At 68.7% G+C, this 56,910-nt stretch carries 52 protein-coding genes and 1 tRNA gene; 31 read left to right on the top strand and 22 right to left on the bottom strand.

The genetic code is table 11. The annotated features are described in order from the left end of the window. Nucleotides 1–94 precede the first annotated feature (94 nt). From ACT6QK_RS04020 to ACT6QK_RS03990, 7 genes are all read left to right on the top strand, one after another. Nucleotides 95–1,063 (top strand): fatty acid desaturase family protein, encoded by a 969-nt coding sequence (locus ACT6QK_RS04020; protein ID WP_444596520.1) that lies wholly within the window; start codon nucleotides 95–97, stop codon nucleotides 1,061–1,063. A 92-nt stretch (nucleotides 1,064–1,155) separates the two neighbouring features. After that, nucleotides 1,156–1,464, top strand: coding sequence for a hypothetical protein (locus ACT6QK_RS04015; RefSeq protein ID WP_444596519.1), 309 nt, complete (start codon nucleotides 1,156–1,158; stop codon nucleotides 1,462–1,464). Between the two features lie 103 nt (nucleotides 1,465–1,567). Then, nucleotides 1,568–2,218 (top strand): class I SAM-dependent methyltransferase, encoded by a 651-nt coding sequence (locus tag ACT6QK_RS04010; RefSeq protein WP_444596518.1) that lies wholly within the window; start codon nucleotides 1,568–1,570, stop codon nucleotides 2,216–2,218. A 45-nt stretch (nucleotides 2,219–2,263) separates the two neighbouring features. Next, nucleotides 2,264–2,632, top strand: a complete 369-nt coding sequence (locus ACT6QK_RS04005; protein WP_444596517.1) for a hypothetical protein — start codon at nucleotides 2,264–2,266, stop codon at nucleotides 2,630–2,632. A gap of 64 nt (nucleotides 2,633–2,696) precedes the next feature. Next, nucleotides 2,697–3,551: a KPN_02809 family neutral zinc metallopeptidase gene (ypfJ, locus tag ACT6QK_RS04000; RefSeq protein ID WP_444596516.1), complete on the top strand. Its 855-nt coding sequence runs from the start codon at nucleotides 2,697–2,699 to the stop codon at nucleotides 3,549–3,551. Between the two features lie 51 nt (nucleotides 3,552–3,602). Next, a complete protein-coding gene (gene proB / locus ACT6QK_RS03995) occupies nucleotides 3,603–4,769 on the top strand; it encodes a glutamate 5-kinase (RefSeq protein WP_444596515.1) in 1,167 nt (388 codons plus the stop codon). Next, a complete protein-coding gene (locus ACT6QK_RS03990; RefSeq protein WP_444596514.1) occupies nucleotides 4,769–6,052 on the top strand; it encodes a glutamate-5-semialdehyde dehydrogenase in 1,284 nt (427 codons plus the stop codon). Before proB ends, ACT6QK_RS03990 begins: the two co-directional genes overlap by 1 nt. Before the next feature lie 10 nt (nucleotides 6,053–6,062). On the opposite strand, the gene ACT6QK_RS03985 is transcribed toward ACT6QK_RS03990, so the two are convergent. The 3 genes from ACT6QK_RS03985 to ACT6QK_RS03975 form a co-directional block, all read right to left on the bottom strand. Next, nucleotides 6,063–6,136: transfer RNA gene (locus tag ACT6QK_RS03985), tRNA-Gly, on the bottom strand. A 66-nt stretch (nucleotides 6,137–6,202) separates the two neighbouring features. Beyond that, entirely contained in the window at nucleotides 6,203–7,564 is a 1,362-nt protein-coding gene (locus ACT6QK_RS03980) for a glutamate--cysteine ligase (protein WP_444596513.1), read from the bottom strand. 117 nt (nucleotides 7,565–7,681) lie between these two features. Then, nucleotides 7,682–9,712 carry a TonB-dependent receptor gene (locus ACT6QK_RS03975; protein WP_444596512.1) on the bottom strand — a complete coding sequence of 677 codons (2,031 nt, stop codon included), beginning with the start codon at nucleotides 9,710–9,712 and terminating at the stop codon, nucleotides 7,682–7,684. A 123-nt stretch (nucleotides 9,713–9,835) separates the two neighbouring features. On the opposite strand from ACT6QK_RS03975, the gene ACT6QK_RS03970 reads away from it, so the two are divergent. From ACT6QK_RS03970 to mce, 7 genes are all read left to right on the top strand, one after another. After that, entirely contained in the window at nucleotides 9,836–10,477 is a 642-nt protein-coding gene (locus ACT6QK_RS03970) for a TetR/AcrR family transcriptional regulator (RefSeq protein ID WP_444596511.1), read from the top strand. Between the two features lie 65 nt (nucleotides 10,478–10,542). After that, nucleotides 10,543–12,075: an acyl-CoA carboxylase subunit beta gene (locus ACT6QK_RS03965; protein ID WP_444596510.1), complete on the top strand. Its 1,533-nt coding sequence runs from the start codon at nucleotides 10,543–10,545 to the stop codon at nucleotides 12,073–12,075. Continuing rightward, nucleotides 12,075–12,527 carry a hypothetical protein gene (locus ACT6QK_RS03960; protein WP_444596509.1) on the top strand — a complete coding sequence of 151 codons (453 nt, stop codon included), beginning with the start codon at nucleotides 12,075–12,077 and terminating at the stop codon, nucleotides 12,525–12,527. Before ACT6QK_RS03965 ends, ACT6QK_RS03960 begins: the two co-directional genes overlap by 1 nt. Before the next feature lie 2 nt (nucleotides 12,528–12,529). Continuing rightward, nucleotides 12,530–14,536 (top strand): ATP-binding protein, encoded by a 2,007-nt coding sequence (locus ACT6QK_RS03955; RefSeq protein ID WP_444596508.1) that lies wholly within the window; start codon nucleotides 12,530–12,532, stop codon nucleotides 14,534–14,536. A 163-nt stretch (nucleotides 14,537–14,699) separates the two neighbouring features. Then, nucleotides 14,700–16,082 carry a methylmalonyl-CoA mutase family protein gene (locus ACT6QK_RS03950; RefSeq protein ID WP_444596507.1) on the top strand — a complete coding sequence of 461 codons (1,383 nt, stop codon included), beginning with the start codon at nucleotides 14,700–14,702 and terminating at the stop codon, nucleotides 16,080–16,082. Continuing rightward, nucleotides 16,079–18,238: a methylmalonyl-CoA mutase gene (scpA, locus tag ACT6QK_RS03945; RefSeq protein ID WP_444596506.1), complete on the top strand. Its 2,160-nt coding sequence runs from the start codon at nucleotides 16,079–16,081 to the stop codon at nucleotides 18,236–18,238. The genes ACT6QK_RS03950 and scpA overlap by 4 nt, the downstream gene beginning before the upstream one ends. After that, nucleotides 18,235–18,654 (top strand): methylmalonyl-CoA epimerase, encoded by a 420-nt coding sequence (mce, locus tag ACT6QK_RS03940; protein WP_444596505.1) that lies wholly within the window; start codon nucleotides 18,235–18,237, stop codon nucleotides 18,652–18,654. The genes scpA and mce overlap by 4 nt, the downstream gene beginning before the upstream one ends. A gap of 168 nt (nucleotides 18,655–18,822) precedes the next feature. Here mce and ACT6QK_RS03935 read toward each other — a convergent pair whose 3' ends face one another. The 5 genes from ACT6QK_RS03935 to uvrB all read right to left on the bottom strand — a co-directional run bounded on the left by ACT6QK_RS03935 (nucleotide 18,823) and on the right by uvrB (nucleotide 24,164). Continuing rightward, nucleotides 18,823–19,377: a hypothetical protein gene (locus ACT6QK_RS03935; protein ID WP_444596504.1), complete on the bottom strand. Its 555-nt coding sequence runs from the start codon at nucleotides 19,375–19,377 to the stop codon at nucleotides 18,823–18,825. Further along, entirely contained in the window at nucleotides 19,334–19,996 is a 663-nt protein-coding gene (locus ACT6QK_RS03930) for a DpnI domain-containing protein (protein ID WP_444596503.1), read from the bottom strand. Before ACT6QK_RS03930 ends, ACT6QK_RS03935 begins: the two co-directional genes overlap by 44 nt. A 40-nt stretch (nucleotides 19,997–20,036) precedes the next feature. Beyond that, nucleotides 20,037–20,651, bottom strand: coding sequence for a BglII/BstYI family type II restriction endonuclease (locus ACT6QK_RS03925; protein WP_444596502.1), 615 nt, complete (start codon nucleotides 20,649–20,651; stop codon nucleotides 20,037–20,039). Further along, nucleotides 20,652–21,521: a DNA-methyltransferase gene (locus tag ACT6QK_RS03920; RefSeq protein WP_444596501.1), complete on the bottom strand. Its 870-nt coding sequence runs from the start codon at nucleotides 21,519–21,521 to the stop codon at nucleotides 20,652–20,654. It abuts the gene before it with no gap. 303 nt (nucleotides 21,522–21,824) lie between these two features. Next, nucleotides 21,825–24,164 (bottom strand): excinuclease ABC subunit UvrB, encoded by a 2,340-nt coding sequence (uvrB, locus tag ACT6QK_RS03915; protein WP_444596500.1) that lies wholly within the window; start codon nucleotides 24,162–24,164, stop codon nucleotides 21,825–21,827. Between the two features lie 252 nt (nucleotides 24,165–24,416). On the opposite strand from uvrB, the gene ACT6QK_RS03910 reads away from it, so the two are divergent. Beyond that, a complete protein-coding gene (locus tag ACT6QK_RS03910; RefSeq protein WP_444596499.1) occupies nucleotides 24,417–25,022 on the top strand; it encodes an extensin-like domain-containing protein in 606 nt (201 codons plus the stop codon). Between the two features lie 58 nt (nucleotides 25,023–25,080). On the opposite strand, the gene ACT6QK_RS03905 is transcribed toward ACT6QK_RS03910, so the two are convergent. After that, nucleotides 25,081–25,917, bottom strand: coding sequence for a CVNH domain-containing protein (locus ACT6QK_RS03905; RefSeq protein ID WP_444596498.1), 837 nt, complete (start codon nucleotides 25,915–25,917; stop codon nucleotides 25,081–25,083). 179 nt (nucleotides 25,918–26,096) lie between these two features. Between ACT6QK_RS03905 and ACT6QK_RS03900 the strand changes: the two genes are divergently transcribed. The 3 genes from ACT6QK_RS03900 to ACT6QK_RS03890 are packed head-to-tail and all read left to right on the top strand — an operon-like array spanning nucleotide 26,097 to nucleotide 27,485. Further along, a complete protein-coding gene (locus tag ACT6QK_RS03900) occupies nucleotides 26,097–26,873 on the top strand; it encodes an isocitrate lyase/PEP mutase family protein (RefSeq protein WP_444596497.1) in 777 nt (258 codons plus the stop codon). A 57-nt stretch (nucleotides 26,874–26,930) separates the two neighbouring features. Further along, nucleotides 26,931–27,275, top strand: coding sequence for a hypothetical protein (locus ACT6QK_RS03895; RefSeq protein WP_444596496.1), 345 nt, complete (start codon nucleotides 26,931–26,933; stop codon nucleotides 27,273–27,275). Between the two features lie 9 nt (nucleotides 27,276–27,284). After that, a complete protein-coding gene (locus ACT6QK_RS03890; RefSeq protein ID WP_444596495.1) occupies nucleotides 27,285–27,485 on the top strand; it encodes a methylated-DNA--[protein]-cysteine S-methyltransferase in 201 nt (66 codons plus the stop codon). A gap of 24 nt (nucleotides 27,486–27,509) precedes the next feature. On the opposite strand, the gene ACT6QK_RS03885 is transcribed toward ACT6QK_RS03890, so the two are convergent. Then, nucleotides 27,510–28,424, bottom strand: coding sequence for a hypothetical protein (locus ACT6QK_RS03885; protein WP_444596494.1), 915 nt, complete (start codon nucleotides 28,422–28,424; stop codon nucleotides 27,510–27,512). Nucleotides 28,425–28,644: 220 nt separating this feature from the next. Here ACT6QK_RS03885 and ACT6QK_RS03880 point away from each other — a divergent pair, with 220 nt between their 5' ends. After that, nucleotides 28,645–29,382, top strand: coding sequence for a hypothetical protein (locus ACT6QK_RS03880; RefSeq protein WP_444596493.1), 738 nt, complete (start codon nucleotides 28,645–28,647; stop codon nucleotides 29,380–29,382). Nucleotides 29,383–29,473: 91 nt separating this feature from the next. Here the strand turns inward: ACT6QK_RS03880 and ACT6QK_RS03875 are convergent, their stop codons facing one another. From ACT6QK_RS03875 to ACT6QK_RS03850, 6 genes are all read right to left on the bottom strand, one after another. Continuing rightward, nucleotides 29,474–30,517: a hypothetical protein gene (locus tag ACT6QK_RS03875; RefSeq protein ID WP_444596492.1), complete on the bottom strand. Its 1,044-nt coding sequence runs from the start codon at nucleotides 30,515–30,517 to the stop codon at nucleotides 29,474–29,476. A 95-nt stretch (nucleotides 30,518–30,612) separates the two neighbouring features. Further along, nucleotides 30,613–33,843 carry an efflux RND transporter permease subunit gene (locus ACT6QK_RS03870; RefSeq protein WP_444596535.1) on the bottom strand — a complete coding sequence of 1,077 codons (3,231 nt, stop codon included), beginning with the start codon at nucleotides 33,841–33,843 and terminating at the stop codon, nucleotides 30,613–30,615. Further along, nucleotides 33,843–34,970, bottom strand: a complete 1,128-nt coding sequence (locus ACT6QK_RS03865) for an efflux RND transporter periplasmic adaptor subunit (RefSeq protein ID WP_444596491.1) — start codon at nucleotides 34,968–34,970, stop codon at nucleotides 33,843–33,845. Before ACT6QK_RS03865 ends, ACT6QK_RS03870 begins: the two co-directional genes overlap by 1 nt. 224 nt (nucleotides 34,971–35,194) lie before the next feature. After that, the gene (gene carA / locus ACT6QK_RS03860) at nucleotides 35,195–36,358 is read right to left on the bottom strand and encodes a glutamine-hydrolyzing carbamoyl-phosphate synthase small subunit (protein ID WP_444596490.1); all 1,164 of its coding nucleotides are present in this window, start codon (nucleotides 36,356–36,358) and stop codon (nucleotides 35,195–35,197) included. A gap of 68 nt (nucleotides 36,359–36,426) precedes the next feature. After that, nucleotides 36,427–37,743, bottom strand: a complete 1,317-nt coding sequence (locus ACT6QK_RS03855; RefSeq protein ID WP_444596489.1) for an amino acid permease — start codon at nucleotides 37,741–37,743, stop codon at nucleotides 36,427–36,429. 9 nt (nucleotides 37,744–37,752) lie between these two features. Continuing rightward, on the bottom strand, nucleotides 37,753–38,439 hold the full coding sequence (locus tag ACT6QK_RS03850) for an SDR family NAD(P)-dependent oxidoreductase (RefSeq protein ID WP_444596488.1): 687 nt from the start codon (nucleotides 38,437–38,439) through the stop codon (nucleotides 37,753–37,755). Between the two features lie 144 nt (nucleotides 38,440–38,583). Between ACT6QK_RS03850 and ACT6QK_RS03845 the strand changes: the two genes are divergently transcribed. The 4 genes from ACT6QK_RS03845 (at nucleotide 38,584) to ACT6QK_RS03830 (ending at nucleotide 44,355) form a co-directional block, all read left to right on the top strand. After that, a complete protein-coding gene (locus tag ACT6QK_RS03845) occupies nucleotides 38,584–39,282 on the top strand; it encodes an HAD family hydrolase (protein ID WP_444596487.1) in 699 nt (232 codons plus the stop codon). 326 nt (nucleotides 39,283–39,608) lie between these two features. Beyond that, entirely contained in the window at nucleotides 39,609–39,923 is a 315-nt protein-coding gene (locus ACT6QK_RS03840) for a hypothetical protein (RefSeq protein WP_444596486.1), read from the top strand. A 19-nt stretch (nucleotides 39,924–39,942) separates the two neighbouring features. Then, nucleotides 39,943–43,401 (top strand): carbamoyl-phosphate synthase large subunit, encoded by a 3,459-nt coding sequence (carB, locus tag ACT6QK_RS03835; RefSeq protein WP_444596485.1) that lies wholly within the window; start codon nucleotides 39,943–39,945, stop codon nucleotides 43,399–43,401. A gap of 162 nt (nucleotides 43,402–43,563) precedes the next feature. Further along, nucleotides 43,564–44,355 (top strand): hypothetical protein, encoded by a 792-nt coding sequence (locus ACT6QK_RS03830; RefSeq protein ID WP_444596484.1) that lies wholly within the window; start codon nucleotides 43,564–43,566, stop codon nucleotides 44,353–44,355. A 49-nt stretch (nucleotides 44,356–44,404) separates the two neighbouring features. On the opposite strand, the gene ACT6QK_RS03825 is transcribed toward ACT6QK_RS03830, so the two are convergent. Further along, entirely contained in the window at nucleotides 44,405–45,523 is a 1,119-nt protein-coding gene (locus ACT6QK_RS03825; protein WP_444596483.1) for a hypothetical protein, read from the bottom strand. Nucleotides 45,524–45,719: 196 nt separating this feature from the next. Between ACT6QK_RS03825 and ACT6QK_RS03820 the strand changes: the two genes are divergently transcribed. The 3 genes from ACT6QK_RS03820 (at nucleotide 45,720) to ACT6QK_RS03810 (ending at nucleotide 48,488) form a co-directional block, all read left to right on the top strand. Further along, nucleotides 45,720–46,388, top strand: coding sequence for a hypothetical protein (locus ACT6QK_RS03820; RefSeq protein WP_444596482.1), 669 nt, complete (start codon nucleotides 45,720–45,722; stop codon nucleotides 46,386–46,388). 120 nt (nucleotides 46,389–46,508) lie between these two features. Beyond that, nucleotides 46,509–47,066, top strand: coding sequence for a type 1 glutamine amidotransferase domain-containing protein (locus ACT6QK_RS03815; RefSeq protein ID WP_444596481.1), 558 nt, complete (start codon nucleotides 46,509–46,511; stop codon nucleotides 47,064–47,066). Between the two features lie 87 nt (nucleotides 47,067–47,153). Then, nucleotides 47,154–48,488, top strand: coding sequence for an amidohydrolase (locus ACT6QK_RS03810; RefSeq protein ID WP_444596480.1), 1,335 nt, complete (start codon nucleotides 47,154–47,156; stop codon nucleotides 48,486–48,488). Nucleotides 48,489–48,659: 171 nt separating this feature from the next. Here the strand turns inward: ACT6QK_RS03810 and ACT6QK_RS03805 are convergent, their stop codons facing one another. Continuing rightward, nucleotides 48,660–49,961, bottom strand: coding sequence for a dicarboxylate/amino acid:cation symporter (locus tag ACT6QK_RS03805; protein WP_444596479.1), 1,302 nt, complete (start codon nucleotides 49,959–49,961; stop codon nucleotides 48,660–48,662). Between the two features lie 175 nt (nucleotides 49,962–50,136). On the opposite strand from ACT6QK_RS03805, the gene ACT6QK_RS03800 reads away from it, so the two are divergent. The 5 genes from ACT6QK_RS03800 (at nucleotide 50,137) to ACT6QK_RS03780 (ending at nucleotide 52,997) form a co-directional block, all read left to right on the top strand. After that, a complete protein-coding gene (locus ACT6QK_RS03800) occupies nucleotides 50,137–50,370 on the top strand; it encodes a cysteine protease (protein ID WP_444596478.1) in 234 nt (77 codons plus the stop codon). A 91-nt stretch (nucleotides 50,371–50,461) separates the two neighbouring features. Beyond that, entirely contained in the window at nucleotides 50,462–51,133 is a 672-nt protein-coding gene (locus tag ACT6QK_RS03795) for a glutathione S-transferase (protein ID WP_444596477.1), read from the top strand. Nucleotides 51,134–51,169: 36 nt separating this feature from the next. Next, on the top strand, nucleotides 51,170–51,382 hold the full coding sequence (locus tag ACT6QK_RS03790; protein ID WP_444596476.1) for a hypothetical protein: 213 nt from the start codon (nucleotides 51,170–51,172) through the stop codon (nucleotides 51,380–51,382). 143 nt (nucleotides 51,383–51,525) lie between these two features. Next, on the top strand, nucleotides 51,526–51,999 hold the full coding sequence (gene greA, locus ACT6QK_RS03785; protein ID WP_444596475.1) for a transcription elongation factor GreA: 474 nt from the start codon (nucleotides 51,526–51,528) through the stop codon (nucleotides 51,997–51,999). Next, on the top strand, nucleotides 51,990–52,997 hold the full coding sequence (locus ACT6QK_RS03780) for a mitochondrial fission ELM1 family protein (RefSeq protein WP_444596474.1): 1,008 nt from the start codon (nucleotides 51,990–51,992) through the stop codon (nucleotides 52,995–52,997). Before greA ends, ACT6QK_RS03780 begins: the two co-directional genes overlap by 10 nt. Before the next feature lie 319 nt (nucleotides 52,998–53,316). Here ACT6QK_RS03780 and ACT6QK_RS03775 read toward each other — a convergent pair whose 3' ends face one another. From ACT6QK_RS03775 to ACT6QK_RS03760, 4 genes are all read right to left on the bottom strand, one after another. Then, nucleotides 53,317–53,724, bottom strand: a complete 408-nt coding sequence (locus ACT6QK_RS03775) for a response regulator (RefSeq protein WP_444596473.1) — start codon at nucleotides 53,722–53,724, stop codon at nucleotides 53,317–53,319. A gap of 52 nt (nucleotides 53,725–53,776) precedes the next feature. Further along, nucleotides 53,777–54,520, bottom strand: coding sequence for an HWE histidine kinase domain-containing protein (locus ACT6QK_RS03770; RefSeq protein ID WP_444596472.1), 744 nt, complete (start codon nucleotides 54,518–54,520; stop codon nucleotides 53,777–53,779). 21 nt (nucleotides 54,521–54,541) lie between these two features. Beyond that, nucleotides 54,542–55,735, bottom strand: coding sequence for a PAS domain-containing protein (locus tag ACT6QK_RS03765; protein WP_444596471.1), 1,194 nt, complete (start codon nucleotides 55,733–55,735; stop codon nucleotides 54,542–54,544). A 104-nt stretch (nucleotides 55,736–55,839) separates the two neighbouring features. Next, nucleotides 55,840–56,910 (bottom strand): cell wall hydrolase (locus ACT6QK_RS03760; protein WP_444596470.1); only part of this gene is annotated, 1,071 nt, incomplete at its 5' end.

Below are 56,910 nucleotides of genomic sequence, written 5' to 3'. Positions count from 1 at the left end.
AACCTGACATCGATGTTATGTCATGTCAACCTGACATTTCGTCAGGATGGCCTGACGTATGGCGACTGGCCGTTCAAGTCGCTATCCTGCCGCCATGCCCGCCGCCCCGCGCATCGCTCCCTCCGACCTGTTCAGTCCCGCCGACTGGGCGCCCTTCCAGTCTCGCCCGGCCTGGGCGGGGCCGCTTCTGGTCGCTCACTGCTGGGCGGTGATCATTCTGGCCGTGGTCGCCGGCGTGGTCTGGCCCCTGCTGATCCCAATCTGCGTCATGATCGTCGGCACACGACAGCTCGGCCTCGCCATCCTCATGCACGAGGCGGCGCATGGTGGATTGTCGCGCAACGCCCGCCTGAACGACTTTCTGGGCCACTGGCTTTGCGCCGTGCCGGTCGGTGCGTCCCTGACCGCCTACCGCCCATACCACCTGAAACACCACCGCTTCGTCCAGCAGCCGGAAGACCCCGACCTGATGCTGTCGGCGCCCTTCCCGGTCAGCCCGGCCTCCCTGCGCCGCAAGATGATCCGCGACCTGACCGGCCAGACCTTCTTCAAGCAGCGCGTCCTCCTGCCGCTGGCCATGCGGCGTCAGGCCGGCACGACAGAGGCCGTCGCCGATACCCATGACTACGAGGCCGTCGTCACAGGCCGCTCCATCCTGCCCTTCCTGATGTTCAACCTCGGCCTGCTGATCCTCTGCACGGCCGCCGGCGTCTGGTGGGCCTTCCTTGTGCTGTGGCTTCTTCCGATGGCGACCTGGTTCCCCCTGGTCACCCGCCTCAGGAACATCGCCGAACACGCCTGCGTCGAGGGCTCGGCGACCGACCCGTTCCGCGCCGCCCGCACCACCCGCACCGGATGGCTGGAGCGCGCCTTCATCGCCCCCTACTGGGTCAACTTCCACGCCGAACACCACCTGTTCATGCACGTCCCCTGCTGGAACCTGCCCCGCCTGCACCGCGCCGTGCGCGCCCGGCCGCAGGGGGCAGAAATGGAGGTGGCGGACGGCTATCTGACGGTGCTGCGAGAGGCGTCGCGAGGCCGGACGCCGGCGCCGACGGCATGAAGACCAATCGTCTAAACCGGTCCGCCATGGCGAACGGATATTAACGGCGACGCTTAAACCGGCCTTCAACTTCGGAGGCATATGACATCGCCATGAGCTACCCCGTCGCCGTTCCCGACCGCCGCCTTCTGGCCCGACGCGCCTGCACGCGATCGTGCGTGGTCTATTTCGGGCGCGACGACGGCGTTCCGGCGACCCTGCATCAGCTCGACGGGCTCGGTGCCCGTCTGCGGTTGCGGGGGCGTCGCCCACACACCCCCGGGCGCGTTCGCATCGTTCTGGACGACGGCGTCGAGCTGTTCGGGACCGTCAGCTGGCGTATCGGCGACTTCATTGGAGTGAGCCGCACATCCGGCGGCGCGACGGACGCGAACACGGTCGAGGAATTCCAGGCGGCCTGACCAGAGTCTCCCGGCCTTGGACGCGGGCGTTGGCTTTCGCCCCCGGCCGTCGCTCCGGTTCCGCCGCCCTTGCCCTCCCGCCCGCACCGGTGTCCAAGCGGGCGTGACCCTCCCCGACCCCCGCGCCTTCATCCTCGCCAACACCCGGCTCCAGGTCGTGCCTCACGCTCCGGAGATCTCCCTGTGGCTGGCCGACGAGATCACCCCGATCTGGAAGATGACGGAGGAGGAGCTGGGCGAGCTGGGCCTGCCGCCGCCCTTCTGGGCCTTCGCCTGGGCGGGTGGTCAGGCGCTGAGCCGCTGGCTGCTCGATAATCCGCAGGAGGTCGCGGGCAAGCGAGTGCTGGACTTCGCCTCGGGCTCGGGCCTGGTCGGGATCGCGGCGATGAAGGCGGGCGCGGCCCATGTCCTCTGCGCCGACATCGACCCCTTCTGCGGCGCGGCGGCGGCGGTGAATGCGGCGGCGAACGGCGTCACGCTCGACTTCACCGACGCCAACCTGCTGGACGCCCCGCCGCCCCCGGTCGACGTCATCTGCGCCGGCGACGTCTGCTATGAGAAGCCGATGACCGAGCGGGTCCTGGCCTGGCTGGCCGCCGCCCGCGCCAACGGAGCCCGCGTCCTGATCGGCGACCCCCACCGCACCTATTTCCCACGCGAGGGCCTGAACTTCCTCGCCGAATACCAGGTCGAGACCACGCGCGAGCTCGAGGACTTCGCCGTCAAACGCTCCAGCGTCTGGGCCATGCCCTGAATGGCCCCGCTTGGAGATGACCGTGTGCGGCCCCATCTTCCTGTCATGAGACCGGTCCTCGCCTCGCTTCTGGCCGCCCTCGCCGCCGTTCCGGCCGTGGCCGACGCCCAGACCTCGACCGCCCCCTGGCGGCCGACCGATCCGACGCGCCCCGCCTGGTCCCCGCGTAACCTCTCGACCGGCGACGCCCACAGGCTGGAGATGGAGCGGTTGCGCGGCGTCGCCGACGCCAACCGCGATCTGGCCCGCAGCCAGTCGCTCCAGGCCCGGCAGTCTCTCGAGACCCTGCGCGCGCGCCAGGCGCCCGTCCCGCCCACGCCGCCTGTTCGCGCCAGGGTTCCGCCCGACCCGACGCCGCCACCCCCCGCCGACACGCGCCAGATCGACGCCTGGCTCGACCGGCGTCCGAACTGAACCCGGCTTCCCCTCCCGTCGTTCAACCTCTAGTTTGATCGTCCAGTTTGAGGAGGCGTGGCAGATGCGTTGGCAGGGCGGGCGTGACGACGGCGGCAATGTCGAGGACCGGCGCGGCATGGGCGGCGGAGCCGTCGCCGGCGGCGGCATCGGCGTCGCGATCCTGGGCCTGATCGGCTATTTCGTCTTCGGCATCGACCCCGCGACCACCACCCAGATCGCCAGCCAGTTCGGCGGCGCCGGTCAGTCCGAACAGCAGCAGGGGGTCGAGGGCACGCCCCGCGACGAGGCCGGCCGGTTCGTCTCGGTCGTCGGCACCAACATCAACGACGTCTGGACCTCGAAACTGCGCGGCTACCAGCGCCCGACCGTGGTCATCTACGATCAGGGGACGCCCACCGGCTGCGGCTTCGGCCAGTCGGCCATGGGGCCCTTCTACTGCCCGTCGGACCAGACCGTCTATCTGGACCTCGGCTTCTGGCAGGAGCTGGAGAACCTCGGCGGCTCCAGCGCCGACTTCGCCAAGGCCTATGTCATCGCCCACGAGTTCGGCCACCATATCCAGACCCTGACCGGCGCCTCTCAACAGGTGCAGCAGGCCCAGCAGCGCGCCCGCAGCCAGGGCGAGGCCAACCAGTATTCGGTCGCGCTGGAGCTCCAGGCCGACTGCTACGCCGGGGTCTGGGCCGCCAACGCGGCGGCCGCCTCGGGCGGTCAGGTGGCGCTGGAAGCGGGCGATCTGCAGGCCGGTCTCCAGTCCGCCAACGCCATCGGCGACGACACCCTGCAACGCCGCTCGGGCCGCCGCGTCTCGCCCGAGGGCTTCACCCACGGCTCCTCGGCCCAGCGGATGGAATGGCTCCAGCGCGGCTATCAATCCGGCGACCCGGCCGTCTGCGATACCTTTTCCCAACTCTGACGGCGGCCTGAACCCTTGTTGCAGCGCACGCGCGCGGGCATGGTCCCGCGCGTGACCGACGCCGCCGTCCAGACCACTGCCGAAAGCACCGCCGCTGCTCGCGCGATCGCGGGCGCGCGCCGGATCGTGGTCAAGATCGGCTCGTCGCTCGTCGTCGATGCGAAGACACGCGCGCCCTCGGCCGACTGGCTCGAGGCCCTGGCCGCCGACATCGCCGCCCTGCGCGCGGGCGGGCGTGAGGTCGCGGTGGTGTCTTCCGGGGCCGTGGCCCTCGGTCGCGGTCGCCTGAAGCTGGCGAAGAACGCGCGTCTGGACGAAAAGCAAGCAGCCGCCGCCGTGGGCCAGTCCCTGTTGATGCGCGGCTGGGAGGCGGCGTTTCAGCCCCACGGCCTGACCCCCGCCCAGGTCCTGCTGACCCGCGACGACACCGAACGCCGCCGCCGCTGGCTGAACGCCCGCGCGACGCTGGAGGCCCTGCTGACCCTCGGCGCCGTGCCCGTCATCAATGAGAACGACACGGTCGCGACCGAAGAGCTGCGCTACGGCGACAACGACCGGCTCGCGGCCCGCGCGGCCCAGCTGATCCGCGCCGACCTGCTGATCCTGCTGTCCGATGTGGACGGCCTCTACACCGCCGATCCGCGCCGCGACCCGACCGCCGAACATCTGCCCCTGATCGAGGCCCTGACACCGGAGATCATGGCCCTGGGCGGCGGCGCGAACGCCGAGGCCGATGTCGGCACCGGCGGCATGGCGACCAAGCTGATGGCCGCCCGCATCGCCCGCTCGGCCGGTTGCGCCACCCTGATCGTCTCGGGCCTGCAGCCCCATCCGCTCGAGGCGGTGCGGGACGGCGCCCGCGCCACCCTGTTCACCGCCCCGGCCACGCCGCTCGCTGCCTACAAGCAGTGGATCGCGGGCAGTCTGGAGCCCACAGGCGCCCTGGTCATCGACGACGGGGCCGCCGCCGCCCTGGTCAAGGGCCGCAGCCTCCTGCCCTCCGGCGTCGCCCGGATCGAAGGCCGCTTCGACAAGGGCGACAGCGTCCGCCTCCAGACCTTGGACGGCGCCGTCCTCGGCGTCGGCCTCGCCGCCTACGCCGCCGACGAAATGGCCCGCATCCAGGGCCGCCATTCCACCGAGATCGAGGCCCTGGTCGGCTACAAGGGCGCGGGCGTGGCCGTCCACCGCGACGACCTGGTGCTGGAGGCGCCCTGATGGCCGACACGCTCGAACCCGTGACCGACGTCGCCGCCCTCATGGCCGACATGGGTCGCCGCGCCCGCGCCGCCGCCCAACCCCTCGCCGCCTGCACGGCCGACCAGCGCTCCGCCGCCCTAACCGCCATCGCCGCCGTCCTGCGCGCCGACGCGGCGACCATCCTGTCCGCCAACGCCCGCGACATCGACCGCGCCCGCCATAACGGCGTCACAGAGGCCCTGATCGACCGCCTGGCCCTGACCCCTGCCCGGATCGAGGCCATGGCCTCGGCGGTCGATGAGGTGGCCGGCTTCCCCGATCCGCTCGGGGTCGAGACGGCCCGCTGGACCCGACCCAATGGTCTGGACTTCGCCCGAGTCCGCACGCCGCTCGGCGTCCTGGCCATCATCTATGAGAGCCGGCCCAACGTCACCGCCGACGCCGCCGCCCTGTGCCTGCGCTCGGGCAATGTGGCCCTCCTGCGTTGCGGCTCGGACTGTCTGGACAGTTCGCGCGCCATCCATGCGACGGTCGTGCGCGGCCTGACCGAGACCGGCCTGCCCGCCGATGCGGTCCAGCTGGTCCCCACGCCCGACCGGGCCGCCGTCGGCGCCCTGCTGACCGGTCTGGACGGCGCCATCGACCTGTTGATCCCGCGCGGCGGCAAGAGCCTCGTCGCCCGCGTTCAGGCCGAGGCCCGCGTGCCGGTGCTCAGCCATCTGGAGGGGCTGAACCACACCTATCTCCACGCCGCCGCCGATCTCGACATGGCGCGCGACATCGTCGTCAACGCCAAGCTGCGCCGCGTCTCCGTCTGCGGCTCGACCGAGACCCTGCTGGTGGATGCGGCCGCCGCCGGTCGCCTGCTCCCTGCCGTGGCCGAGGCCCTGATCGCAGGCGGCTGCGAACTGCGTGGCGACGAACGGGCCATGAGCCTCGTCCCCGCCATGACCGAGGCGACCGAGGCCGACTGGACCACCGAATACCTCGCTCCCATCCTGTCGGTCAGGGTCGTGGACGGTCTGGACGACGCCGTCGCCCACATCCGCCGCTACGGCTCGGGCCACACCGAAGCCATCGTCACGGATGACGCCCAGGCCGCCGCTGACTTTCTCAATGCGGTGGACAGCGCCATCGTCATCTGGAATGCCTCGACCCAGTTCGCCGACGGCGGAGAGTTCGGCTTCGGCGGCGAGATCGGCATCTCCACCGCCCGCCTCCACGCCCGCGGCCCCGTCGGCGCCGAACAGCTGACCAGCTACAAATACGTGGTGCGCGGTACGGGGCAGATCAGGCCCTGACACGGGCCGCTGGAGCGGGCAGCGGGAATCGAACCCGCACGAAAAGCTTGGGAAGCTTTCAGGCTACCACTACATCATGCCCGCGGAAGCGAGGCGCAAACTAGCGAATACGGCTGCCGGCTCAAGAGCCAATCCGGCGACCGCCTCGGATCAATAGGCGAAGTCGCGGTACATCCGGCTGACGTCGCCCTGCCATTCGCCGTGATAGAGGTCCAGCAGGCGTTCGGCGGGGGTGACCCCGCTGTCGGCGATGTCTTCCAGCTCCGACAGATAGCCGCGCTCGTCGACCATGCCGCCGCTGAACATGGCCCGGTTCTTCAGCCCCTCGCGGGCGATGGCGACCATGTCCACGGCGATGTCGCGCACCGACCGGCCCGCCACCTCGGCCTTCAGGCCCAGGCGGGTCACGTCGCGGCGCAGGCGCTCGTGGTCCTGAATGTCCCAGTCCTTGCACAGGTCCCAGGCGGCGGCCAGCGACGGGGCGTCGTAGAAGATGCCCGCCCACAGGGCCGGCAGGGCGCAGATCCGGCTCCACGGCCCGCCGTCCGAGCCGCGCATCTCCAGATACTGTTTCAGCCGCACCTCGGGGAAGAGGGTGGTCAGGTGATCCGCCCAGTCCTTCTTCGTCGGCAACTCGCCCGGAAGGGCCGGCAGCTTGCCCGCCATGAAGTCGCGGAACGACTGGCCCGAGGCGTCGACATACTTCCCGTCGCGCTTGGCGAAATACATCGGCGTGTCCAGCGCATAGTTCGCATAGGCCTCGAAGCCGAAGCCGTCGCGGAACACGAAGTCCAGCATGCCGGTGCGGTCCGGATCGGTGTCGGTCCAGACATTGGCCCGCGCCGACAGAAAGCCGTTGGGCCGTCCCTCCGTGAACGGCGAACAGGCGAACAGGGCCGTGCCGATCGGCTGCAGCGCCAGAGAGGTGCGGAACTTGGCCACCATGTCGGCCTCGGACGAGAAGTCGAGGTTGGCCTGGATGGTGCAGGTGCGCAGCATCATGTCGAGGCCGAGATTGCCCTTCTTCGGCATATAGGCGCGCATGATGTCGTAACGGCCCTTGGGCATGACCGGCACGTCCTCGCGGGTCCACAGGGGGTCGAAGCCGGCGCCGAGGAAGCCGAGGTTCAGCTGGTCCGCGACCTGTTTGACCTCCATCAGGTGCTGGCCGGTCTCGGAACAGATGTCGTGGATGGTGCGCAGGGGCGCGCCCGACAGCTCGAACTGGCCGCCCGGCTCCAACGACACGGATGCCGTGAAGCCCTCGGCGTTTTTCCGCTCCAGCCCGATCAGGAAGCCGCCCTCCTCGACCGGCGACCAGCCGAACCGTTGCAGACCGGTCAGCATGGCGTGGATGCCGTTCGGCCCCTCATATCCGGGGCGACGCAGGGTCGAGCGATCGAAGCCGAACTTCTCGTGCTCGGCGCCGATGCGCCATTCGCTCTTGGGCTTGGCGCCCTTCGACATCGCCTCGACCAGCTGGTCGAACGAAAGCGGTTCCTGATCGGCCATGCGGCGAGCCCCTCCCGACGCAACCGTGCGTCGGCCTGTCGGGGCTAGATGGGCGGGATTGGGGCCGGGCTCAAGGGGGGCCGCGAGCTTTGCCGAACCCGTCCTCGACACCGGGCTTCACCAGTTGACCGTGACGCCCGCCCTTAGGGTCCGCGGCGGGGCATAGCCCTCGACCCCGTCGCCGGTGACGGAAACCGGCACGTCTGCGTCCGCCAGATTGTCTCCGGCCAGATAGAGGCTGACGCCCTCCCTCAGCCGCCATTCGGCCCGCCCGTCCACGGTCACGGCGGCGTCCAGCACCCGGCTGTTCAGATCGTCTTCGAACCGGGCGCTCTCGTAGCGCGCCTGTCCAGACAGGGTGAGCCGTTCCGTCGCCCGCCAGTCCGCCCCTGCAGTGGCGCTCCAACGGGGCGCCTGGGCGGTGCGCAGGCCGGTCAGCTGCGGCGCGGATGATCCTCCGTCCACCTCGGCCCGGGTCCAGGACACCGCCCCCGCCAAGGTCAGCCGGTCCAGCCGGTGTTCGGCGCTCAGCTCCACCCCCGTCGCCGCGATGGTCCCTGCGTTCATCCTCTGGCGCAGCACGCCGCCGGCCGGCACGAAGCCCGCGCGGGGAAAGGTCCCGGGACCGACGCCGATGGTGACATTGACGATGGCGTCCTCGATCCGGTTGGCGAAGACCGTGGCGCGGAATGTGGCCCCGCCGACCGCCCGGCTCAGCCCTGCCTCAAGACCCTGAAGCTTTTCCGGCTCCAGACCGGCATTGGCCTCGGTCAGGTCGTTGCCGACACGGAACGGGCGATGCAGTTCGTTCAGGGTCGCCGGCCGGAAACCCGAATAGGCCGCCGTCCGCAGGGCCCATCCGCCCCCGAGATCGCGCCGCACGCCCAGCCGCGCGCTGGTCACCTCCCCCGACCGGTCCGGCTCGACCTCGTCCAGCGTCGCCGCCCCGGTGGCCAGATCGGTTTCCAGCCGCCGCCCGTCCGAATTCTCCCACCGGTCCAGCCGCAGGCCGCCGGCGACCAGCCACGGCCCCGCCTCCCACGCCCCCTCGGAGTATGCCCCGACCACCGAGGTCTCGCCGCCCGCGATCCGGCCGCGGGTGAAGGCGCCGGCCATGTAGCGGAACCGCTCCTGCGTCTCGCCGCGATTGAACCGGGCGTCAGCGCCCAGCTCCCACTCCAGCCGCCCGCCGCCGAAGTCGATCCCCGACCGTCGCAGCGCCAGATTGCCGCCCCAGCCGACGGCGGGGGTCGCATACTGGTCGTTGGCCGGCGTCGTGCTCATCCGGTCGGCCGCCACCGCGACGGAGGTGTTGGAGAAATCGCTCTCCCGCCGCCAGACCTGGGCCCGCCAGCCGGTCCGGCCCTCCCCCGGCGACCGCGCCGCCGTGGCCGTCAGGGCGTGGCCGCTGGCCGAGGAGCGGGCGCCGGCCAACCCGGATCCGCGATCCTCGTCGTAGGCCGAGGCGCGCAACGAGACCGCCACATCGCCGTCCAGCGCCACGTCCGCCCGCAAGGCCGCGCTGGTGGTCAGCAGGTCCAGCGGCGTGTCCGCCGCCCCCGCCGCCGCCCCGCGCACGGGCGTGTATCCGTCCGACTGTTCCCGCAGCAGGGACCCGGTCACGGCGACCCGCCCCTGCTCCAGCCCCGCAGCCGCCGCCAGCCTTCGCCCGCCGTCCTCGCCGCCCGACAGATCCAGCACCCCGCCTTCGCCGGAGCGTTCGCGCAGCGCCACGACCCCGGTCAACGCCCCCGCGCCATAGGGTCCGCTCCCGGCGCCGCGCACCACGTCCAGCCCCGACAGGCTCTCCGGCGCGACCTGGGACCAGATCACCCAGCCGCCGAAGGGGTCGTTCAGCGGCGCCCCGTCCAGCGTCACCAGCGCCCGTCCGGCGCCGGACGGCGCCACAGCCCGCAGCGACAGCCCTTGCGTCGTCGGATTGGCCGACAGGCTGGTCGTGCGCCGGAACAGGGAGACGGCGGGAACCGACCGCAGCGCCTCGTCCAGTCTCTGCGCCCCGTGCAATGCCTCCCGGTCCAGCCGGATCACCGCGAAGGCGGCGTCCCCGGCGGCGGGCGGCAGGCGCGCGGCGGTCACCACGACCTCGGGCAACAGGGCGGGAGGGCTGGCGGGCGCGTCCTGGATCAAGGGGTCGGTTCCTGCGGGGCGGCGTGATGGGGAGGCCCTAGCAACGCCTGAACCGCCACAACAGACCCGTGCCCATCGGCCGCAGGGCTGGCGTTCGGTCGCCAACTGCTGTTTCCTACCCGGATGGAGAGTTTTTCCGGCCCCGACGCGACCACCTCTGACGACGGCCCGCCCCCGCCCTCCCCGCGCGCCCGCAGCGCCGAGGCCCGCCGCGACGCCATCCTGACCGCCGCTGCCACGGCCTTCGTCGAGCACGGCTATGGCGCTACCTCGGTCGACGACATCGCCGAGCGGCTGGGCGTCTCCAAACCCACCCTCTACTACCATGTCGGCGGCAAGCAGGAGCTACTGGGCGCCAGCTTCACCCTGGCCCTGGACGCCTATTCCGATGCGGTTGAGGACGAGGCGGTCAGCGGCGTGACCGGCCGCGAGCGTCTGCATCAAGTCGTTCAGAAATATGTGGAAATCACCACTACCGTGCATGGCCGATGCCTGCACCGGGTGCCCGATGTCGAGCTGACGCCCGAGGTCCGCGACCGGCTCCGCGCCGTCAAGCGCAAGGTCGACGCCCGCATCCGCGACCTGTTGCGCGAGGGGGTCCGCGACGGCTCCCTGCGCAGCGCCGACATCCGCATGTCCACCTTCGCCATCTCCGGCGCCATGAACTCCATCGCCCAGTGGTACGCCCCCTCCGGCAAGCTCAGCCCCGAAGAGATCGCGGAGCGATTGTGGGACAGTTTCGCCGAAGGTCTGAGACCCCGCTGACCCCCGCGCCTTGACCCTGTACCCGCATTCCGCCATTCCACTTTCTACTCGCCGGTAGGATTTCCATGCAGCAGATTCTCGAACAACTGGAACAGCGCCGCGCCGCGGCCCGGCTCGGCGGCGGCGAGGCCCGCATCGCGGCCCAGCACGCCAAGGGCAAGCTGACCGCCCGCGAACGCATCGAGGTCCTGCTGGACGAGGGCTCCTTCGAGGAGACCGACATGTTCGTGGAGCACCGCTCGCATGAGTTCGGCATGGAGAAGCAGCGCATTCCCGGCGACGGCGTGGTCACCGGCCGGGGCACGATCGGCGGCCGTCTGGTCTATGTCTTCTCCAAGGATTTCACCGTCTTCGGCGGCTCCCTGTCGGGCGCCCATGCGGCCAAGATCGTCAAGCTGCAGAAGATGGCCCTGACCAACGGCGCCCCGATCATCGGCCTGTTCGACGCCGGCGGCGCGCGCATTCAGGAGGGGGTCGAGGCGCTCGGCGGCTACGCCGACATCTTCCTCCAGAACACGCTGGCCTCGGGCGTCATCCCCCAGATCAGCGTCATCATGGGCCCCTGCGCCGGCGGCGACGTCTATTCCCCGGCCATCACCGACTTCATCTTCATGGTGAAGGACACCTCCTACATGTACGTCACCGGCCCGGACGTGGTGAAGACGGTGACCAACGAGGTCGTCAGCCACGAGGATCTGGGCGGCGCCCGCGTCCATGCCGGCAAGTCGGGCGTCGCCGACGGCGCCTTCGAGAACGACATCGAGGCCCTGAGTGAGGTCCGCCGCCTGATCGGCTTCCTGCCCCTGTCCAACCGCGAGAAGCCGCCGGTCCGCGATTCCTACGACGACCCGGAGCGGGACGAGGCCAGCCTCGACACCCTGATCCCGGCCAATCCGAACCAGCCCTATGACATGAAGGAGCTGATCCTGAAGACGGTCGACGAGGCCGACTTCTTCGAGATCGGCGCGGACTTCGCCAAGAACATCATCTGCGGCTTCGGCCGTCTGGACGGCCAGCCGGTCGGCATCGTCGCCAACCAGCCCCAGGTCCTGGCCGGGGTGCTGGACATCGACAGCTCACGCAAGTCGGCCCGCTTCGTCCGCTTCTGCGACGCCTTCGGCATTCCGATCGTGACCCTGGTCGACGTCCCCGGCTTCATGCCCGGCACGAAACAGGAGTACGGCGCCCTCATCAAACACGGGGCCAAGCTGCTGTTCGCATACGCCGAGGCGACCGTGCCGAAACTGACCCTGATCACGCGAAAGGCCTATGGCGGCGCCTATGACGTGATGTCGTCCAAACACCTGCGCGGCGACGTCAACTATGCCTGGCCCACCGCCGAGATCGCCGTCATGGGCGCCAAGGGGGCCGTCGAGATCATCTTCCGCAAGGAGGCCGGCGACCCCGAGGCCCTCGCGGCGCGCGAGGCCGAATACAAGGCCCGCTTCGCCAACCCCTTCGTCGCCGCCAACCTCGGCTTCATCGACGACGTCATCATGCCCCACGGCACCCGGCGGCGGCTGATCAAGGCCCTGCGGACGCTGAAGAACAAGGTCCAGGACAATCCCTGGAAGAAGCACGACAACATTCCGCTGTGATGAAAGCGCTGGATCTACCCAACGGCATTTCACTCTCGCCCGACGGTGACGTGGCGTTCTCCGGCAAGTCCGGCAGAACCCTGCTGCTTGGCCTGCTACTTCGCGCCAAATTCGCCCGCCCGCTGGAACGGCATGCCGTTCTGAACGGATGGATGACCCGTCTCGCGAAGGACCTGTCGGCAGACTGGCCGTCTCAGGACGCCCAAGATGGGAAATGGGATGCCGATTTCAGAGACGAAGTCGCCGCCTGCATCCTGCAGAACGCCAAAGAGGGCAGCTTGCCTTGGTGGACGATGACTGAAGACGAACGCATCGACTTCATCCGCGACGTCGCCTTCGCTCCACACTCCGTGTCAAAATTCGATGCCGAAGAGGTCGTGCTCGCGGTTCAGGACGAGGTCCTGCGCGCCGAGCGCCTCGTTACTGCGGTCGCCAAGGCGACAGGGAAATGACCATGTTCTCCAAAATCCTCATCGCCAACCGGGGCGAGATCGCCGTTCGGATCATCAAGACCTGTCGCCGGATGGGCCTCAAGACGGTACTGGTCCACTCCGACGCCGACACCGGGTCGCTGGCGTACGAGATGGCCGACGAGACCGTCCACATCGGCCCCTCGCCCGCCGCCCAGTCCTATCTGCTGCAGGACAGGATCGTCGACGCCGTGCGCCAGACCGGCGCCGAGGCAGTCCACCCCGGCTTCGGCTTCCTGTCGGAAAACCCTGTCTTCGCGCGGCGGCTGGAGGCCGAGGGCATCACCTTCATCGGTCCGAACCCCCACGCCATCGAGGCCATGGGCGACAAGATCACCTCCAAGAAGTTCGCCGCCGAGGCCGGCGTCTCCACCGTGCCCGGCTACATGGGCCTGATCGACACGCCCGAACACGCCGTCCAGATCGCCAACGAGATCGGCTATCCGGTGATGATCAAGGCCAGCGCCGGCGGCGGCGGCAAGGGCATCCGCGTCGCCCATTCGGACGACGACATGGCCGAGGGGTTCGCGGCGGTGAAGGCCGAGGCGCTCACCGCGTTTGGAGACGACCGCGTCTTCCTCGAGAAGTTCATCGTCAATCCGCGCCATATCGAGATCCAGGTGCTGGGCGACAAGCACGGCAATATCGTCAGCCTGTTCGACCGCGAATGCTCGATCCAGCGCCGCAACCAGAAGGTCATCGAAGAGGCGCCCTCCCCCCTGCTCGACGAGGCCACGCGCAAGAAGATGGGCGACCAGGCCGTCGCCCTGGCCCGCGCCGTAAACTACGATTCCGCCGGCACGGTGGAGTTCGTCGCCGGTCAGGACCGCAGCTTCTACTTCCTGGAAATGAACACCCGGCTGCAGGTGGAACACCCGGTGACAGAGCTGATCACCGGCGTCGATCTGGTCGAACAGATGATCCGTTCGGCCGCCGGCGAGACCATGGGCTTCGGTCAGGACGACCTGAAGATCAACGGCTGGGCCATCGAGAGCCGCATCTACGCCGAAGACCCCTATCGCGGCTTCTTGCCCTCGATCGGCCGTCTGGTCCGTTACGAACAACCGGATGAAGGCGAGCACGAGGGGACGACGGCGCCCTATGTCGTCCGCAACGACACCGGCGTCCGCGAGGGCGACGAGATCTCCATGTTCTACGACCCCATGATCGCCAAGCTCTGCACCTGGGGCGAGACGCGGATCGCCGCCGTGGACGGCATGGCCCGGGCGCTGGAGGACACCCACCTGTCGGGGCTCGGCCACAACGTCCCCTACCTCGCCGCCGTCATGGATCAGGAGCGGTTCCGCTCGGGCGCCCTGTCCACCTCCTACATCAAGGACGAATTCCCCGACGGCTTCCACGGCGTCCCCGCCGGGCCGCTGCAACGCGACGTGCTGGTGGCCTCGGCCGTCGCCATGCACGAGATCCTCTCCGAACAGTCGGGCGACCCGTCCGACCGCACCGACTGGATCGTGCTGATCGACCGCGAGCCGGTCGGGGTCAGCCTGTCCTATGACGATGACGAGGCGTTGACGCTGGAGCTGACGGGCGAGGCCAATGAAGAGCGCAGGGTCATGCGTCTGTCCGAGATCGACTGGCGGCCGGGCCTCGCCCAGTTCCGCGCGGTCCTTGACGGCGACGCCTTCACCGCCGAGGTCCGCCGCGTCGCCGACGGCTTCGACATCCGGTCGCGCGCCACGCGCGCCCGCGTTCGCGTCTTCACCCCCCGCCTCGCCGAACTGTTCGCCCGTCTGCCCGAGAAAGAGGCCGCCGACACCTCCAAGCTGATCCTCTCTCCCATGCCCGGCCTCGTCGTCGCCATCGCCGTCACCCCCGGCCAGGAGGTCAAGGAAGGCGAGACCGTCGCCATCATCGAGGCCATGAAGATGCAGAACATCCTCAAGGCCGAACGCGACGCCGTGGTGAAGTCGGTGGGGGCCAAGGCGGGGGATCCCGTCGCGGCGGACGACGTGCTGGTGGAGTTCGAGTGATGGGGCGGTCGCACCCGCCTCTCCTCCCCTCCGTCACCCTCGGGCTTGACCCGAGGGCCGGCGGTGGGTTCGGCGTTCCGCCAACCGTCCTCGCACAGTCGGCGGACCATCCGCTCCTCGGGTCAAGCCCGAGGATGACGGGTTTGGGTGTGGAAGCGAAAGCATGACCTTCCCCCTCCCCACCCCCCTCGAATGGCGCGACTCCGCCCAGAAAGCTCTCAAGGATCGCCCGCTCGAATCCCTGATCCACCTCGACGCGGATCACCTGACCGTCCGCCCCCTCTATGGCGATGCGACGGGCATCCAGCCCATCTTCGCCCCCCGCCCGTCGGACGCCGACGGCCGCGCCTGGGATCTGCGCACCCTGGTCGAGGGCGAGGACGCCGAGGCCGTCAACGCCGCTGTCCTGACCGACCTCGAGGGCGGCGCCGCCTCCGTCCTGATCTCCGGCGCCGTCGCGACAGACACCGCCGCCCTGGCCCGCGCCCTCGACGGGGTGGCGCTGGAGCTCGCCGCCGTCGCCCTCGACGCCGGTCTCGAAGGCCCGGCCGCCGCTGACGCCCTGTCCGCCGTCGCCAAGGGGTCGCCCCGCGCCAGACTGGCCTTCCACCTCGATCCGGTCTCCGCCTTCGCCGAGGCCGGCGGCGCGGATCGTCCGTTGACGGATCATCTGGCCGAGGCCGCCGCCTGCGCCGCCGGCCACGCCGCCACCTATCCCGACGCCGGCCTCTTCCTCGCCTCCGGCCGCGTGGTCCATGAGGCGGGCGGAAGCGCCGCACAAGAGCTGGGCTTCGCCGCCGCCTCGGCCATCACTTATGTGGACGCCGCCATCGACGCGGGCCTCTCCGTCGAGCGCGCCCTGTCCGGCGTCGTTCTCGGCGTCTCGGTCGATCAGACCTATTTCGACGCCCTCGCCAAGGTCCGCGCCCTGCGGCTGATCTGGAAGACCCTCTCGGGCGCCTATGGCCATGAGACCCCCGCCGTCATCGAGGCCCGGTCGTCGCGGCGGATGCTGGCGGCGCGCGATCCCTGGCCCAACCTGCTGCGTCTGACGGCCGCCGGGTTCGCCGGAGCGGTCGGCGGCGCCGACGTCGTGGTGCTGGACGGCTTCACCCGCGCCTCGGGCCGACCCGACGCCTTCGCCCGGCGACAGGCCCGCAACGCCCAGATCGTCCTGATGGAGGAGGCCCACCTCGGCCGCGTCGACGATCCCGCCGCCGGGTCCTGGTTCCTCGACAGCCGCACCCACGACCTCGCCAGGGCCGGGTGGGACGAGGCCCAGCGCATCGCCCGCGAAGGCGGCCTGATCGCCTCCCTCGAAGGCGGCGCCGTCCAGTCGCGCATCGCCGCCGCCCGCACCGCCTGGCTCGCCGCCTTCGCCGACGGCCGGGACCAGATCATCGGCGTGACGAAATACGTCGATCCTGACGTCAGGCCCGCGCCCGTGGAGCCCTCGTCCAAAGCCCCCGTGCCAAGGCCCGCCATCGCTATCGCCCCCCTCACGCCCGTCCGCGCCGCCGCATCCTTCGAGGAGGCCGCCGCATGAGCCGCCCCGACTTCACCAGGGTCGCCCTCGACCTGACCCCCACCGGCGCCGGCCCCGCTCGCGCGCCCTGGACCACGCCCGAGGAGATCACCGTCGCCCCGGCCTATGGCGCCGCCGACATCGAGGGCCTCGACCACATCCACGGCCTGCCCGGCTTCGCCCCCTTCGTGCGCGGCCCCTATCCGACCATGTATGCGGGCAATCCCTGGACCATCCGCCAGTACGCCGGCTTCTCCACCGCCGAGGAATCCAACGCCTTCTACCGCCGCAACCTCGCCGCCGGGCAGAAGGGCCTCTCGATCGCCTTCGACCTCGCCACCCACCGGGGCTATGACTCGGACCACCCGAGGGTGAAGGGCGACGTCGGCATGGCGGGGGTGGCGATCGATTCCATCCTCGACATGCGCACCCTGTTCGACGGCATCCCGCTGGACCAGATGTCGGTGTCGATGACCATGAACGGCGCCGTCCTGCCGATCCTGGCCCTCTATGTCGTCGCGGCCGAGGAGCAGGGCGTTCCCCACGCCAGACTGACCGGCACCATTCAGAACGACATCCTCAAGGAGTTCATGGTCCGCAACACCTACATCTACCCCCCGGCGCCCTCGATGCGGATCATCGCCGATATCTTCGCATGGACGGCGAAGGAGACGCCGAAGTTCAACTCCATCTCCATCTCCGGCTACCACATGCAAGAGGCCGGGGCCTCGGCCGATATCGAGCTGGCCTACACCCTCAGCGACGGCATCGAATACCTGAGGGCCGGCAAGGCGGCGGGCATGTCGATCGACGCCTTCGCCCCGCGCCTCAGCTTCTTCTGGGCCATCGGCATGAACTACTTCATGGAGGTGGCCAAGATGCGGGCGGGGCGCCTGCTGTGGGCCGAGGCCGTGCGGCGCGAGGGCGGGACCGACCCCAAATCCCTCTCCTTGCGCACCCACTGCCAGACCTCCGGCTGGTCCCTGGCGGCCCAGGACGTGTTCAACAACGTGCCCCGCACCATGGTCGAGGCCATGGCGGCGGCGGGGGGCCAGACCCAGAGCCTGCACACCAACGCCCTGGACGAGGCGCTCGCCCTGCCGACCGACTTCTCGGCCCGGATCGCGCGCAACACCCAGATCCTGCTGCAGCAGGAGACCGGCCTGACCCGCGTCATCGACCCCTGGGGCGGCTCCTACTATGTCGAGCGCCTGACCCACGAACTGGCCGAGAAGGCCCGCGCCCACATGGCGGAAATTGAGGGCCTGGGCGGCATGGCCAAGGCCATCGAGGCCGGCATTCCCAAGCTGCGTATCGAGGCCTCCGCCGCGAAAACCCAGGCCCGCATCGACACGGGCCAGCAGACCGTCGTGGGCGTCAACGCCTATCTGAACGACACGCCCGACGACATCCCGATGCTGAAGGTCGACAACGCCGCCGTCCTGGCCACCCAGATCGACAAGCTGAAACGCCTGCGGTCTGAACGCGACGAGGCCGCCGTCACCGCCGCCCTCGACGCCCTGACCGAGGGCGCGCGGGGCGCGGCGAACCTGCTGGAGCTCGCCGTCCGCGCCGCCCGGGCCCACGCCACCGTGGGCGAGATCTCCGACGCCCTGGAGGCCGCCTTCGGTCGCCATGTCGCCTCGGTCCAGACCGTCTCGGGCGTCTATGCGAAGGAGGCCGGCCGCGATCCCCGCTTCGCCCGCGCCCGCGACATGGTCGCGACCTTTGTCGAGAACGACGGCGGCCCGCCGCGCATCCTGATCGCCAAGCTGGGCCAGGACGGCCACGACCGGGGCCAGAAGGTCGTCGCCACCGGATACGGCGACCTGGGCTTCGACGTCACCGCCGGCGCCCTGTTCCAGACCCCGGCCGAGGCCGCCCGCGACGCGGTGGCCTCAAACGTCCACGCCGTCGGCGCCTCCTCCCTGGCCGCCGGACACCTGACCCTGGTGCCCGAGCTCAAGGCCGAGCTGGAGCGGCTGGGCCGCCCCGACATCATGATCGTGGTCGGCGGCGTCATCCCCCCCGGCGACGTCCAGCCCCTGATCGAGATGGGCGCCGCCGCCGTCTATCCCCCCGGCTCGGCCATCGCCGACACGGCCGTGGACCTGATCGAAAAACTGAACCAGCGCCTCGGCTACGCCCAGCCCGCCCCCGCAAAGGAACCGGCATGATCGGCAACCTGAACCACGTCGGCGTCGCCACCCCCTCCATCGCTGACAGCATCCGCCTCTACCGCGACGTCCTCGGCGCCACCCGCATCGGCGAGCCCTTCGACCTGCCCGCCCAGGGGGTGAAGGTCTGTTTCATCGACACCCCCACGGCCCAGATCGAACTGATCGAGCCCTATGACGACACGTCCCCCATCACCGGCTTCCTCGCCAAAAACCCCAGGGGCGGCCAGCACCACGTCTGTTTCGAGGTCGAGGACATCCACGCCGCCGTCGCCGACATGCGCGCCAAGGGCGTCACCATCCTCGGCACAGGCGAACCCCGCATCGGGGCGCACGGGACGCCGGTGGTGTTTCTGCATCCCAAGGCGATGGGCGGCGTCCTGATCGAACTGATGGAGCGGCTGAAGGACCACTAGGCTTCCCTTCTCCCCTTGTGGGAGAAGGTGCCCCGGAGGGGCGGATGAGGGGTCACCCAGACCTCGAAAGTCGGCGATCTTTCGACCCAAACTCCAGCCGCCGGCATGACCCCTCATCCGTCAGGCTTCGCCTGCCACCTTCTCCCACAAGGGGAGAAGGACGCCTGATCAAGGCCACCCCTCCGCCACGCCCTCCGGCAGCCCATGCTGTTCCCGCCACGCCGTCCGGTTCAGCCGCACCAGGGCCCAGGTCATCGCCCGCACCGACCCCATCTTCCCCTCGGCGTCCCAGATCGCCCCGGCCCAGTCCTGATCCCGGTTCCGCGCCCGGTCGTCCGCCGCCACCTCGGGGCCCAGATGCGCGGCGCGCCAGTGCAGGATGAAGGGCAGGTGCCACAGGTCGAAATCCTCCGGCCGCTTCCCCACCATCCCCGCCGCCAGGGCCGTCGCCAGCTCCTGCGCCTCGGTCAGACGCGCCTCGAACGCCTCATACTGCCCCGCCGCGAACGCCGACCATCCCTCCGCCGGCTCGACCGGCCCGAACGCCGCCTCCGGCCGCCGCCACCCCTCCGCCTCCCGCCGCTTCCACAGGGCCGGCACCCCCACATCATATCGCCGCGCCACCGACCGCGCCGTCTCCCCGCCCTCCCACGCCTTCCGCACCTCGGCCCAGACGGCGTCAGGGCGAATTTTGCGGCGAAAGCGAACGGGTTCCTCGGTCATGGACTCGGAGGATAGGGCGTTGGTGCGTCAGGGGCGGACGTGGCTCACACCACAGCCCCCTCTCCCGTCGGGAGAGGGATGCCGCCAAGCGATATGTCCCCCGCCCGTTGAACTCTAACCAGCCGCGATCCCGCAGCATCTGAAGCTGTTGCCTGATCTTCGGGCGGACGTTGTTGTTGCCGGGATAGAGAGCCGAGAGCGCCGCCTCGTGGGCATAGACGTCGTCGAGGTTGAACTCGGGCCGCCCGATCGCCTCGACCGCGTTCATGACGGCGAGCAGCCAGCCGCGCGCGGTCTGTTTCGTGTCGCGCAGGAACAGGGTGGATCGCCACTGGTCCAGCACCGTCGCCTTGGGCACATGCAGGCCGGTGCGGATCAGGGAGATGCGCCCGGCCAAGGGCACTTGGCCGATCAGGATGTTGCAGCCCTGCCAGCCGGCGCGGCGGGCGGTCATCGACAGCGGCTTCCTCGGCTCGATGATCGCCTCGGTGAAGAAGTGGGCGGGCACGACGATCAGGTCGGTGACGCGGGTACGCGCCTGATCATAGCCCATGACCATCAGACTGGGGTTGTTCCGCGCCTTCAGCCGCAAGGTCTTTGCGCCGTAGGAGCCGTCCATGACCCGGCGTTTGGCGGGGCTCGGCGTTCAGATGGCCGCGTTAAGGAGCAATCCCGATAAGGACCATCGGAACGGCAGGAGTGCTTCGTCCTTGGCGGAGCAGATTGAACAGGTCTCGCTCGTAGTAAGGCACGCCGCTCGACATCTGGCGCTCCATAGACTTCATAGGCACGATTTCGATGCCGACATCAATGTCGCCGTTAGTGAAGAAGCTCATGTGTTTCACGAAGAGATCATGCGCAACAAACGAGTACTTTCCGAGTTGAAACTCTATCGCAACACGGTCCTTAATAAAATCAGTCTGGTTGTATGTATATATTGCCTCGTGACCATTGGCCTCGATGAACGACTTCTGCTCAGGCGGCGATAAAGAAGCCAGCTTCGCTAGTAGGCTCGGATTCTCGCACACCCAGTTTGGTGTCTGGTGCGAATGCCAGCCTAGTGGCTGGAGCAAGGCTTTAGCGGCCTCGTTGATCGCGGTCGGCGAATAGAGAAGGCCTTTCCCCTGCTTACGCTTCTCTTGAGACTCCTTCGTTTTGCACGCTTCGGCATCGATGCCCTCGATAGCGTGAACGACTTCTGACCAGAGTTGCCTCTTGTGATACTGGATGAATTCGAAGCCGTTTAGGTGAGAATGCTGGGCTACAATCTGCACTCAGTGTCCTCCGCGCGGCAGAGATGGATCGTAGACCGGCTTATTCATAGGGCGTGTGCGTAACCGTCCCGCCCGGAGTTCGGACAGGCGCTGGACGGCAACATCGACGTATTCTTGGGTGATGTCGCAGCCGACGCCCTGGCGTCCATGCATGACCGCAGCAACAATTGAAGAGCCCACGCCCATGTACGGATCAAATACGCGATCGCCGGGGCGAGTCATCGACAATACCAGCCGTTCGATGAGTTCGACGGGAAACTGGCAGGGGTGGATTGTCTTCTCAACATGGTTGGACTTGACGTTGGGAATTATCCAAACGTCGCCCGGATTCTTGCCAAGCGGGTTGCCCGACAGCTCCCCGGCCCTTGGTCCTTTGAAGTGACGTTTTCCAGGATACTTGGACGGCACCCGGATCGGGTCAACGTTGAAGACATAGTCGTCGGACTTAGTGAACCACAGGATCGTCTCGTGTCGGCCAGAAAGCCGCTTGGTGCAGTGGAGTCCGTGTTCAAAGTGCCAGACGATGCGGTTCCGCAGCTTCAACCCATGGCTCGAAAACACAGGGTAAAGGACCAGATCGAGCGGAAACACCTCGCCGTTTTGCACGTGGTTTCCGACTTGCCAGCATATCGAACCCTTTGGAGCGAGCAGCCTTACGCACTCGGAAATCACTTGAGCCTGCTGCTGCACGTAAGCCTCAAGGGGGCTCCGGCGCTCATAGGCCTTGCCGATGTTGTAGGGCGGTGAGGTGACGATCAGGTCGCAACTCTCATCGGCCATCGGACGCATGAAGGCGAGGTTGTCCTCACAAGCGACGCGGCTGATGGATTGGTCGTCGAAGCGATGCGGAAATGCGAGCGCGGTTGACATGGCAGCAGACTCCCGGAACATATCGCGAACGAAAAGCGTGCGAGTCGTTACCTGTCAACTGGATCGAATGATTCGATCCGCTGAGAAAGGATTGTCGCCATGGCGTCATACTACGTGAACAACAAAGCCCAGCCCAACGGTGACCATGAGGTTCACGTCGCCACATGCACCTGGTTTCCATCGGACCGAAAGTATCTCGGCGAGTTTGCCTCGTGCGGCCCGGCGGTGACCGAGGCGAAGAAGACCTACTCGAAAGCCAACGGGTGCGCCTACTGCTGCTCGGCCTGCCATACCAGCTAGGACCTACCGCCCCTTCCTGAACTGCTCCGCCTTCTCTGCATTGGCCGCCGCGCGCCAGCGCTTGGGCGCGGCCGTATCGACCGCCTCCCCCTCCGCCGTCAGGACCTCGTTGGCGAATTCCAAGTCCATCAGCTTCATGCGCTTGATCTCGTCGCGCAGGCGGGCGGCGGTTTCGAACTCGAGGTTGGAGGCGGCCTCGCGCATCCTGGCCTCCATGTCCTTGAGGGCGGCCTGGAAGTTGGAGCCGGTGAAGGGTTTGGCCTCGTCCTTCACGCCCGGCGCGGTCAGTTTGTCCATGGCGCGGGACTCATAGGGGCTGTCGAGGATGTCCTTGATCTCGCGCTTGACGCTCTCGGGCGTGATGCCGTGCAGGGTGTTGTATTCGATCTGTTTCTCGCGCCGGCGGTCGGTCTCGGCGATGGCGCGCTCCATCGAGCCGGTCATGCGGTCGGCATAGAGGATGACGCGGCCGTCGACGTTGCGGGCGGCGCGGCCGATGGTCTGGATCAATGAGGTCTCGGAGCGGAGGAAGCCCTCCTTGTCCGCGTCGAGGATGGCGACCAGGCCGCACTCGGGGATGTCCAGCCCCTCGCGCAGCAGGTTGATGCCGATCAGGCAGTCGAAGGTTCCCAGCCGCAGGTCGCGCAGGATCTCGATCCGCTCGAGCGTATCGACGTCGGAGTGCATGTAGCGGACGCGGACGCCCTGTTCGTGCATGTATTCGGTCAGGTCCTCGGCCATCTTCTTGGTTAGGGTGGTGACCAGGGAGCGGTAGCCGGCGGCGGTGGTGGCCTTGACCTCGTCGATGACGTCGTCGACCTGGTTGCGGGTCTGGCCCGAGACCGGGCGGATCTCGACCGGCGGGTCGATCAGGCCGGTGGGGCGGATGACCTGTTCGACGAAGACGCCGCCGGTCTGGTCCAGCTCCCACTTGCCGGGGGTGGCCGAGACGTGGACCGTCTGGGGCCGCATGGCGTCCCATTCGTCGAACTTCAGCGGGCGGTTGTCGATGCAGGACGGCAGGCGGAAGCCGTATTCGGCCAGGGTCGACTTGCGCGCATAGTCGCCCCGGAACATGCCGTTGATCTGGCCGATGGTGACGTGGCTCTCGTCCACGAACAGCAGGGCGTTGTCGGGAATGTACTCGAAGAAGGTCGGCGGCGGCTCGCCGGGCGCGCGGCCGGTCAGCCAGCGGGAATAGTTCTCGATCCCGGCGCAGGAGCCGGTGGCCTCCATCATCTCCAGATCGAAGCGCACCCGCTGTTCGAGGCGCTGGGCCTCCAGCAGCTTGCCGTTCTCGACCATCCAGTCGAGCGTCTCCTTCAGCTCGGCCTTGATGCCGGTCATGGCCTGGTTCAGCGAGGGGCGCGGGGTGACATAGTGGCTGGCGGCGTAGACGGTGACCTCCTCCAGATCGGCGGTCTTCTTGCCGGTCAGGGGGTCGAACTCGGCGATGGCCTCGATCTCGTCGCCGAACAGGCTGACGCGCCAGGCCCGGTCCTCCATGTGGACGGGGAAGATCTCGATGGTGTCGCCGCGCTTGCGGAACATGCCGCGCTCGAAGGCCGCGTCGTTGCGCTTGTACTGCAGGGCGATCAGATCGGCCCGCAGCTTGGACTCGTCGATCGTGGCCCCGACCTTCAGGTCGAAGGTCATGGCGGTATAGGTCTCCACCGACCCGATGCCATAGATGCAGCTGACCGAGGCCACGACGATGACGTCGTCCCGCTCCAGGATCGCCCGCGTCGCCGAGTGGCGCATGCGGTCGATCTGCTCGTTTATACTTGAGTCTTTTTCAATATATGTGTCTGTTCTTGGAACATATGCTTCAGGCTGGTAGTAATCGTAGTAGCTTACAAAGTATTCAACGGCGTTGTCGGGGAAGAAGGACTTGAACTCGGAATAGAGCTGGGCGGCCAGGGTCTTGTTATGGGCCAGGATCAGGGCCGGGCGCTGGGTTTCCTCGATCACCTTGGCCATGGTGAAGGTCTTGCCCGAGCCGGTGACGCCGAGCAGGACCTGATCGCGGTCGCCGGCCTCGGCCTGGGCCACCAGTTCGGCGATGGCGGCGGGCTGGTCGCCGGCGGGGGTGTATTTGGTTTCGAGGCGGAAGCGACCGCCCTTCTTCTTGCCGTCGTGGCTGGGGCGGTGCGGGACCCAGTCGTCGGGCTTGCCCGGGGCCTCGGCCGGCGTCAGGCGCGGGCCTGTGACCGGGGCGAACATCGGCATCTTGCCCGTGTCGTGGATGAAGGCGGCGGCGGCCTCCCTCACGCCCGGGTTCGGGGTGTGGACCGGCTTCTTGACGGCGGGAGCGGAACCCTTGGGGGTCGAGGAACGGTTCATGAACGGAATGTAGGTCGAGGCGGCAGGGGACGCCAGTCAACGCGCCGGGCCGACGACAGGATGCTGACAAAAGCGCAAGGCAGGGTCGGCCGCGACGAAAGCGGATAGGGTCGGCGGATGAAACGAATCTGGGTCGTGATCGGGGTGATGCTGCTGGCGGGCTGCGGGCGGTTGATACCGGATGCGTCCAGGTCCCCGTATAGGGAGCCGACGCAGACGGGGCCGAGGCCCTATCAGCCGGCGCAGACACCGATGGGCAGCGGGCTGGTGGATCGGCCCGTGGACGGTTCGACGCGCGACCGGATCACGCGGACGGCGGCGGACCCGCAGCAGTGCGTCGCCGAGCTTCAGTCGGCGCGGATCAACTATGTGCCCTCGGCGGACCGGGTGAACAGCGAGACCTGTTTCTTGCAGAACGCGGGCGTCATCGGGCCCGACATGGGCACGATCGCGCGACTGACGCCGGCGGAGCCCACCGCGACCTGCGAACTGGCCCTGGCCCTGAGCGTCTGGCGACGGCAGGTGGTCGAGCCGGCGGCGCGGGAGGTGCTGGGCGCCGACGTGATCCAGATCGACCACATGGGGACCTACGCCTGTCGGCCGGTGAACAACCGGGCGGGGGCGCGGCCCAGCGCCCATTCGCGGGCGGCGGCGTTCGATTTCGCGGGCGTCAGACTCCGCGACGGGCGGCGGATCACGGTGCTGGCCGACTGGAACGACGGCGGGGCGGAGGGCGAGTTCCTGAAGCGGATCCGGGACGAGGGATGCCGGGTGTTCGGCACGGTGCTCTCGCCCGAGTATAACGCCGAGCACCGCGACCACCTGCATCTGGAGCCGGGCCAAGCCTTCTGTCGTTAGGAGGGCCTTCTGTCGGTGAGGCGGTCGGGGAGGACGCGAACGCCCTCCCCGCCTGGCTTCATCGCACCGAGGAGATGCGGTTGCCCATGCCGATGCGGTTCAGGTCGGAGACCGAACGGCTCAGGGTCTGGCAGGCGCCCCGGAAGTTGGCGTCGACGCAGACCTGGGCCCGGCCGCGCACGATGCGGATCGAGCGGACATTGTCGTTGAAGCCCGGATACCAGGCCAGGTTGGGCGCGGCGCCCCGCACGCGCAGCGACCGACCGCCATAGTTGGCGCTGGTGTAGAGGATGGCCTCATAGTTGCCGCCGGTCGGAGGCTGGACGCCGCCGCCATTTCCCGGGCCGCCCGGACCGCCCGGACCGCCGGGGTTCCAGCCGCCGCCGCCCGGCCCCCCGGCGTTGCAACGCAGGTAGCCGTTGTCATTGTAGATGTCGCGGCCCCGGCAGCTGTTGACGTCCAGGCTCGAAGAGACCGGCCGACCCTGACGATTGGTGCACTGGGCGGTCAGGATATTGCCCCGCATGGAGGCGCCGCGACAGGACTGCTGATAGCTGCCCGCCGGGATCGTCGGCCGGGGCGGAATCGGGGGCTGCGGGCCACCGCCGCCGCCCGCGCCGCAGCGCAGGTAGCCGTTGTCGTTGAAGATGTCCCGCCCGCGACAGCCGTTGGTATCGATCGAGGAGAAGACCGGGGCGCCGCGGTTGTTCGTGCATTGGGCGCTGAGAATATTGCCGTTCATGTTCGCGCCGCGACAGGTCTGCTGATAGCTGCCCGACGGAAGCTGTCCGCCCGGTCGCGGGGGGCTGGAGCGTTCCTGGGCGACGGCGACGGCCGAAACCGTGGCAGCGAGCGCCAGGGCGCCGGTCAGGATGAAGGTGCGAAAACGAGACATCGTGGAACCGCCTCTCGATTGACGCCGCCGGTCGCGGCCGGCCCGACCCTACGCCGCGCCCATGACGGCACAACCCCATCGGGGGCGCAGGGTTGCAAGTCGCCCTCCGGACTGACCCTGTCCGAATTCCGCCGGACCGCGACGCCGGGATGGGGTGGAATGGGCGCAAGGAGATCGCCATGACCCCGTTCCACGCCCTGCATCAATCCGGCCTGCTGATCCTGCCCAATGTCTGGGATGGAGGAAGCGCGGCCATCGTGCGCGAGGCCGGCGCCCGGGCCCTGGCGACGACGAGCGCGGGCGTGGCCTGGGCCCTTGGCTGGCCGGACGGGGACGTCCTGCCGGTGGATCGGCTGGTGCAGGCGGCGGCCGACATCGTGCGGGCGGCGCGCGGCCTGCCGGTCAGCATCGACATGGAAGGCGGCTATTCCGACGATCCGGCCGAGATCGCGGCCCTGGCGACGCGGCTGGTCGAGGCGGGGGCGCAGGGGATCAATATCGAGGACGGCGGCGGAACACCTGAGGCGCTGGGCACCAAGATCGCGGCGATCCGGGCGGCCGTCGGCGACGCCCTGTTCATCAACGCCCGCTGCGACGTCTGGCTGAGAGGGCTGGCCCCGGACGCGCCCGTGGCGGAGGCCGCGCGTCGGGCCGGGCTCTACGCCGACGCGGGGGCCGACGGGTTCTTCGCTCCAGGCCTGACCGACACCGACGACATCGCGCATATGGTCGCCGCGACGCCCCTGCCCCTGAACCTGATGGCGCGGCCGACCTTGCCGGACGCCACAACTCTGGAGGCCCTTGGCGTGCGTCGGTTGAGCGCCGGGTCCGGCTTGGCGCAGGCCACGCTCGGCCGGGCGGCGGCCGTGACGAGAGCCTTCCTGACGGACGGCCGCTCGACGCCCCTGTCGGACGAGGCCCTCGACTACGGGAAGATGAACGGCTGGATGAGCTGAGCGAAACCCGTCCGAAAACCGCGAGACGAGGACGGGCGATCGCGGCATTCTGGGGCCATGGCCGCCGCCCCGCCCGACCGACTGATCCTAGATCGCATCGACAGCCCGATCGGGCCGCTGGATCTGGCGTTTGATGCGCAGGGGCGGCTGCGGGGGCTGGGCTTCGACAGCGAGGTCGCAGGCGGGCTGACGCGGGCGATGCGGCGTGAGTATCCGTCGGCGGCGCTGGAACGGGGGGCGGCGCCGAAGGCGGTCGTGGCGGCGGCGCGCGACTACTTCGACGGCGACCGGACGGCGCTGGAGCGGATCGGCTGGTCGCTGGACGGGGCGCGGTCGTCAGGCGGATTCCAGGCCCGGGTCTGGCGGGCCCTGACCGAAGTGCCGCCCGGGCGGACGATCTAATATGGCGAGATGGCGCGACGGGTCGGCGAGGCGGATGGGCTCCACGCCAGCGCGGCCCAAGCGGCGGGCGCGGCGCTGAACCGCAACCCGATCGCCCTGGTGCTGGCCTGCCACCGGGTCGTGGGCGCCGACGGCTCCATGACCGGCTTCGGCGGCGGGCTGGAGCGCAAGACCTGGCTGCTGCGCCACGAAGGCGCCCTGCTGATCTAGCTCCAGCCCGACCCGGCTTGAGGATCAGCGGCGCACGCGGGCGCGGGTTTCCAGATCGGCTAGGCGGCGGTCCAGATAGGCGCGATCGTCGGCCGAGGCGTTGAAGCGCGCATAGGCGGCGGCGAGGCGGGTCAGGTCCTCATGCTCGACGCGCAACTGGGCCTGGGCCGTGGCGCCCAGGCCGCTGGACGGCAGAGCGCGGGCGATGGCGTCAAGGCGCGCCTCGGGCGTGCGGGTCGCGGAGCCGCCGCCATTGCCATAGCCGGTGTCGCCGATGCGGGCGTCCAGAGCATCCAGACGGGTCTCGATGTCCTGACGCTCACGGGCGGTCAGACCATCGATGAAGTATTCAGCCTCGGTCCGGCTCAGGGCCGCGTAGTCGGCGCGCAGGCGGGTGGCGTCGGTGCGGGTCAGTGTGCGGGCGCGGACGGCGGCGTCGATGCGCGCCTCGAACTCCGCGCGGCCGGCCGCGACGGACTGGTAGCCGCCGAGGTCATCGCCATAGCCGCCATCCTCCAGAGCCGTGGTCAGGGCCTCGTACCGGGCGGTCAGGTCCTGGCGTTCCTGGGTGGTGAAGCGGCCGTCCTGGCCATAGCGGGCCTCGAGCTGGACCAGGGCGTCATAGTCGGAGCGGATGCGGTCCGCCGAATACTGCTGGAGAGCGCCCGAACGCACCTGGGCCGTCAGGCGGGTGTTGAAGGTCGCCTGTTGCGCGGCCAAGGCGCGACGACCGCGGCTCCATTCGGCGTCGACGGTCCCCGTGGTCTGGCCGCCGAGCAGGTTCTGCAGGATCTGGCCGAAGACCTCCTGGCCCGAGGGCTGGGTCTGGCCATAGGGCTGCTGGGTTTGCCCGTAGGGCGTCTGGGCCTGGGTCATCCCCCCGACCGCGAGGACGAGGGCGCCGGCCGCAACGGCGGTGAAGGTCTTGATCGATGTCATGGGGTGTCTCCGTGGATTCCGCCGCGTGTGGCTAATCCTGTCGACCGGGTAACGCCGTGCGACGGCCGAGGTTGCGGGGGCGGCTGCGATCGACGCCATCGGATTTCGGAATTGAAACCCATCGGGCCGGCTTGCGTCGGCGGTGAAACACTCGGGCGCCGCTCCCGACACAAACGCCGTTGAAACATCCCCGTCGTCAATCGATCAGGGGGATACTGATTTGGACCGCGAGCCGCTGCACCTGTTCATCGCCACGCCCTGTTACGGGGGGATGGTCTATCAGCGCTACATGCAGTCGATCTGCGCCCTGCTCCTGGCGGCCCAGAACGACGGATCGAGGGTGTCGGTGCAGTTGCTGGGGAACGATTCCCTCATCACGCGGGCGCGCAACACCCTGGTGTCGATGTTCCTCGACAGCGACGCGACCCATCTGATGTTCATCGACGCCGACATCGGCTTCTCGCCCGAGGAGGTCGTGCGGCTCATCCGTCACGACAAACCGGTGACGGCCGGCTCCTATCCGCTGAAGATCTTCCATTCCGGGCCGGAGGTCGCCGATCATGTGCTGTCCGGCGAGCCCTTGGCCACCGCGACCCTGCGCTATGTCGGGACGCCCCTGCACGCGGGTGAAGGCGACAATGGGTTCGCCACGGCGGAATATGCGGGCACCGGCTTCATGCTGATCCGTCGTGACGCCCTGGAGCGGATGATCGAGGCCTATCCCGAGACCCGGTTCAGCGCCGCCCATGACCGCAGCGAACCCAGCGAAAGCCCGAACCTCTACGCCCTGTTCGACTGCATGATCGACCCGGAGACGCGCGAGTATCTGAGCGAGGACTACACCTTCTGCCGCCGCTGGCGCGACATCGGCGGCGAGGTCTGGCTGGACCTGCAGAGCCGTCTGCAACACACAGGCCCCTGGGAGTTCGCCGGGGACCGCAGCGCCAGGACGGTCTGATCTTGAAGGCTCGACCGGCCCCATCCACCTCCAACGGTGGTCGTCAGACTGCGCGATGCCTGGGGCGTGGAAGCCTGCCGACGCCGGAGCGTCAGCGGTTAGGCCCGGTATAACGGGGCGGCGACCAGGCGCAGATAGGAAAACCTCCGTCATGGGGCGATAGGCTGAAACGCCGCGCATACGACTCTGACGTCGGCTTCATATAGCCTCGGATGCGTTCCGCCTGGTTGGCCTGGGCGTAGACCTGGATGCCGCAGATCGTGAACGGCTCCGTGAAGCGAGAACCGGCCGTGTCGCTGACCTGTATGCCCCAGCTCAGCCGTGTGCCGTCGTAACTGGGCTGGTAGGGGTCGTACTCGTCGTTGAAGTGGGCGACCACCGCGTAATAGCACACGCCGCTGGACACGCACCGGCCCAGGCGGCGCGGCGCGGGCGGCGTTACGGATGCGGGCGGAGCGACGGCCGCGGCGACGGAGGGGGCCGGAGCCGGCGCAGGAGTCTGCGGTGCCGAGGCACGCTGGGCAGCCTGTCGAGGCCAATGGACGTTGGCGTCCACCCAGCGCGTCATGCCGGCGGCTCTCTGGGCGGAGCTCAGGCCCATGTGGTACCGGAACCAGAGCGACTCTTCCGCGGAGAGGAGGCTGAAATCCGCCGTTTGACCCAGGCGAGCGTCAAGGCTCGTCCAAATCCTATCGGCGGACCAACCCGCCATGGCGGAGGGAACGGGCGGGGGCGCATAGACCGAGGGGTCCACGGGATAGACCTTGAGCGAAACGGAATAGGCGCCGCCCGCGCCCCCTCCGTCCACCCGGATAAACCGATCCCAGCTGAACAGGCTGGAGCCGACGAACCGCTCGTCCCTGCCACCGGCGTTGTCAAGGTTCTGGACGGCGCCGCTGCACGACGAATCGACCGAGGCCCGGACGTCGAAGGCGGTCGAGCGGACGACGACGTCGTGGATGGCGCCGCGCGGCGACTTGAACCGAAAGCAATCCGCCTCCGTCCGGCCGGTCGCAGCCATGCGGGCCTCGACAGTCTGGCCGGAGCCGATCTCGGTCGGGGTCTGAACCCAAGCCCGGGCGACCGAGGCCGAGCCGAGCACGGCTAGGGCGGACAGGACCAAAGCGAGCTTCATGACACGGACTCCGACCGACGTCACAGCATCGCTCGCGCGCGTGCAACGTCCAAGCCCCGGGAGCGGCGGCGTCAGGTCCCGTCAGACCCCGGCCGTCAGTCCGCCAGCTTCGGCCGGCCCTCGCTGATCTCCTGCGCCTCCCACTCCTCGATCTTGCGGGCCGTGTATTCGGGCGACTTGGTGAAGCGGGCGAGGACGCCGTAGATCACCGGCACGACGTACAGGGTCAGCAGGGTCGAGAACATCGCCCCGGCGAAGATCACCACGCCGATGGTCTGGCGGCTGCCGGCGCCCGCCCCCTGCCACAGGACCAGAGGCAGGGCGCCGAAGGCGGTGGCGATGGACGTCATGATGATCGGGCGAAGACGGAGCGTCGAACTTTCGATGATGGCCTCGGTGATGGACCGGCCCTGATCCCGCAACTGGTTGGCGAACTCCACGATCAGAATGCCGTTCTTGGCCGCCACACCGATCAGGATGATGAGGCCGATCTGGGAGTAGAGGTTGAGGCTTGACCCCGCCATGGTCAGACCGAACAGGCCGCCGGCGGCCGCGAGCGGGACCGTCAGCATGATGACGGCGGGCGTGATCCAGCTCTCGAACTGGGCGGCGAGGACAAGGAAGACGAGCAGGAGCGCCAGGCCGAAGGCCGCGACCACGGCGCCGCCGGCCTCCTGCTGGTCGCGGGCGGCGCCGCCCCAGCGCAGGGCCACGACGCCCTGCTGCTGCTGGGCCGCGACGTCGGTCAGGAACTTGACCCCGTCGTCCAGGGTGTAGCCGGGATTGAGATCGGCCGAGAGACTGATCGACCGCTGGCGGTCGAGGCGACGGCGGTCGGGGGTGTCGCCGGAGGTCTGGGTGGTGACGACAGAGGACAGGGGCACGAGCTGGCCCGAGCCGGTGGCGACATAGAGGCTTTCCAGGTCGTCCACCGTGCGGCGTTCGTCGCGGTCGGTCTGGAGGATGACGTCGTATTCCTGGCCGCCCTTGATGTAGGTGGTGGCGCGACGGGAGCCGAACATGGTCTCGAGCGTGCGGCCGATGGCCTGGGACGAGACGCCGAGGCCGGCGGCCTTCTCCGGGTCCACATCGACCAGCAGACGCGGCGAGGTCGGCTCATAGTTCAGGCGCGGGCGCGAGAAGCCGGGATTTTCCAGCGAAGCCGCCAGAACCGGCTGGAGCCAGTTGTAGATGTCGGCGTATTCGGCGCCGGTGACGATCATCTCGACCGAGTTCGATCCGCCGCCGCCGCCGCCGCCGCGCTGGAAGGCGCCGGGGACCGAGGCGTTGACCTGGGCGTCGGTCTGGTTGCGCAGCTTGCCGTTGATCTCCTGGGCGATCTCGTCGGCGGTGCGATCCCGCTTGGACCAGTCGGCCAGGATCATGTTGGCGTTGCCGGAGTTGAAGCTGCCGCCGCCGAAGCCAGGCGAGGAGACGAGGTAGGAATCGGCCTCGCCGCTGTCGCGATACTCCTGAAGGATGGGCTCCAGCCCCAGCATGATCTTCTTCGTGTAGTCGAAGCCGGCGCCCTCGGGCCCGGCGACGCGGATCTGCACCCGGCCGCGATCCTCGCCCGGGACCAGTTCATTGGGTAGGGACAGAAACATGCCGGCGGCGCCGCCCGCGACCACGACGATCAGGCCGATGACGCCGAACAGGGCCACGCGGCGACCCAACAGGGCCGAGAGCGAGTTTCCGTAGGAAGACTTGAGCTTGTCCATCGCCCAGTCGACCCGGCGATTGAGCCAGCCGCCGTGCAGGGCCGGCTTGAGGATCTTGGACGCCATCATCGGCGAAAGGGTCAGGGCCAGGAAGGCCGAGAAGGCCACGGCGGCGGCGATGGCGGCGGCCAGCTCGACGAACAGGCGGCCGACGTATCCGGGCAGGAACAGCAGGGGCGCGAAGACCGACAGCAGGACGATGGTGGTGGCCACGACGGCGAAGAAGACCTGACGCGCGCCCCGCTCGGCGGCCACCAGGGGCGGTTCGCCATGGTCGAGGCGACGCTGGATGTTCTCGACCACCACGATGGCGTCATCCACCACCAGACCGATGGCCAGGACGAGGGCCAGCAGGGTCAGGAGGTTCAGCGAGAAGCCCAGAGGGGCCAGGACGATGAAGGTGGCCAGCAGGCAGATCGGCGCCACGATCGACGGGATCAGGGCGGCCCTAAGACTGCCCAGGAAGATGAAGTTGACCAAGGCCACCAGGGCCATGGAAATGCCGATGGTGATCCAGACCTCGTCGATGGCGTGGGAGGTGAAGACCGAGTTGTCCGACCCGACCTCCAGCGTCACGCCGGGCGGCAGGCTGGACTGGACGTCCTTCACCAGTTGGGTCACGCCTTCGGAGATGGCGAGGTCGTTGGACTGGGCCTGACGGGTGACGGCCAGACCGACCTGATCCAGACCGTTGCCGCGGAACAGGCGGCGGTCCTCCGCGGGCGCCTCCTCGACCCGGGCGATGTCGCCGAGGCGGGTGACATAGCCGGTGCGGCCCTGGATGGCGCCGGACGCCCCACTGGGCAGGGCGGCGGCGGTGGCCGCGCCGGTGGTCTGGGTCGCCGTGGTGGTGGTGGCCGCGCCGCGCGTGCCGATCGGCAGCTGGCGGAAGTCCTCGGGCCGGGAATAGGTGCGGGCGACGCGGACGGTGTAATCCTTTTGGCCCGATTCCAGCTGGCCGGCGGGCAGTTCGACGTTCTGGGTCGTCAGGGCGGTCTCGACGTCGGTGACCGTCAGGCCGCGCGAGGCCATGGCGGCGGCGTCCAGCCAGATCCGCATCGCATACTGTTGCTCGCCGAAGATGTTGACCTGGGCGACACCGGGGACCGTGGCGAGGCGGTCGACCAGATAGCGGTCGGCGTAGTCGGTCAGCTCCAGCCGGTTCATCGAGGTGGACCGCAGGAACAGGATGATGATCGGAGAGCTGTCGGAATCGGCCTTGGCCACCTCCGGCGGGTCGGCCTGGTCCGGCAGACGACCGACGACGCGGTTGACCCGGTCGCGCACGTCGTTGGCGGCGTCGTCGATGTTGCGGTCCAGCGAGAACTCGATGTTGACGCTCGAGCGGCCGTCGCGACTGGTCGAGGTGATGCGCTCGACGCCCTGGATGCCGGCGATCTGTTGCTCCACCGGCTCGGTGATGCGGCTCTCGATGACCTCGGCCGAGGCGCCGGCATAGGTGGTATTGACCGAGACCACCGGCGGATCGACGTCCGGCAGTTCGCGGACCGGCAAGAAGAAGAAGGCCGCCGCCCCGATGACGCACAGCACGATGGCCGCCACCGCCGCAAAGACCGGGCGGCGGACGGAAAGGTCTGAAATCATCATCGGGCGGGCGTTCCGGCCTTGCCGGCGCCGCCCTGACGCTGGCCATTGCCCGTCGTGACCGGGGCGTTGGGCTGGATCCGGTTCAGGCCCGAGGCGACGATGCGGTCCCCGGCGGCGACGCCGGACAGGATCTCGACGAAGCCGCCCTCGACCGCGCCGGCCTGGACCTCGACGCGCTGGGCCGTCTCGCCGCGATCGCCGCGCACGATGCGGTAGACATAGGCCGTCTGGCCCTCGTACTGGACGGCGGCCTCGGGGGCGGCGGTCGAGGTGCGCTGGCCCTGGGCCACCGCGACCCGCAGCATCATGCCGGGCAGGATGCGACCGCCGGGGTTGGGGAACTCCGCCCGGGCGGTGACGGCGCGGGTGGTTTCATTGATGCGGCTGTCGATCAGGGCGATGCGGCCAGAAAAGGCCTCGTTGCGATAGGCGTCGGCCGTCGCCGTCAGGGGCAGGCCAGGGCGCAGCACGCCGAGATAGCGCTCCGGCACCGGGAAATCGACGCGGATGACGCTGGTGTCGTCCAGGGTGGCGATGACGCCGCCGGGGCTGACCAGGGTGCCGGGGGTGACGGTGGTCAGGCCGATGATCCCGGCGAATGGCGCGCGGATGACCCGGTCGCCCAGACGCGCGCGGGCTGCGGCGAGAGCGGCGCGCGCCGAGGCCAGGTCGGTCTCGGCCTGTTCGGCGGTGACGCGCGGGGCGATGCCGCGATCGGCCAGGGTCTTGTAGCGGTCATACTGGCGCTGGGCCTGATCGACCTGGGCCTGGGCCTCGATGATGCCGGCGTCTTCTTCCCGGGCCTGAAGCTGCACCAGAGGCGTTCCGGCGGCGACGCGCTGGCCGTCGGTGAACATCACCCGGGTGATGAGTTCGGAGGTCGAGGAGGTGATGTTGACCGAACGCTGGCCCCGGGCGACGCCCAGGACGCGGATCTGGTCGGAGAAGTCGCGGGTGGAGACGGTCGCCACGGCCACGGCCTGACCCCGTCCGCCCCGACCGCCGCCGGGTCCGCCCTTCTTCTCGGCGCCGTCGCCGGCGAAGGCCAGCTTGAAGACGACGGCGATGACCATCAGACCGAGCAGAACGCCCGCCGCGATCAGGAAGAAGTGGCGTTTGATCACGAACAGCACGCTCCGGCGTAGAGGAAACCGCGCATCCGTCGTTCCAATCCCGGGGGACCGAACCGGAGGCGGCGAGGCTTGAACGCCGGACCTCCTACATTCCGTCGCGGCATCCGCCAAGAATGAGACGCAGGATAATTGGACCGCCGCCGGTTGCAGATACGCAGAAGGCGTCGGAAGGATGCGTGGCGCCCCGCGTCAGAGCGTCACGCCGTTCTCCAGCCTCAGGCGGCGCCGTCCATGAGGGCGTGGAAGCGGTCGAACAGATACAGACTGTCCGTCGGCCCGGGCGAGGCCTCCGGGTGATGCTGGACGCTGAACACCGGGCGGTCCTTCAGCTGGATGCCGCAATTGGTGCCGTCGAACAGGCTGACGTGGGTCTCCTGCACGGCGTCCGGCAGGCTGTCGCGATCGACGGTGAAGCCATGGTTCATCGAGACGATCTCGACCTTGCCCGTGGTCAGATCCTTGACCGGATGGTTCGCGCCGTGGTGGCCCTGATCCATCTTCACCGTGGCGGCGCCGAGGGCGAGGGCCAGCATCTGGTGGCCGAGGCAGATGCCGAAGACCGGCTTGCCGCTGTCGACCAGCTTTTTGATCTCCGGCACGGCGTATTCCCCGGTCGCGGCCGGGTCGCCCGGACCGTTGGACAGGACGACGCCGTCTGGGTTGCGGGCCAGCACCTCCTCCGCCGTCGTGGTGGCGGGCACGACGGTGATCTTCGCGCCGGTCGAGGCCAGGGCGCGCAGTATGTTGCGCTTCACCCCGTAGTCGATGACGACGACGGTCTTGCGGCCCTCGGTCTTCGGATGACCTTCCGGCCATTCCCACAGACCCTCGTCCCACTCGAACGCCTGCAGCGTCGAGGCGGGTTTGGCGAGGTCGAGACCGACCAGCCCGGTCCACTCCCGCGCCCGGGCGACCAGGGCCTCGAGGTCAAACCGGCCGTCGGGATCGTGGGCGATGACGGCGTGGGGCGCGCCCTTGTCGCGGATGATCTGGGTCAGGGCGCGGGTGTCCACCCCGGCGAGGCCAACCACGCCGCGCGATTTCATCCAGCCGTCGAAGCTGTTCTGGCTGCGCCAATTGGCCGGATCGGTGGGGACGTCGCGGAAGATCGCGCCGCGCGCCGATGTGTCGGAGCCGCCGCCCATCTGTTCGATGTCTTCCACATTCACACCGACATTGCCGACGTGGGGGAAGGTGAAGGCCAGGATCTGGCTCATGTAGGAGGGGTCGGTCAGGATTTCCTGATAGCCGGTCATGGCGGTGTTGAAGACCACCTCGCCCAAGGCCGAACCGTGGGCGCCGACGCCGATTCCCTGCAGGATCGTGCCGTCCGCGAGCGCCAGGACGCCGGTGCAACCGGGGAGAAGCTGAGTGGTCATGGCGGCCTCCTTAGCACCGAATCCCGACGGGCAAACGGCGGCGTCACTAAAGAGTGCGGGAGGTCGGGTCAACGGATGATGTCGGCCCGCCCGCCGGTCCGGCGCACCCACAACCACCCGACGCTCGTCACGCCGAACAGGACGATGGCCGGGACGACCGATCCGGGCGAGGCGGCGATCACGGTGCCGACCGAGAAGACCAGTCCCACCCCCGCCAGCAGACGCCAGGCGGACGACCGGGTCGCGCGGAACAGGCTGATGCAGCACAGGGCGTAGAGGCAGATGGTCAGGACGGTGCAGGCCCCCATCAGCAGGCCGAACTGCCCGGCCAGGGTTGGCTGAATCGTGGCCACGACCAGCAGGGCCATGATCGCGCCGTTGATCAGCGGGTTGCTCAACGGCAGCCGCCCCGGCGTGGCGGCCGACCCAAAGACGCGCGGAAGATAGCCCGCCTCGCCCGCGCTGCGGGCCGTCTCACCGCCCAGCATGGTCCAGCCGGCGATGGTCCCCAGGGCCTTGATGACGGCGCAGGCGGCCACGATCCCGGCGATGGAGGCGCCGAAGACCCGCGCGGCCAGATCGGCGAAGGGGCTGGTCGAGGCGGCCAGTTCGCCCGCCGGGATGACACCGAAGACGGCGACGGAGGCGCAGACATAGACCACGAGGGCCAGGGCCACGCCGCCGACGCTGGCCCGGCCCACGTCCCGCGCCGGATTTCTGACCAGCCGCGACAGGGCCGCAGCGCTCTCCAGCCCGAGAAAGCTCCAGAAGACGATGACCAGAGAGGCCGGGATGGTCTGGACCAGAGGCTGGCCCTCGGGGCTCCAGGAGGCGTTGAAGGTCGCGGGCGAAAAGGCCAGGGCGCCGGCGACGATGGCGAACAGGATGGGCAGCAGACCAATGACCAGGGTCGCCGCCCCCAGTCGCGCCGCCGTCCGCGCGCCCGACGCATAGGCCGCCGTGGTGACGCCGATCAGCACGAGATTGGACAGGGCGCCGAACAGGGGCTCTTTCAGGACGGGAAAGAAGAAGGCCAGATAGCCGGTCCCCGCCAGGGCCACCGCCACATTGCCGGTCAGGCAGACGGCCCAGTAGGCGATGGCGGTCTGGTAGCCCATGAACCGGCCCAGCCCGCGCCGGGTGAAGTCCGACAGGCCGTCGGCGTCCGGCTGATGCTGCCCCAGACCGGCGAAGACCGCCGCCAGCACCATGGCCCCGGCCCCGCAGATCAGCCACCCGATCAGGCTGGACGACCCGACGGCCGCGAGACTGACCGGCGCCAGATAGACGCCCGACCCAATCATGTTCCCGGCCACCACCAGGGCGGCCAGCCCCCAGCCCAGCTTGCGGGCAGTGGGAACGGGAATGACTTCGGTCTGGCTCATGGCGTCAGACTATCCGGGGATTCGCGCGCCGTCCCAGGCGAAGACGCCGCCGCTGTCGGCCGGGGTCAGGCCGTCGAGCACGGCCAGCAGGCGTTCGGCGGAATATTCGGCCGTGAACAGCTTGTCCGGCTTCACCCCCTTCTGGAACGGGGCGCTGAGGTCTGTGGCGACCGTGCCGGGGTGCAGGCCCGCGACCACCACCTGCGGATGGCTGCGGGCCAGTTCGACGGCGAGGTTTCGAAGGATCATGTTCAGCGCCGCCTTGGACGCCCGGTAGCTGTGCCAGCCGCCCAGCCGGTTGTCCAAAATCGACCCGACCCGGGCCGACAGGGCGGCGAAGACGGCGGGCCGGTCACGCGGCAGCAGAGGCAGGAAATGCCTGGCGACGAGCGCCGGGCCGACTGTGTTGATCCGGTAGTCGCGCAGCAGATGCTCCGCCGTCATCGCCCGATAGCTGCGCTCGGGGTCATGGCCGGAATGGAGGACGCCGGTGGCCACGAAGACGAGGGTCGGCGCCGGCCCCTCGGCGACCCGGGCGGCGGCGGCGGCGATGGAGGCCTCGTGCTCCAGATCCAGACCCGTGCCGGAGCGCGACAGGGCGTGGACGACGGCGAACCGATTGGAGGCCCGCAGGGCCGTCGCGACGGCCGCGCCGATCCCGCCCGAGGCGCCGATGATGATCGCCGATGTCGTCACGCTGGGACCTTCTCTTTGTGTCGATTGCGAACGCAGGGGTGAGTAGTGCTAGTGAGCGAGGGGTGAGCGCGATCCTCGGCCCGACACTCACCTCATGCTCACTAGCACTACTCACCAAGCGGCAAGCAACGACGACGGACACCCATGCCGATCACGACCATCGGCCTCGATGCCGACGACACCCTCTGGCACAACGAAACCATCTTCCGCCTGACCCACGCGCGGTTCGTCGATTTGCTGGACGACCACGGCGATCTGGAAACGATTGAGGCTCGGCTGGCCGAGGTCGAGCGCCGTAACCTCAGGCTCTACGGCTATGGCGTGAAGGGCTTCACCCTGTCGATGATCGAGACGGCGATGGAGCTGTGCGACGGCGGCGCCCCGCCCGAGGTGGTGCGCGAGATCCTGGCCGCCGGGCGCGAGATGCTGGCTCACCCGGTCGAGACCCTGGCGGGCGTGGACGAGGTCATCGCCGAACTGTCGGAAAGATACCGGCTGGTCCTTATCACCAAGGGCGACCTGCTGGATCAGGAACGCAAACTGGCCGCCTCGGGCCTGGGCGACCTGTTCGCGGCGGTCGAGATCGTCTCGGAGAAGGATCGCAGCACCTATGAGCGGGTCTTCGCCCGCCACGGCACCGGGGCGGCCGAGGCGGTGATGGCCGGCAACTCGATGAAGTCCGACGTCCTGCCCGCCCTCGAGGCCGGCGCCTTCGGGGTTCACATCCCCTACCACGTCACCTGGGCCCACGAAGTGGCCGACGCGCCGGAGGGGCACCCCCGCTATGTCTCCCTGAGCCGGATCGGGGAGTTGCCGGACTGGATCGCGGCGGTGGGGGGGTAGGGCGCGAACCTTCCTTTCTCCCGGCGGGAGAAGGTGGCTCGCGCAGCGAGACGGATGAGGGGTTGGCGGCCCAGTCGGCGCCAGCCGTCGCACGGCGATGAGGCTTATGCCCACTCCAACGCCAGCCCCTCACCCTTTCGCGCAAGAACGCGCGCTGGCGCCCGCGTGCGCTCAAGCCCTCTCCCGCCGGGAGAGGGACGCAAATCAGAGATTCCACCTTGCTCCCCCGCCCCCCCTTCTCTAGACGGGCCGCTTAACCGACAACCCGACGGAACGGCCGCGATTCTCGCGCCGGGCCTTCGCGCGCATAGAGGATCGCCGCGCCCGTGCATGAAGACGTCATCAGCCACGACGAACGCGACGCCATGGTGCGCGCGGCCCTGGCCGAGCACGGCGACAGCGGGATCACGCCGCGCCACACCCTGTTCTATTTTCATGGGGACGGCGACCACGACGACCTGAACGAGGTGGCGCGCCGGGCAGGCTTCGTAACCAGCGGGTCGGACGACATGACCGTTCTGGAGACGACGACGGCGGTGGACGAGACCTCCTTCGCCCCCATCTCCGCCATGATGCAATCCTGGGCCGCCGCCTTCCAGCTGGACTATGACGGCTGGGAATGCGCGGTCGTGACGAACTAGAAGAACAAGAGGCTCTCCCATGCCCAAACGTACAGACTTGAAATCCATACTGATTATCGGCGCAGGGCCGATCGTCATCGGGCAAGCTTGCGAGTTCGATTACTCTGGGGTGCAGGCGTGCAAGGCGCTGAAGGCCGAGGGGTACCGGGTCATCCTGGTCAACTCCAACCCCGCCACCATCATGACCGACCCGGAGGTGGCCGACGCCACCTATATCGAGCCGATCACGCCGGAATTCGTCGAGCGGATCATCGCCAAGGAGCGGCCCGACGCCCTGCTGCCGACCATGGGCGGGCAGACGGCGTTGAACACGGCCCTGGCGCTGGATGCGTCGGGGGCGTTGGCTAAATACGGCGTGGAGATGATCGGGGCCAAGGCCGAGGTCATCGACAAGGCCGAGGACCGGCAGAAATTCCGCGACGCCATGGACAAGCTGGGTCTGGAAAGCCCCCGCTCCAAGGCCGCTCATTCGATGGAAGAGGCGCTGGAGGGGCTGGAGTTCGTCGGCCTGCCCGCCGTGATCCGGCCGTCGTTCACGCTTGCCGGCACCGGCGGCGGCATCGCCTACAACCGCGAGGAGTTCGAGGAGATCGTCCTGCGCGGTCTGGACCTGTCGCCGACGACCGAGGTGCTGATCGAGGAATCGGTGCTGGGTTGGAAGGAGTATGAGCTGGAGGTGGTCCGCGACAAGGCGGACAACTGCATCATTATCTGCTCCATCGAGAACGTGGACCCGATGGGGGTGCATACGGGCGACTCGATCACCGTCGCCCCCGCCCTGACGCTGACCGACAAGGAATATCAGCGCATGCGCACGGGCTCGATCAATGTCCTGCGCGAGATCGGGGTCGAGACGGGCGGATCGAACGTTCAGTGGGCTATCAATCCGAAGGACGGCCGCATGGTCGTGATCGAGATGAACCCGCGCGTGTCGCGGTCCTCGGCCCTGGCGTCCAAGGCCACCGGTTTCCCCATCGCCAAGGTCGCCGCGCGGCTGGCCGTCGGCTACACCCTGGACGAGCTGCAGAACGACATCACCCAGGTGACGCCGGCCTCGTTCGAGCCGTCGATCGACTATGTCGTCACCAAGATCCCGCGCTTCGCCTTCGAGAAATATCCGGGGTCGGAGCCCCTGCTGGGCACCTCGATGAAGTCGGTGGGCGAGGTCATGGCCATCGGCCGGACCTTCCAGGAATCGATGCAGAAGGCCCTGCGCGGTCTGGAGACCGGCCTCAGCGGCTTCGACGAGATCGAGATCGACGGCGTGATCGGCGCCGAGGACGACGCCGCCATCCGCGCCGCGGTGGTGCGAGCCTTGGGCATCCCCACCCCCGACCGCATCCGCGTCATCGCCCAGGCCTTCCGCCACGGCCTGACGGTCGAGGAGGTCAACGCCGCCTGTTCCTACGAGCCTTGGTTCCTGCGCCAGATCGCCGACATCGTGCGCGAGGAGGGCCATATCCGGGTCAAGGGTCTGCCGGGCGCTGAAAAGCCCTTCCCCCTTGATGGGGGAAGGGTTGGGATGGGGGTGACAGCGGTCGGAGCAGACTTCGCCGGCGGTGACACGACGTCCGGCGCCGTCACCCCCAACCCCGGCCCTTCCCCCATCAAGGGGGAAGGGAGCTCTAACGTCGATGTTGGCGACGCCCGTGAATTCCGTCGCCTGAAGGGCATGGGCTTCTCCGACGCCCGCCTCGCCCAGCTGACGGGCAAGACGGAGAAAGAAGTCCGCACCCTGCGCCGGTCGCTCAACGTCCGTCCGGTGTTCAAGCGGATCGACACCTGCGCCGCAGAGTTCGCCTCGGCCACCGCCTATATGTATTCGACCTATGAGACCGGCGCCCTGGGCCAGGTTCCGGCCTGCGAGGCGGAGCCGTCGAACCGAAAGAAGGCGATAATTCTGGGCGGCGGGCCGAACCGGATCGGGCAAGGAATTGAGTTCGATTACTGCTGCTGCCACGCGGCCTTCGCCTTCGCGGACATCGGCGTCGAAAGCATCATGGTCAACTGCAATCCGGAGACGGTCTCGACCGACTACGACACCTCCGACCGCCTGTATTTCGAACCGCTGACGGCCGAGGACGTGCTGGAGCTGATCGAGGTCGAGCGGTCCAGGGGCGACCTGATCGGCTGCGTCGTCCAGTTCGGCGGCCAGACGCCGCTGAAGCTGGCCCATGCGCTGCAGGCCGACAATGTGCCGGTGCTGGGCACGACGGTGGACTCCATCGACCTGGCCGAGGACCGCGAGCGGTTCCAGCAGATGCTGAACGACATCGGCCTGAAACAGCCCCCGAACGGTCTGGCCCGCAGCGCCGAGGAAGCCGCCGCCAAGGCCGAGGAGGTCGGCTATCCGGTCGTCCTGCGCCCCTCCTATGTGCTGGGCGGGCGCGGCATGATGATCGTCCACGACCGCGAGGGACTGGACCGCTACGTCGGCGAGGCCATGCGGGTGTCGGGCGACGATCCGGTCCTGATCGACCACTATCTGAACCGCGCCACCGAGGTGGACGTGGACGCCCTGTGCGATGACGAGACGGTCTTCGTCGCCGGGGTGCTCGAACATATCGAGGAGGCCGGGGTCCATTCGGGCGACAGCGCCTGTTCGATGCCGCCGTGGTCGTTGTCGGCCGAGACCGTCGCCGAGCTGAAGCGTCAGACCGAGGCCATGGCCCGGGCGCTGAAGGTCCGTGGCTTGATGAACGTCCAGTTCGCCATCGAGGAGCCGCACTCGGACACGCCGCGCATCTTCGTGCTGGAGGTCAATCCACGCGCCAGCCGCACCGCGCCCTTCGTGGCCAAGACCATCGGCCAGCCCATCGCCTCGATCGCCGCCAAGGTCATGGCGGGCGTGCCGCTGAAGTCCTTCGGCCTGGCCGACAAACCCTATGACCATATCGCGGTGAAGGAGGCGGTCTTCCCCTTCGCCCGCTTCGCCGGGGTGGACACCATCCTGGGGCCGGAAATGCGGTCGACCGGCGAGGTCATGGGTCTGGACTGGAAACGCGACGGCGAGGCCGACATGGGCCCCGCCTTCGCCCGCGCCTTCGCCAAGAGCCAGATCGGCGGCGGCACCACCCTGCCCGGGGGCGGCACGGCCTTCGTCTCGGTCAAGGAGGACGACAAGCCCTTCGTGGTCGAGGCGGTCCGCCTGCTGATCGCCGAGGGCTTCACCGTCATCGCCACGGGCGGCACGCGCGACTATCTGGCCGGGCGCGGCCTCGAGGTGGGTCTGGTCAAGAAGGTGCTGGAGGGTCGCCCCAACATCGTCGACGCGATGAAGAACGGCGAGGTCCAGCTGGTCTTCAACACCACCGAGGGCAAGCAGTCGCTGCAGGACAGTTTCAGCCTGCGCCGCACCGCCCTGATGATGAAGATCCCCTACTACACCACCGCCGCCGGCGCGGAGGCCGCCGCCCGCGCCATCGTCGCCCTCAAGGCCGGCGACCTGGATGTGCGGCCGATCCAGGACTACGCCTGACGGTCTAAGGCGTCGTCGTCCCCCGGTCTGGCCAGGCCTCGACCGGGGGGAAATGGCCAAGATGGTTTACGCGGGGAACTCCCTCTAGCGCGGGCGCATTGGCTCTGTCAGGTTTCACGGACCGACGATCGCTGTCGGTGTGGCCGGGGTGGGAGAACAGCCATGAACGCGTACCGTAAGGATTTCAGACTGCGTATCAGCGTCGCCGCGCTCGGGGCGGCGCTTCTGTCGGCCGGCCCTGTCTTGGCCCAGTCGACGCCGCCGGAGCTCCGGGATCTGGTCGGGGCGCGCGGCTCCAGCGGAGAGAGCGCCCTTCAGCAACGCGGCTATGTCAACGCCGGGGGCGCCGTGGGTGACGATCGGTCCTGGACCTACTGGTGGAATGGACGACAGAACGCCTGCATCAGCGTGGCGACCCGCAACGGCCGCTACGACTCCATCGTCAGCACCCCGGCCGCCGATTGCGGCCGTGACGGAAACAGCGGCGGCGGCGGGTATCGCCCGCCCGAGTTCGGCTATGGCGACTCCTACGACCGCAGCGGATACCGCGAGCATCTGGCCCTGATCTGCTACGGAGCGGGACGCCGCCAGGAGGCCCGGCCCGATACCGGCTACCAGTGGGACTCGGACAAGAACCGGTATGTGCCGCGCTCGGGCTACACCTGGAACGAGCAGGACTACAACACCTCGGTCACCATCGAGATCGACGGGAATCAGGGGCGCATCCGTCCGGCCAGCAACATGGTGCCGCCCCTCCACAGCGGAGCCCAGGACGGTTGGTACGACCTCAACAACCTGTCGGTCTCGCGCGATTTCGTCCGGGCCGAGTTCCGGTTCAGCGGCCTGAACAAGCCCAAGCTGACCATCGATCGCCGCGCCGGCCATATCCAGATCGAGGGCCTGACGCCCTTCGACGGCGAGTGTCACGCCATGGACAGCGACCGGCGGTTCTGAGCCCGCACGCCTCACGCCCACACCGTTCAGGGGTGGGCGTGATCCCGGTTCAGGACAAGGCCAGGACGCGGGTGTAGGTCTGGGGGGTGTCGATGGTCCGCACCCATTTGACGGAGGCCACCCGCCATCTCCGATCGGCGGCCTTCATCACCTGGAACGTGCCCGCGATATGCTTGGCCCCATAGGTCACGTAGCTGTGCGGGCGGCGTTCGGCCAGGAGCCGTTCCGCCAGGATCCGGCTGCGGTAGTCCAGAATCAGCGGATCAAGGTCATCGTGCGCCTGGGGATCATTGGCGCGGGTCATGACCATGGTCATGACCCCCCGGCAGACCACGCCTGCAAGTTCGCGCTGACCCGCCGTGCCGTTCTTCAGGAAGGCGATGGCCTGTTCGACTCCGTCCGTCGAGGCGTCGTCCGTCTTGCGATGGGCCATGGCTTCGGCAAAGGCCGGATCGGAGGCCATGAGCCGATCGTACTCGGCCTTCAGGTCCGCCGTGGAAACGTCGGCCACGATGTGTGAGGCGGGGTGGGCCACCGCGTCCTGCACCACGACCTGCAGATAGTCGTTCTGAAATTGAAGTCCGCAGATGTCGCCCAGCTCGCGATAGGCGTCGGTCAGATCCTTGCCATCGGTCACGACTGTCTGGAACCAGCGGCTGGACTCAGGGTCCGCGTCACGGACCCCCTCGTAGAACAGGACCGAGCCTTGGGAGAGAGCCTGTTCGAGATCGAACACCACGCTGCGGTAGAACTGGTCGGTCGCGACATGCTGCATGCCCTGGATCACGACGGTCCTTTCGCCATTGGTCAGGGTGACCTGAGGCGCCAGGGCCGGGCGAAACTGCGTGTAGAAGGCGATGAAATAGACGGGCGCTGCAACGATCACCGAGATCAGGAAGGTCAGGACGACCGCCGTCTTCAGCCACGCCGCGCCAAGACCGCCCCGCTTGCGAATCCAGCGCCAGACCCAGGCCAGCGGAAAGGCCAGCCCCGCAGCCAGGACGACGATGGCGGGAAGCAGGAAGACCCAGGCCTGCAGGATGACGGGCACGGCCAGCAGAAAGGCCGCTCCACCCACGAACCAGGCGACGGCGGCGATCCGGATCGGCCACGTTCCCCTCGACACGTCCATCATCGCCCCCATCGATCCGCCGGATCTTCGATCCACGCCCGTAGAATGCGGGAAGTCCGGCAGAGGTCAATCGCGAGGTCGGGCGAGATTGCCCCATCTCCCGACGCGAACGCCGCTGGTCGAAGGCTCCGCGAGGAAAGCGGCATCGCCGGACTTGCGGCCCCGGCAAAAGTCGCCACCCTGCACCGGGCGCCGCCGCCATGGCAGGCGCGGCGCAAGACGGAGGCGAACGATGGATTTCCTGAAGATCCTGCGCAGCTTCGAGGAGTTCATCGTCGAGGCCACGAGCTGGCTGGTCTTCCTGCCGCTGACGATGTGGCGGATCGTCCGCCATCCGCTGAAGACGATGGAGTATTCCGACCGCGAACAGTCGGACAGCGAGGAGAACCGCTACGACGACGCCATCAGCCCGCCGCTGATGCTGCTGGCCACCCTGGTGCTGGCCAATGTCATCGCTTCGGCCCTGCACATCACGCCGCCCCATGACGGCTCGGACGCCGTGCGGGTCATTTCCGCGTCACAGCAGAACCTGATCCTGTTCCGCTCGCTGGTGTTCAGCCTGGCGCCTCTGGTCATGGCCCTGACCCTGTTGCGTCATCAGGGCAAGAAGTTGAGCCGTGGCAGCCTGAGGACGCCCTTCTACGCCCAGTGCTATCTCGCCACGCCCATCGCCGCCGTCATGTCCGCCGGCGGCGTCATCACCCAGCGCCCCGACATGAACAACGCCATCGGCGTGGCCGTCATGCTGGCCGGGCTGGCGTGGTTCGTCGGCTGTGAAACGGCCTGGTTCCGGGCCAAGCTGTCCCTGAGCTGGAGACAGGCCGGCCTGCTGACGACCTGGGCTGTGTTACGGATCGCGGTCTATGTCATGGCTCTGTTTCTGGTTCTGGCCCTGATCTAGGCCCCAACTGCGGTTCGGCGGCGGCGTCTGGCTGATCGGCGAGCGTCCCGACGACGACCGCAGGAACGATCCGCCCGACCGCTCCGTTGTCCCTCTGTCCCCAGCAGAAGGAATGACGACATGGCGAGCCACACCCTGGCCGGAAAGAAGATCGCGGTCCTGGCCACCGACGGGTTCGAACAGGTCGAGCTGACGAAGCCCGTGGAGGCCCTGCGCGCCGCGGGAGCCGAGGTCGAGATCGTGTCGCCCAAGGCCGGAGAGATTCAGGGCTTCGAGCATCATGACAAGGGCGAGACCGTCAGGGTCGACCGCACCCTGGAGACGGCCAACGCCGCCAACTACGCCGGGCTGGTCCTGCCGGGCGGGGTGATCAATCCCGACGCCCTGAGGATCGAGGCCAAGGCCATCGCCTTCATCAAGCGCTTCACCGATGCGGGCAAGCCGGTGGCGGCCATCTGCCACGGTCCCTGGACCCTGATCAACGCCGGGGCGGTGGACGGTCGCCGCATGACTTCATGGCCCTCGCTCCAGGCCGACCTAGAGAACGCCGGAGCCGAATGGGTCGATGAGGAGGTCGTGGTCGACAATGGCCTGGTGACCTCGCGCAATCCCGACGACCTGCCGGCCTTCTGTGCGAAGATGATCGAGGAGTTCGCCGAGGGGCGGCACGCGGCCTGACCGGCCGAAGGCGGCCCGGCCATGATCGTCCGCCCTTGTGCCCCCGCCCTCGACCGCTAAGGTCGCTTCGGGACAAGGGGGATAGTCATGAAACGGATCATTCTGGCGACGGTCGCGGCGGCGGCGCTGTGGGGCGGGACGGCTTCGGCCCAGACGTCCGGGCCGGGCGGCGACGCGGCGCTGAAGGCGGCGGTGCAGGCCGACTATGACGCCAATCTGGGCGCCCTGTTCGACTGGTTCCATCGCAATCCGGAGCTGTCGGGGCGCGAGGTCCAGACCTCGGCGCGGATGGCGCAGGAGCTGACGGCGCTCGGCTATGACGTGACCACCGGCGTCGGCGGAACCGGGGTGGTGGCGGTGCTGAGGAACGGCGTCGGGCCGACCGTCATGATCCGGGCCGACATGGACGGCCTGCCCCTTCAGGAGCGCTCCGGCCTCGCCAACGCCTCCACGGCGCGCCAAATCGACGCCGACGGGACCGAGAAGCCCGTCATGCACGCCTGCGGCCACGACGTGCACATCACCGCTCTGGTCGGAACGGCGCGTCAGATGGCGGCGAGGAAGGCCAACTGGTCCGGCACCCTGGTCCTGATCGCCCAGCCGGCCGAGGAGCGGATCTTCGGCGCCCGGATGATGATCGAGGACGGCCTCTATACCCGCTTCCCCAAGCCAGACTACGCCCTGGCCTTTCACGTCTCGGCCGATCTGGCGACAGGCAAGATCGAGGCCCCCCTGGGGATAACGGCCTCCAGCTCGGACAGCGTGGACATCGCGGTAAAGGGGGTGGGCACCCACGGGGCCTATCCGCATCTGGGGGTCGACCCAGTGCTGGTGGCGTCCCAGATCGTGGTGTCGCTGCAGACCCTGCGCAGCCGCGAGGTCAATCCGCTGGAGGGGGCCGTGGTGACGGTCGGCTCGATCCACGGCGGGATCAAGCACAACATCATCTCCGAACAGGTGGACCTGCAGCTCACGGTGCGGTCCGACAGCCCCGAGGTGCGAACCCAGCTGCTGGACGGAATCGACCGGATCGCGAAGAACACCGCCCTGGCGCTGGGCGTGCCGGAGGATCGCCTGCCGGTGGTGACGCGATCGAAGACCGAGACCACCCCGCCCACCATCAACGACGCGCCCACGGCCCAGAGGGTCCGCGATCTGTTCGCCTCGGCCTTCGGGGCGGAGGTGCTTCACGATGGGGAGCGCACCGGCATGGGGGCGGAGGACTTCGCCTATTTCGTCACGCCCGAGAGCGGGGTGAAGGGGGTCTATTTCAGCGTCGGCGGCACGCCCGAGGCCGAACTGGAAGGGGCGGCGGGCCACCACTCGCCCCTGTTCAAGATCACGCCGGAACCCTCGGTGACCCTGGGCGTCGAGGCCAGCGTGATCGCGGCGGAGGGGTTGATGCCGAAGGTGGCGGGTTGAGCCTGCCCTCCCCCTTTCGTCATCCTCGGTCCTCCGATCAAGTCGGAGGATGACGGACCCGAGGATCGGGCGCCGGGGCGTGGCGACAGGCGAACGGAGACGCCGGCGGCTCATCAGGCCCTGGTGAGCGGCGGAACCTCCGGCCCTCGGGTCAAGCCCGAGGGTGACGGATCATTGGGGAGCGGGCTCCGTCTCGCCCTCGGCCGCATCGACGATCCGCACCGCCGCCATGTCGGCGGTGACATTGCCGAGGGTGCGGAAGATGTCGGGGATCACCTCGACCGCCAGCAGCAGGGGCAGGACGCCGACCGGCACGCCCATGGCCAGGCAGATGGGGCCGACGGAGGCGAAGAAGCTGACCTGACCCGGCAGGCCGACTGAGGCGATGGAGACGGCGATGGCGGTCAGACCGCCGGCGATCAGGACCGGCAGGCCCAGTTCGACGCCGTGCAACTGGGCGACATAGAGGCAGACGGCGAGGTTGGCGACCGGGCTGGTCATCCGGAACACCGCCACGGCCAGGGGCAGAACCAGACCGGCGCGGGCCTGGGGCACCCCCAGGGCGTCGCGGGCCCGCTCGATCATCCCCGGCAGGCTTGCGATAGACGACTGGGTCGAGACGGCCACGGCCAGGGCCGGGCCCGAGGCGGCGAGGAAGCGGCCGAGGCCGATGCGGCCCCAGACCACGGCGATCAGCAGCGTCAGCAGGATCAGGCCGATCTGGCTGAGGCAGACGATGGCGATGTAGTGACCCAGGGCGCCCGCCGCGCTGAAGCCGCCGTGGAGACCGACCCCGAGGGCCAGGGCGAAGACGCCGAACGGCGCGGCCAGCAGCACCCAGTGGACCATGACGATCATCGCCTCGGCCGTCGCGCCGAACAGGGCGACCAGAGGACGACGGGTCTCGGGCTGGAGCCGGGTGGCGGCGAAACCGAAGGCCAGGGCGAAGACCACCACGGCCAGCACCCCGTCCTCGGCGGCGGCGCGGACGATGTTGTTGGGCATCAGACTGTTGAGGAAGGCCGAGAAGCCGTCGGTGCGCGCCGCCTCGCTGACGGTCGCGACCTGATCGGCCGGCAGGGCCGTCAGCAGGGCGCGCCCGGCCACGGGGTCGATGGGCCAGAGGTTGAGCAGACCGAGGCCGGCAAGGATGGCGTAGACGGTGGCGAAGACGATCAGGACGCCGAACACCATGAGCGCCCGCGCCGCCAGCCGCCCGGTCGAGGCCGCGTCGGCGATGGCGGCCACCCCGGTGACCAGCAGGGCGAAGATCAGGGGAATGACGGTGATGCGCAGGGCGTTGAGCCAGGTCTGGCCCAGCTTCTCCAGCACCGACAGGACGGGAATCCAGGGTCCATGCGGTTCGGCGGACCCACCTGCGGCAAGCCCCCCGACGACGAGGCCCGCGATCAGGGCGAACAGGACCAGGGCGCTGAGCGAGGTCAGGGCGGTACGGAGACGGGAGAGAGCCATGGCGAAAGCCTAGCATTACCCGCGGGGCGGCGGCGAACCCGATTTCTGGCCGACGAGGCGCCGTTTCTGCAAGGCCCGGGAGAAGACCTGAAGACAGATCGTCGCGGCGTCGGCCTGCGTCGTTGAACCGAAACGGCTGCGGGCCATTTCTGTCGGGTAACGGAGACTGAAGACCATGGCCCTGTCGCGTATCGCCACCGTCGTCGGAGGATTACTGCTGTCGAAGGGCGGGCGCCGGTTCGCCGGTCGTCACGCGGGCAAGCTGGCGCTCGCGACCCTGGCCTGGGAACTGTATCAGCAGCATCGCGGACGCGGCGCGCCGAGCGCGAATACGGCCGCCGGCGCCGCATCCGGGACCGGGAAAGCCGCGCCCCATCCGCGCCGGCGCTGGAGCGGACGCCGCGCCTGATTTGGCGCCGATCCCGCCGGCATTTCGATCCGGCTTGCCGTCCCTTGCGTAAAGAGGCCTTAGTGGCGGGGTCGCCGCCACGGGGTTTCGCATGATCGTCGTCCATCACCTGAACAACTCCCGCTCGCAACGCGTGCTGTGGCTGCTGGAGGAACTGGGCGTCCCCTATGAGGTGAAGCGCTATGAGCGCAACGCCCACAACATGCTGGCGCCGCCCGAGCTGAGGGCGATCCATCCGCTCGGCAAGTCGCCGGTGATCGAGGACACCGAAAACGGCGCCCTGGTCGCCGAAACCGGGGCCATCATCGAATATCTGATGGAGACCCATCCGGGGTCGCCGTTGAAGCCCGCGCCCGGAACCGAGGCGGCCCGCCGCTGGACCTACTGGCTGCACTACGCCGAGGGGTCGGCCATGACGCCGTTGCTGCTCAAGTTGGTGTTCGGCCAATTGCCCAACCGCGCGCCGGGTCTCATCAAGCCGATCGTCAAGGGCGTCTCGACCAAGGCCCAGGCCAGTTTCATCGACCCCCAGATCGCCGCCCATACGGCCTATTGGGAGGGCGAACTGTCGAGGACGGCCTGGTTCGCGGGCGACGCCTTCACCGCCGCCGACATCATGATGAGCTTCCCCATCGAGGCCTGCGCGGCGCGGGCGCCCTTCGGGCCGGACAAGCCGCATGTGAAGGCCTTCCTAGAGACCATCCACGCCCGCCCCGCCTATCAGCGCGCGTTGGAGCGGGGCGGACCCTACGCCTACGCATAACGGCAACCGGCGTGAGGCCGGCGCGTTAAGGGGTGCATGCCCTTCAAGACCGCCCCCCTGACCCTGGGACTTATGTCCGCCGTCGCCTTCGTCATCGCCTTCATCTCTGCAGGCGTGTTCCTGTTGTCGGCCGCCTTCGCCCTGATCGGATCGGCGGCGCTGGGCGTCCTGATCTATGTGACGGCCAAGCGGGCCATGATGCGGCGGGTTGCGCGGCGGCGGGCGCAGGACCGGCTCACCACCGGCTGATCGGCGACATCAGGGACGACCTTGAGTTTTCGAGGCAGGCGCCCTAGTCTCTTTGGCCGGTCGCGCGCGCCCAGCGACCCACGCCGACCCTACCTCCCAGTCCTTACCGGATTTCCGGGCGAAACAAGAAATTTCTGATACCTATGGAAAAAGTGCCCATGACGGGCGAGGGCTATCGCGTCCTCGACGATCAGTTGAAGCAGTTGAAGTCGGTTGAGCGTCCAAGCGTCATCGCCGCCATTTCCGAGGCCCGTGAACACGGCGACCTGTCGGAGAACGCCGAGTATCACGCCGCCAAGGAACGCCAGGGCTGGATCGAGGGCCAGATCGCCGAGATCGAGGACAAGATCAGCCGCGCCCAGGTCATCGACGTGTCGAAACTGTCCGGCGACCAGGTCAAGTTCGGCGCCACCGTCACCGTGGTCGACGAGGACACCGAGGACGAGGGCAAGTATCAGATCGTCGGCGAACACGAGGCGGACGTGAAGCAGGGCAAGATCTCCATCTCGTCCCCCATCGCCCGCGCCCTGATTTCCAAGTCGGTCGGCGACTCGGTCGAGGTCAACACCCCCGGCGGGGTGAAGGCCTATGAAATCCTCAAGGTCGAGTGGATCTAGACCGACCCAGGAACGGTCCTCTGAGGATCCAGGTCGTCTCCGACGGCCGTGCGGGCATAGAGAATCAGGCGCTGGGCCTTGCCGAGGCCGTCCAACGCCTGACCCCCGCCGAGATCGCGATCAAGCGCGTGCGCTGGCGGCCTGTGTTCGACCGTCTGCCCAGCGCCTTAAAGGCCCTTTGGATGCTTGATCCGGCAGCCGACGATCCCTTCCCTGCTGAAGGCGAGGTCTGGCCCGATCTGTGGATCGCGACGGGCCGGGCCAGCCTGCCGCTGTCGCTCAGGGCGCGACGACTGTCCGGGGGGCGGACCTGCGTGGTCCAGACTCAGGATCCCCGACTGAACCCCAACCGGTTCGATATGGTGGTGGCCCCGGCTCATGACGGCCTGTCGGGCGACAATGTCTTCGAAATCACAGGCTCGCCGCATCGCATCACGCCGGAAGTCCTGGCCGGAGGGGCGACCGCCTTCGCCGAGCGGCTCGGGGCCCTGCCGCGCCCGCGCGTCGCGGTCATGATCGGGGGGCGATCGGCGGCCTTCGACCTGACGGCCGACCACGCCGCAGCCCTCGCCGAGCGGATCGCGACGGCCATCGCCTCCACGCGCGGGTCGCTCATGCTGACCTTCTCGCGGCGCACGCCGGAGGCGGCCAAGGCGGCGATGAAGACGCGGCTGGCCGCCCTGCCCGGCCTGATCTGGGACGGGTCGGGCGACAACCCCCTGTTCGCCTTCCTGCACTATGCCGACCATGTGCTGGTCACCGAGGACAGCGCCAACATGGCGACCGAGGCGGCGGCGACCGGCAAGCCGGTTCACATTCTGCCGATGGTCCCGCTCAAGCCGCCCGGCAAATTCGCGCGGCTCCACGCCGACTTGCAAAGCCTGAGCGCCGCCCGGTCGTTCGACGGGACGCTGGAGACCTGGACCTATGCGCCTCTGAACGAGACCGAGCGGGCGGCCAAGGCCGTGCTGGAGGCCATGGCGGCGCGAGGTCGCTAGTCACCACCTCCGCATCCGCCGTCCGACGAGTCGCAACTGCCGCCGCCGTCGAGGGATGTCGCCCCGCCGTCCGCTGGACTGTCCGAGCGGCCGCCGGCTGTTCGGAAACGCCTTGCCGAGAGCGCAAATCCGAGCCCTGCGCCCATCGCCACACCGGCCGCCACCCCCACAGCTATGTTGTCGATGGCGGCGCCGATCGCCGTTCCCACGCCCGCGCCAATGGCGACGCCCAAGCCGATCAATCTGGATTGCGCCATGGCCGTCTCCGCCGCTCGCGCCAGCTTAACACGGGGCGAAACCAACCGATACGCGACCTAGGTCACGCGAAGACGGTCAGCTCCGGCGGCGCATATTGAACCGGCTCGCCCTGACGGCGGCGCAGGGCGTAGTCGACGGCGGTCTTCACCGCACGCTCGTCCGTCGGCTTGGACAGAACGCCCAGGGTTCCGGCCACGCCGCCCCTGACCATGCCGGGGTTGGCGGTCATGTAGAGGACGGTGACGTTCTCGTGCTGGGCCAGATCCCGCCCCAGATCGATCCCGGTCGGACCGTCGGACAGGTGGATGTCCACGAGCGCCAGATCGACCTCGGTCTCGCGCACGATGTCGCGGGCGGTCGCGGCCTCGGCTGCGGTACCGACCACCTCGTGGCCCAGGTCTTCCAGCACGAACCGAAGTTCCATGGCGACAAGAGCTTCGTCTTCAATGATGAGGATGCGGGCGGTCATGGGCGTAGCGGGGTCAGTCTCAGGCGGTGTCCGATTTCCTGTCCGGACGGGGTTAAGCAATTTTCGGGCCGTCGGCCCCCTGACGATCGCGCGCCGCCTTTCGGCGGGAGAGGGCGGTCGCAGGAAGGTCGGCGGTCATCTCCAAACCCCCTTCATGCCAGACTCGTTCCAGCCGGCCGCCCAATTGACCCTCGACCGACAGGGTCGCGAGCGAAGACCCGAAGCCGGATCGGGACGGCGGACCGGTCACGGAGGGGCCGCCTTCCTCGCGCCAGCTGAGGATGAAGCGATCCCCCGCCAGACAGGTGGTCAGCCGGACACGGCCCCCGGGCACGGACAGGGCGCCGTACTTGGCGGCGTTGGTGGCCAGTTCGTGGAACAGGAGGGCGACCGAGGTGGCCGCCTGATCGTCGAACAGGGCGTCGTCGCCCGAGACGATCACCCGCGCCTCGCCCTCGGCCGTGGCATAGGGACGGAACAGGGCCGACAGGAAGGCGTGCAGGGTCATGTCGCCCAGCAGGGGGCGCGACACCTCCGTGTGCGGCCGCACGAACTCATGGGCGCGGGCCAGGGCCCCGATACGGTCGCGCACCGATGCGGCGAACCCCTTGGCCTCGGGGTGTTCGCGCGCCGACAGGGCGATCAGGGCCGAGACCACGGCGAAGATGTTCTTGATGCGGTGGCTGAGCTCCTGGCTCAGCAGGGCCTGACCCTGTTCGATCCGCTTCAGGTCGTCGATGTCGGTGCAGGTGCCGAACCAGCGGACGATCTCCCCGGCCTCGTTCCGGAGCGGCACGGCCCGGCCCAGGGTCCAGCGCTAGACGCCGTCGTGGCGGCGCAGACGATATACGATCTCGTAGAGGTCGCCCGTGGCCAGCGAATGGCGCCAGACCTCCCAGGCGCGCGGCTGGTCCTCCGGGTGGAAGATGGCGTTCCAGCCCTCGCCGTCGGTCGACCCCTCCGGCACCCCGGTGAACTCGTACCAGCGGGCGTTGTAGTAGTCGTGGAAGCCGTCCGGCAGGGTGGACCAGACCATCTGCGGCATGGAGTCGGCGATGGCGCGGAACTTTGCTTCGCTCTCGGCCAGGGCGGCGGCGACGGCGGCCAGGTCGGCGTCGAGCTGCTTGCGCTCTGTGATGTCCACCGCCACCCCGGGGAAGCGCTCGGGCGCGCCGTCGCGGTCGAAATAGACCTGACCCCGGGCCAGAACCCAGCGACGCTCGCGACCCGGCGCGACGACCCGGTATTCGCACAGGAAGACCCCGTCGCCCTCCATGGCGCGGGCGATGTCGGCGGCCACCCGGTCGCGATCACGCGGGTCGATGGCGTCGGTGAAGACCTGGATCGGGGCGCCCGCCGCCGCCCGGTCGGGATCGACCCCGAACATGGCCGCGAACCGTTCGTCGGTGACGACCCGGTCGGCCGGAATGTCCCAGTCCCATCCCCCGACATAGGAGGAGGCCAGCAGGGCGCGGCGCGCCGTGTCCTCGCTGAGGCTGCGCTGGTCGAGGGCGCGGCCGAGTTCCAGCTGGGTCATCACCTGGGCGGCCAGGACGGTCAGGGTGCGGGTCTGGAGCTCGCTCAGCCCCTCGGGTCGCGGCCGATAGTCGATGACGCAGAGAGAGCCGATCGGCAGGCCCTCGGCCGTGACCAGGGGGGCGCCGGCGTAGAAGCGGATATGGGGCGCGCCCGTGACCAGGGCGTTGTCGGCGAAGCGCGGATCGAGCGTGGCGTCCGGCACCACCATGACCTCATGCTCGCGCATCGCATGATCGCAGAAGGAGACGCTACGCGGGGTGCAGTCCACGTCCAGCCCGACCCGGGCCTTGAACCACTGGATGTCCTGATCGACGAGACTGATCAGGGCCGTCGGCGCCTCGCAGATGCGGGCCGCCAGATCCACCAGGTCGTCGAACCTGTCCTCGGCCGCGGTGTGCAGAACTCCATAGGCCCGAAGCGCCGACAGACGGTCTTGCTCGGTCCAGGCGTCGGAAGGGGGAGGAGAAGTCAAACGGGTCACCAGCGCCGCGGCAGGCGGCGTTTCGCGTTTCGGGTCTCAAAGAACGCGCGTCAAGCGCTGCCGTTGCATGGCGGGCATTTGGAGGGGCGTCGGCGTCACGACGTCGGACGACCGACCTCCTCGACCTCCATCGTCACGACCCCGGCGGGCGCGGGGGCAGAGGGCGATGGGGCGGGCTTGGGCGCCTCGTAGTCGCGCAGGCGGGCGTTGATCGCGGCGATGTCCTCGGCCGTCGGCTGGCGACGGCCGCCCAGGCTGATGACGCCCACGACGCGGGTCTGGCCGTTGATCTCGACGGTCTTGAGCTCGCCGGTGGCGGCGGCGCCCGGAGCGACCGTCAGAGCCTTCCCGTCGACCTCCTGGCTGGCCATCATCACCCTGGGGCGAGAGAAGCGCGCTTCGTCGATGACCGGCTCGGCGCCCGCATAGGCCTGGCGGAAGGCCGCGGTCTCGCCGTAGACGCCCTTCCAGCGATAGAAGATGTGCGCCCCGATCTGGGTGATCTTGGCCAGGGTCGGCGACCACCAGGGATGGACGTAGTCGGCGTGATAGTGGGTGGCGGTGCCCACCTGTGTGGCTACATGGCCGGCCAGGGCGCGAGCCGCGACCTTCGACGCCCGGTCCCAGGCCCAGCCGACCGGCGCCTGGGCCATGGAGCCGTCGCAGGTGAAGCTGAACTGGCAGCCGGTGACCCGCTCGGCGCCCTGGAACACCACGCCGCAGACGCTGGCCGGATAGTTGGGGTCGCGCACGCGGTTCAGGATGACCTGGGCCACGGCGGCCTGGCCCTCGTCGCTCTCCAGCGCGGCCTCATAGTAGATGGCCTGGGTCAGGCAGCGCTGGGCGCGGGCGCGGGCTGCGGGCGGCGCGTTCAGCACGAACGGCAGGGCCGGGCGCAGGGCGCCGGTCGCGACGGGGGTGGCGGCGTTCAGCTTCTGCGCCTCGAGGCCGCTGGCCCCGAAGTCCAGGGACGGCTTGCCGCCCAGGCTCAGGGTCTCCCAACCCGGCGTCAGACCCATCAGGGCCGCCTGGCGGAAGCGCGGATCGTGGCGCAGGGCCTCGGCGCGCTGGGCCGGGTCCATCTGGGCCAGCAGGGCGGCCAGACCCTGCGGTCCGAAATCGCCTTGGGTGGCCTGGGCGATCAGCTCCGCGGCGCGGTCCTGATC

This window comes from Brevundimonas sp., from assembly GCF_052436175.1.
Lineage (GTDB): Bacteria > Pseudomonadota > Alphaproteobacteria > Caulobacterales > Caulobacteraceae > Brevundimonas.
The sequence above is the reverse complement of the archived record's forward strand: the minus strand, read 5'-3'. Positions and strand labels throughout refer to the sequence as shown.

Coding starts and splice junctions, on each gene's coding strand:
- ACT6QK_RS04020 (WP_444596520.1), top strand. CDS start 95: ATGCCCGCCGCCCCGCGCATCGCTCCCTCCGACCTGTTCAGTCCCGCC.
- ACT6QK_RS04015 (WP_444596519.1), top strand. CDS start 1,156: ATGAGCTACCCCGTCGCCGTTCCCGACCGCCGCCTTCTGGCCCGACGC.
- ACT6QK_RS04005 (WP_444596517.1), top strand. CDS start 2,264: ATGAGACCGGTCCTCGCCTCGCTTCTGGCCGCCCTCGCCGCCGTTCCG.
- ypfJ (WP_444596516.1), top strand. CDS start 2,697: ATGCGTTGGCAGGGCGGGCGTGACGACGGCGGCAATGTCGAGGACCGG.
- ACT6QK_RS03990 (WP_444596514.1), top strand. CDS start 4,769: ATGGCCGACACGCTCGAACCCGTGACCGACGTCGCCGCCCTCATGGCC.
- ACT6QK_RS03980 (WP_444596513.1), bottom strand. CDS start 7,564: ATGGCCGATCAGGAACCGCTTTCGTTCGACCAGCTGGTCGAGGCGATG.
- ACT6QK_RS03970 (WP_444596511.1), top strand. CDS start 9,836: ATGGAGAGTTTTTCCGGCCCCGACGCGACCACCTCTGACGACGGCCCG.
- ACT6QK_RS03965 (WP_444596510.1), top strand. CDS start 10,543: ATGCAGCAGATTCTCGAACAACTGGAACAGCGCCGCGCCGCGGCCCGG.
- ACT6QK_RS03960 (WP_444596509.1), top strand. CDS start 12,075: ATGAAAGCGCTGGATCTACCCAACGGCATTTCACTCTCGCCCGACGGT.
- ACT6QK_RS03955 (WP_444596508.1), top strand. CDS start 12,530: ATGTTCTCCAAAATCCTCATCGCCAACCGGGGCGAGATCGCCGTTCGG.
- ACT6QK_RS03950 (WP_444596507.1), top strand. CDS start 14,700: ATGACCTTCCCCCTCCCCACCCCCCTCGAATGGCGCGACTCCGCCCAG.
- scpA (WP_444596506.1), top strand. CDS start 16,079: ATGAGCCGCCCCGACTTCACCAGGGTCGCCCTCGACCTGACCCCCACC.
- mce (WP_444596505.1), top strand. CDS start 18,235: ATGATCGGCAACCTGAACCACGTCGGCGTCGCCACCCCCTCCATCGCT.
- ACT6QK_RS03935 (WP_444596504.1), bottom strand. CDS start 19,377: ATGACCGAGGAACCCGTTCGCTTTCGCCGCAAAATTCGCCCTGACGCC.
- ACT6QK_RS03930 (WP_444596503.1), bottom strand. CDS start 19,996: ATGGACGGCTCCTACGGCGCAAAGACCTTGCGGCTGAAGGCGCGGAAC.
- ACT6QK_RS03920 (WP_444596501.1), bottom strand. CDS start 21,521: ATGTCAACCGCGCTCGCATTTCCGCATCGCTTCGACGACCAATCCATC.
- uvrB (WP_444596500.1), bottom strand. CDS start 24,164: ATGAACCGTTCCTCGACCCCCAAGGGTTCCGCTCCCGCCGTCAAGAAG.
- ACT6QK_RS03910 (WP_444596499.1), top strand. CDS start 24,417: ATGGGCAGCGGGCTGGTGGATCGGCCCGTGGACGGTTCGACGCGCGAC.
- ACT6QK_RS03905 (WP_444596498.1), bottom strand. CDS start 25,917: ATGTCTCGTTTTCGCACCTTCATCCTGACCGGCGCCCTGGCGCTCGCT.
- ACT6QK_RS03900 (WP_444596497.1), top strand. CDS start 26,097: ATGACCCCGTTCCACGCCCTGCATCAATCCGGCCTGCTGATCCTGCCC.
- ACT6QK_RS03895 (WP_444596496.1), top strand. CDS start 26,931: ATGGCCGCCGCCCCGCCCGACCGACTGATCCTAGATCGCATCGACAGC.
- ACT6QK_RS03890 (WP_444596495.1), top strand. CDS start 27,285: ATGGCGCGACGGGTCGGCGAGGCGGATGGGCTCCACGCCAGCGCGGCC.
- ACT6QK_RS03885 (WP_444596494.1), bottom strand. CDS start 28,424: ATGACATCGATCAAGACCTTCACCGCCGTTGCGGCCGGCGCCCTCGTC.
- ACT6QK_RS03875 (WP_444596492.1), bottom strand. CDS start 30,517: ATGAAGCTCGCTTTGGTCCTGTCCGCCCTAGCCGTGCTCGGCTCGGCC.
- ACT6QK_RS03870 (WP_444596535.1), bottom strand. CDS start 33,843: ATGATTTCAGACCTTTCCGTCCGCCGCCCGGTCTTTGCGGCGGTGGCG.
- carA (WP_444596490.1), bottom strand. CDS start 36,358: ATGACCACTCAGCTTCTCCCCGGTTGCACCGGCGTCCTGGCGCTCGCG.
- ACT6QK_RS03855 (WP_444596489.1), bottom strand. CDS start 37,743: ATGAGCCAGACCGAAGTCATTCCCGTTCCCACTGCCCGCAAGCTGGGC.
- ACT6QK_RS03845 (WP_444596487.1), top strand. CDS start 38,584: ATGCCGATCACGACCATCGGCCTCGATGCCGACGACACCCTCTGGCAC.
- carB (WP_444596485.1), top strand. CDS start 39,943: ATGCCCAAACGTACAGACTTGAAATCCATACTGATTATCGGCGCAGGG.
- ACT6QK_RS03830 (WP_444596484.1), top strand. CDS start 43,564: ATGAACGCGTACCGTAAGGATTTCAGACTGCGTATCAGCGTCGCCGCG.
- ACT6QK_RS03820 (WP_444596482.1), top strand. CDS start 45,720: ATGGATTTCCTGAAGATCCTGCGCAGCTTCGAGGAGTTCATCGTCGAG.
- ACT6QK_RS03815 (WP_444596481.1), top strand. CDS start 46,509: ATGGCGAGCCACACCCTGGCCGGAAAGAAGATCGCGGTCCTGGCCACC.
- ACT6QK_RS03810 (WP_444596480.1), top strand. CDS start 47,154: ATGAAACGGATCATTCTGGCGACGGTCGCGGCGGCGGCGCTGTGGGGC.
- ACT6QK_RS03805 (WP_444596479.1), bottom strand. CDS start 49,961: ATGGCTCTCTCCCGTCTCCGTACCGCCCTGACCTCGCTCAGCGCCCTG.
- ACT6QK_RS03800 (WP_444596478.1), top strand. CDS start 50,137: ATGGCCCTGTCGCGTATCGCCACCGTCGTCGGAGGATTACTGCTGTCG.
- ACT6QK_RS03795 (WP_444596477.1), top strand. CDS start 50,462: ATGATCGTCGTCCATCACCTGAACAACTCCCGCTCGCAACGCGTGCTG.
- ACT6QK_RS03790 (WP_444596476.1), top strand. CDS start 51,170: ATGCCCTTCAAGACCGCCCCCCTGACCCTGGGACTTATGTCCGCCGTC.
- greA (WP_444596475.1), top strand. CDS start 51,526: ATGGAAAAAGTGCCCATGACGGGCGAGGGCTATCGCGTCCTCGACGAT.
- ACT6QK_RS03775 (WP_444596473.1), bottom strand. CDS start 53,724: ATGACCGCCCGCATCCTCATCATTGAAGACGAAGCTCTTGTCGCCATG.